The sequence below is a fragment of the Pseudomonas sp. SAR267 genome, assembly GCF_052077595.1.
Taxonomy (GTDB): domain Bacteria; phylum Pseudomonadota; class Gammaproteobacteria; order Pseudomonadales; family Pseudomonadaceae; genus Aquipseudomonas; species Aquipseudomonas vlassakiae.
This window is the reverse complement of sequence record NZ_JBQIHU010000001.1, coordinates 3,412,570-3,470,240: the sequence shown is the minus strand read 5'-3', so window position 1 is coordinate 3,470,240 and position 57,671 is coordinate 3,412,570. Positions and strand designations below refer to the sequence as shown.

Sequence of the window (57,671 nt, the reverse complement as noted above, 5' to 3'; positions counted from 1 at the left end):
CTCCGACATGCTCGCGCTGAAGGCGCTGGGCTGCCCGGACATCCGCGTGATCGGCCCGAAAACCCTGATCCCTATCGGTATCGAGCAGTACGGCGTGAAGGTCTACACCGACCTTGCCGAAGGCCTCAAGGACGTCGACGTGGTGATCATGCTGCGCCTGCAGCGCGAGCGCATGGCCGGTGGCCTGTTGCCTAGTGAAGGCGAGTTCTACCGCCTGTTCGGCCTCACCACCGCACGCCTGGCCGGCGCCAAGCCCGACGCCATCGTCATGCACCCGGGCCCGATCAACCGCGGCGTGGAGATCGAATCGGCGGTGGCCGACGGCAAACACTCGGTGATTCTCAACCAGGTCACCTACGGCATCGCCGTGCGCATGGCCGTGCTGTCCATGGCCATGAGCGGGCAGAACGCGCAACGTCAATTCGACCAGGAGAACGCTCAGTGACCATCAGCATTCTTGGCGCCCGGGTCATCGACCCTGTCAGCGGCCTGGACCAGGTCACCGACCTGCACCTGGATGGCGGCCGCATCGCCGCAATCGGCGCCGCCCCGGCCGGCTTCAGCGCCAGCCGAACGATCGAAGCTGGCGGCCTGATCGCCGCGCCCGGCCTGGTCGACCTCGGCGTCTCGCTGCGCGAGCCGGGCTACAGCCGCAAGGGCTCGATCGCCAGTGAAACCCGCGCCGCCGTGGCTGGTGGCGTCACCAGCCTGTGCTGCCCACCACAGACCAGGCCGGTGCTGGATACTTCGGCTGTGGCCGAACTGATCCTCGACCGCGCCCGCGAAGCGGCCAACAGCAAGGTCTACCCGATCGGCGCCCTGACCAAGGGCCTGGAGGGCGAGCAACTGGCCGAACTGGTTGCCCTGCGCGACACCGGTTGCGTGGCCTTCGGCAACGGCCTGAAGGAAATCCCCAACAACCGTACCCTGGCCCGTGCCCTGGAATACGCCGCCACTTTCGACCTGACCGTGGTGTTCCACTCACAGGACCGCGACCTGGCCCAGGGTGGCCTGGCCCACGAAGGCGCCATGGCCAGCTTCCTCGGCCTGCCCGGCATCCCGGAGACCGCCGAGACCGTAGCCTTGGCGCGCAACCTGCTGCTGGTGGAACAGACCGGCGTGCGTGCGCACTTCACCCAGATCACCAGCGCCAGGGGTGCACGGCTGATCGAGCAGGCCCAGCAATTGGGCCTGCCGGTGACCGCCGACGTGGCGCTGTACCAGCTGATCCTTACCGACGAGTCGCTGCGTGAGTTCTCCAGCCTGTACCACGTGCAGCCACCATTGCGCACCGCCGCCGACCGCGACGGCCTGCGCGCGGCGGTGAAATCGGGGGTGATCCAGGCGATCTCCAGCCACCACCAGCCCCACGAGCGCGATGCCAAGCTGGCCCCGTTCGGCGCCACCGAGCCGGGTATCAGCAGCGTCGAACTGCTGCTGCCGCTGGCCATGACCCTGGTCGAGGACGGCCTGCTCGACCTGCCGACCCTGCTCGCCCGCTTGAGCAGCGGCCCGGCCAAGGCCATGCGCCTGCCGGCCGGTGAGCTGAAAGTCGGCAGCGCCGCCGATCTGGTGCTGTTCGACGCCAAGGCCTCGACGATTGCCGGTGAGCAATGGCTGTCGCGTGGCGAGAACTGCCCGTTCATCGGCCACTGCCTGCCGGCTGCGGTGCATTATACCTTGGTCGATGGGCACGTCTGCCACGAGGCCTGAGTAACCCTGTGGGAGCGGCCTTGCGTCGCGAAAGGGCTGCGTAGCGGCCCCAGGATCTCGGCATCTTGCATAGATTGCCGGGGCCGCTTTGCGACCCTTTCGCGACACAAGGCCGCTCCCACATTGATCGCGCTCGACCTTGAGCGTGCGGCGACCATTCATCCCCCGCGGTTGAAATCCTTCCCCCCACCCCCATATGAGTCTGCATCAGGCAATTTTGCCCCGCTGCGTGGAGACTCTCCCCTTGACCACCATCGTTTCTGTCCGCCGTAACGGCAAAGTCGTCATGGGCGGCGACGGCCAGGTATCCCTCGGCAACACCGTGATGAAAGGCAACGCCAAGAAAGTCCGTCGCCTGTACAACGGTCAAGTGATCGCCGGCTTCGCCGGTGCCACCGCCGACGCCTTCACCCTGTTCGAGCGCTTCGAAGCCCAGCTGCAGAAACACTCCGGCCATCTGGTGCGTGCCGCCGTCGAGCTGGCCAAGGAATGGCGTACCGACCGCTCCCTCAGCCGCCTGGAAGCCATGCTGGCAGTGGCCAACAAGGATGCATCGCTGATCATCACCGGCAATGGTGATGTGGTCGAACCGGAAGATGGCCTGATCGCCATGGGCTCCGGTGGCGGTTACGCCCAGGCTGCAGCCCGCGCCCTGCTGAACAAGACCGACCTGTCGGCCCGGGAGATCACCGAGACTGCCCTGAACATCGCCGGTGACATCTGCGTGTTCACCAACCACAACCTGACCATCGAGGAGCAGGACCTGGCCGAGTAATCAGCTGTTCTGGCGTCCCGCTCATGGCGGGACTTTTCCACGCTGACCTACTCCGCTCGAGGACCATTTTCATCATGTCCATGACCCCCCGCGAGATCGTCCACGAACTCAACCGTCACATCATTGGCCAAGACGATGCCAAGCGCGCTGTCGCCATTGCCCTGCGCAACCGCTGGCGGCGGATGCAGCTGCCGGTCGAGCTGCGCGCCGAAGTGACCCCAAAGAACATCCTGATGATCGGCCCTACTGGCGTGGGCAAGACCGAGATCGCCCGCCGCCTGGCCAAGCTGGCCAACGCACCATTCCTCAAGGTCGAGGCCACCAAGTTCACTGAAGTGGGCTATGTCGGTCGCGATGTCGAGTCGATCATCCGTGACCTGGCCGATGCCGCGCTGAAGATGCTGCGCGAGCAGGAAATCGTTCGCGTGCGCCACCGTGCCGAGGACGCCGCCGAAGACCGCATCCTTGACGCCCTGCTGCCGCAGGCGCGGGTCAGCAGCTTCAGCGAGGAAGCCGCGCAGACCAGCACCGATTCCAACACCCGCCAGCTGTTCCGCAAGCGCCTGCGTGAAGGCCAGCTGGACGACAAGGAAATCGAGATCGAAGTGGCCGAGAACATGGGCGTGGAAATCGCCGCGCCGCCCGGCATGGAGGAGATGACCAACCAGCTGCAGAGCCTGTTCGCCAACATGGGCAAAGGCAAGCGCAAGACCCGCAAGCTGAAGGTCAAGGACGCCCTGAAGATGGTGCGCGACGAAGAAGCCAGCCGCCTGGTCAACGAGGAAGAACTCAAGGGCAAGGCTCTGGAAGCGGTCGAGCAGCACGGCATCGTGTTCATCGACGAAATCGACAAGGTGGCCAAGCGTGGCAACGTCGGCGGTGCCGATGTCTCCCGTGAGGGCGTGCAGCGCGACCTGCTGCCACTGATCGAAGGCTGCACCGTCAACACCAAGCTGGGCATGGTCAAGACCGACCACATCCTGTTCATCGCTTCCGGTGCGTTCCACCTGAGCAAGCCGAGCGACCTGGTACCGGAGCTGCAGGGCCGTCTGCCGATCCGTGTCGAACTGAAGGCGCTGACCCCGGAAGACTTCGAGCGCATCCTGAAAGAGCCACACGCGTCGCTGACCGAGCAATACAGTGCATTGCTCAAGACCGAAGGCCTGAACATCGATTTCGCCGCCGACGGCATCAAGCGCCTGGCCGAGATTGCCTATCAGGTGAACGAGAAGACCGAGAACATCGGTGCCCGCCGCCTGCACACGCTGCTCGAGCGCCTGCTCGAAGAGCTGTCGTTCAGTGCCGGCGACCTGGCCAGCAGCCACGACGAAGCGCCGATTGTCATCGATGCTGCATACGTGAACGGCCACCTCGGTGAGCTGGCGCAGAACGAAGACCTGTCGCGCTACATCCTGTAAGACCGCAGGGGCCGCTTCGCGGCCCTTTCGCGACACAAGGCCGCTCCTACAAGAGACCGCGATCTTCTGTAGGAGCGGCCTTGTGTCGCGAAAGGGCTGCGCAGCAGCCCCCTTGCACAATGGCCTGAATCACTCGAAGCTTGCACCACCAGCTCCCGAGAGATTCCCACCATGGCCCGCCTGCCCACCGCCATCAACCTGCACAAAGCCTCCAAGACCCTCAGCCTTACCTATGCCCCCGGCGAGGTCTATCAGCTGCCCGCCGAATTCCTGCGGGTGCACTCCCCCTCCGCCGAGGTTCAGGGCCACGGCAACCCCATCCTGCAGTTCGGCAAGATCAACGTCGGCCTCATCGGCCTGGAACCTGCCGGCCAATATGCACTGAAATTGACCTTCGACGACGGTCACGACAGCGGCCTGTTCACCTGGGAATACCTCGAACAGCTGTGCCTGCGCCAGGAACAGCTGTGGGCCGACTACCTCGAAGAGCTGCACAAGGCCGGCAAGTCCCGCGACCCGGCGGAATCGGTGGTCAAACTCATGCTCTAGCGCAAGCCTTCCAGGCTTTAGAGCGCATTTTCTAATCTCATCTGTTTGAATGCCTTACAGACAACTCTTGAACGGGTTGTCTTGCGCATTACATGAAAGTCGGGTAACCAATGGAGCTGGCAAGTTCCCTGCATCGCCTTGAAGGCAATCAGGGACTGGCCGGTATGTAGAGGTCGCGAGCGAAAGCAGGCTGTCTTCACACGCAGAATCCCCCGCAGCTCATCGCCGAAAGCATCCGGCCCGCAGCACCGCTGTTCCTTATCACTGGTCACCCGGGTAGCAGTACCGGGCTGTCCGCTGTGCAGTGCGCCACAGCAATCCGGTACTCGTCTCAGGACAACGGAGCGTCGTAGATGAGTAACAAGAACAACGATGAGTTGCCGCGGCAGGCCTCGGAAAACACCCTGGGGCTGAACCCGGTCATCGGCATCCGCCGCAAGGACCTGCTGAGCTCTGCGCGTACCGTGCTGCGTCAGGCCGTGCGCCAGCCGCTGCACAGTGCCAAGCATGTGGCGCACTTCGGCCTGGAGCTGAAGAACGTGCTGCTGGGCAAGTCCAGCCTCGCCCCGGAAGGTGACGACCGTCGCTTCCAGGACCCGGCCTGGAGCAAGAACCCGCTTTACCGCCGTTACCTGCAGACTTACCTGGCCTGGCGCAAGGAGCTGCAGGAGTGGGTCGGCAACAGTGACCTGTCGCCTCAGGACATCGCCCGCGGCCAGTTCGTCATCAACCTGCTGACCGAGGCCATGGCGCCGACCAATACCCTGTCCAACCCGGCGGCCATCAAACGCTTCTTCGAAACCGGCGGCAAGAGCCTTCTGGACGGCCTGTCCAACCTGGCCAAGGATGTGGTCAACAACGGCGGCATGCCCAGCCAGGTCAACATGGACGCGTTCGAGGTCGGCAAGAACCTGGGCACCAGCGAAGGCTCCGTGGTCTACCGCAACGATGTGCTGGAGTTGATCCAGTACAACCCCATCACCGAGCAGGTACATACCCGCCCGCTGTTGGTGGTCCCGCCGCAGATCAACAAGTTCTATGTCTTCGACCTGAGCCCGGAAAAGAGCCTGGCGCGCTTCTGCCTGCGCTCGCAGCAGCAGACCTTCATCATCAGCTGGCGCAACCCGACCAAGGCCCAGCGCGAATGGGGCCTGTCGACGTACATCGACGCCCTGAAGGAGGCGGTCGATGCGGTACTGGCGATCACCGGCAGCAAAGACCTGAACATGCTTGGCGCCTGTTCCGGCGGTATCACCTGCACGGCGCTGGTCGGCCACTATGCCGCGCTGGGTGAACAGAAGGTCAATGCCCTGACCCTGCTGGTCAGCGTGCTGGACACCACGCTGGACACCGAGGTCGCACTGTTCGTCGACGAACAGACGCTCGAAGCCGCCAAGCGCCACTCCTATCAGTCCGGCGTGCTCGAGGGCAGCGACATGGCCAAGGTGTTCGCCTGGATGCGCCCCAACGACCTGATCTGGAACTACTGGGTCAACAACTACCTGCTCGGCAACGAGCCACCGGTGTTCGACATCCTGTTCTGGAACAACGACACCACACGCTTGCCTGCCGCGTTCCATGGCGACCTGATCGAACTGTTCAAGAACAACCCGCTGACTCGCCCGGGAGCCCTGGAAGTGTGCGGCACCGCCATCGACCTGAAAAACGTCCAGTGCGACATCTTCAGTGTCGCCGGCACCTCCGACCACATCACCCCGTGGCAATCGTGCTACCGCTCGGCGCACCTGTTCGGCGGCAAGATCGAGTTCGTGCTGTCCAACAGCGGGCACATCCAGAGCATCCTCAACCCGCCTGGCAATCCCAAGGCCCGCTTCATGACCGGCGCCGACCGCCCCGGTGACCCGGTGGCCTGGCAGGAAAACGCCGAAAAGCATGCCGATTCCTGGTGGCTGTACTGGCAGGCCTGGCTGGGCGAGCGCGCTGGCGACCTGAAAAAGGCCCCGACGCGCCTGGGCAACCGTGCCTATGCCGCCGGCGAGGCAGCACCAGGCACTTACGTACACGAGCGTTGAGTCGCAATGCCGTGGCCGCTTGGAGCGTGCCACGGTACATTTTCAAGCCATAGAGCCACGCGCATGCCGCTACCCTACATCTTCCGCACCGTCGAGCTGGACGACCAATCCATCCGTACTGCGGTGCGCCCGGGCAAGCCGCACCTGACGCCGCTGCTGATCTTCAACGGCATCGGCGCCAACCTGGAGCTGGTGTTCCCTTTCATCGAGGCACTCGACCCAGACCTGGAAGTCATTGCCTTCGACGTGCCCGGCGTGGGGGGCTCGTCCACCCCGCGCCACCCGTACCGCTTTCCCGGCCTGGCCAAGCTGACCGCACGCATGCTGGATTACCTGGACTACGGCCAGGTGAATGCCATCGGTGTGTCCTGGGGAGGCGCGCTGGCCCAGCAATTCGCCCACGACTACCCCGAGCGCTGCAAGAAGCTGGTACTGGCAGCCACCGCCGCCGGTGCGGTGATGGTGCCGGGCAAGCCCAAGGTGCTGTGGATGATGGCCAGCCCCAGGCGCTACGTGCAGCCATCGCATGTCATCCGCATCGCGCCGCTGATCTACGGTGGCGGTTTTCGCCGTGACCCCGACCTGGCCATGCACCATGCGGCCAAGGTGCGCTCGGGCGGCAAGCTGGGGTATTACTGGCAACTGTTCGCCGGCCTTGGCTGGACCAGCATCCACTGGCTGCACAAGATCCAGCAACCGACCCTGGTGCTGGCGGGCGATGACGACCCATTGATTCCGCTGATCAACATGCGCCTGCTGGCCTGGCGAATTCCCAATGCCCAGCTACACATTATCGACGACGGTCATCTGTTCCTGATCACCCGGGCCGAGGCTGTCGCACCCATCATCATGAAGTTTCTCCAGCAAGAGCGTCAGCGCGCGGTCATGCACCCCCGTCCGGCCTCTGGTGGCTGAATTGTTGCTTGCTGTTGCACAGCACGACTGATGAGTACGACCGTGGCCTGACAAGGGAGTTGTTGCCATGAAAGAAAAACCGGCCAAAGGAACGTCAACGCTTCCCGCCACCAGCATGAACGTACAGAACGCCATCCTCGGCTTGCGGGGTCGCGACCTGATTTCCACCTTGCGCAGTGTTGGCCGTCATGGCCTGCACAACCCGTTGCATACCGCCCGCCACCTGCTGGCCCTGGGCGGACAACTGGGCAGGGTGATGCTCGGCGACACGCCCTATCAGCCGAGCGCGCGTGATGCACGCTTCAACGATCCGACCTGGAGCCAGAACCCGTTCTACCGACGCGGCCTGCAGGCCTACCTGGCATGGCAGAAACAGACCCGCCTGTGGATCGAGGAAAGCCACCTGGACGACGATGACCGGGCCCGTGCGCACTTTCTGTTCAACCTGATCAACGATGCGCTGGCACCGAGCAACTCGCTGCTCAACCCGTTGGCGGTCAAGGAACTGTTCAACACCGGTGGGCAGAGCCTGGTGCGCGGTGTCGCCCACTTGCTCGACGACCTTCGCCACAACGACGGGCTGCCCCGTCAGGTCGATGAGCGCGCCTTCGAAGTGGGCGCAAACCTGGCGACCACCCCCGGCGCCGTGGTGTTTCGCAACGACCAGCTGGAGCTGATCCAGTACAGGCCGATGAGTGAAAAGCAGCATGCCCGGCCCGTGCTGGTGGTGCCGCCACAAATCAACAAGTACTACATCTTCGACCTGCAGCCGACCAACAGCTTCGTCCAGTACATGCTCAAGAACGGCCTGCAGGTGTTCATGGTCAGCTGGCGCAACCCTGACCCTCGCCACCGCGAGTGGGGCCTGTCGAGCTATGTACAGGCGCTGGAAGAGGCGCTGAACGCCTGCCGCAGCATCAGCGGCAGCCGCGACCTGAACTTGATGGGCGCCTGCGCCGGCGGTTTGACCATGGCGGCGCTGCAGGGCCACCTGCAGGCCAAGCATCAATTGCGCCGGGTACGCAGTGCTACCTACCTGGTCAGCCTGCTCGACAGCAAGTTCGACAGCCCGGCCAGCCTGTTCGCCGACGAACAGACGATCGAGGCGGCCAAGCGTCGCTCGTACCAGCGCGGTGTGCTGGACGGCGGGGAGGTGGCGCGGATCTTCGCCTGGATGCGGCCCAACGACCTGATCTGGAACTACTGGGTCAACAACTACCTGCTCGGCAAGACGCCGCCGGCCTTCGACATCCTCTACTGGAATGCCGACAGCACGCGCCTGCCGGCCGCGCTGCACGGTGACCTGCTGGACTTCTTCAAGGTCAACCCGCTGACCCGCGCAGCTGGCATGGAAGTGTGCGGCACACCGATCGACCTCAAGCAGGTCGGCCTCGACAGCTTCACCGTGGCTGGCAGCAACGATCACATCACGCCTTGGGACGCGGTGTATCGCTCGGCCTTGCTGCTCGGTGGCGACCGGCAGTTCGTGCTGGCCAACAGCGGGCACATCCAGAGCATCATCAACCCGCCCGGCAACCCCAAGGCGTACTACCTGGAAAACCCCAGGCTGTCGAGCGACCCGCGTGCCTGGTTCCATGACGCACAGCGCCGTGACGGCAGCTGGTGGCCGCTGTGGCTGGAGTGGATCACGCCGCGCTCCGGCCCGCTCAAGGCGCCACGCACGGAATTGGGCAACGCCACGTATCCACCGCTGGGCCCTGCGCCAGGCACCTATGTCCTGACCCGATGAGCACCACCACTGGATGAAAACCCGCGACCGTATCCTCGAATGCGCCCTGCAGTTGTTCAATGCGCAGGGCGAGCCCAATGTATCGACCCTGGAGATCGCCAACGAACTGGGCATCAGCCCGGGCAATCTGTATTACCACTTCCACGGCAAGGAACCCTTGATTCACGGGCTGTTCGACCGTTTCGAGGAAGCGTTGATGCCATTGCTCGACCCACCGCTGGAGGTGCGCCTGGAGGCCGAGGATTACTGGCTGTTCCTGCACCTGATCGTCGAGCGCATGGCCCAGTACCGGTTTCTGTTCCAGGACCTGTCCAACCTGACCGGGCGCCTGCCGAAGCTGGCAAGGGGCATGCGCAGCCTGATCAACGCACTCAAACGCACCTTGGCGGCACTGCTGGCAAGCCTGAAGGGTCAGGGGCAAGTGGTCAGCGAGACGCAGGCATTGGGCCAACTGGTGGAGCAGATCACCCTGACCTTGATGTTCTCGCTCGACTACCAGCGGGTACTGGGGCGCGAGGGGGATTCGGGGATCGTGGTGTACCAGGTAATGATGCTGGTGGCGCCGCATCTGCAGGTGCAGGCACGAACCGCAGCGCAGGAGCTGGCGGTGCGGTATCTGGAGGGTTGAACCGGTAGGAGATGTATTGCTGCACCGACGTCTTCGCGGGTAAACCCGCCCCCACAAGGGACAGCGCTGATGCTGAACCCGGCGCTGTACCTGTGGGAGCGGGTTTACCCGCGAAGGGTGTTACGCAGCTATCAGAGCAGAGAGCCGGTGCTGGCTGGAGCCGAAGGCGGGTTGCTGGCTGGAGCCGCAGTAGGCGCCGGCGCTGCGGTAGCAGCCGGAGCGGCGCTGGCCGCTGCTGCTGGCTTGGCGGCTGCCGGTTTGGCCGGTGCCTTCTTCACCGCTGGCTTCTTCGCTGCGGCAGGCTTGGCTGCAACCGGCTTGGCAGTCGATTTTGCCGCAGGCTTGGCCGCTGCGGTCTTGGCTGCGGGTTTGGCCGCTGCCGGTTTAGCCGCAGTCTTGGCAGCCGCCGTTTTTGCTGCGGGCTTGGCCAATGGTTTGGCCGTTGCCTTGCTCGCTGCCGGTTTGGCGGCTGCAGAGCGCGAGGAGACCGGGGTGACCGACGCACCGGTCAGTTTCTCGATCTGCTTGGTCAGGCTGTCGACTTGCTGGTGCAGGGCCTTGATTTCGTTGCGGCTTGGCACGCCCAGACGCGAGATGGCACTGTTCAGGCGCTTGTCGAAAGCTTCTTCGAGCTCGCTCCACTTGCCCAGTGCGCGATCCTTGACCCCAGACACACGCGAAGTGGTCGAGGACTTGGCAGTTTCCGCCACGTCTTCGGCAGTCTTCTTCGCCTGCTTTTCGGCCTTCTCGCCATCCTTCACCAGCGAGTCGAACAGCTTCGGGCCGTCCTGATCGACTTTCGAATAGATACCCAGCCCCGCCAGCCAGATCTTGCGGGAGTACTTCTCGATCCCGCCGATCCAGGAGCTGCCTTCTTTATCGGAATTCTTCTTGCCAGCCATCCTGCTCTCCTTATGGTTTGTGCGCGACGCGCTCGAGCAGCTCATGCAGCTGTTCAAGCTTGATGGACAACGCCTCAACGTCATGTTTAGACGGAATGCCAAGGCGATTCAAGGCGCGACCTACCCGTGCGTCGAAAGCTTTTTCGATCTTGTCGAGTTGAACTTCGACTTTGCCGCGTACGCGGCTGACTTCCTCGGTGGCCTCGTCGAGCTGGTGGTTGGCGGCATCGAGCTGTTTGTCGATGCGTTGCTTGCCACGTTTCTCGACGCTTTCACCGGCCTTGACCAGCTCCTTGAAGTAGTCGGAACCTTCCTGGCCGACGCGGGCATAGGCGCCGATACCGGCCAGCCAGATCTTGCGGGCGTAACCACGCACCTCGCCAAGCGTGCCCAGGGCTTCTTCCTTTTTCTTCGCAGTCACTTTGGCCATGCTGTGTACCTCATGTTCATGAGTGGAGGAAAAACCGCCCATGGAGGTTGGGCTTGAGCACAAGGTAGGCAAGAAAATTAGAAACCTCACCCTAAGCTGGATGCCGCTGCGCATCCGTGCCTAGATTTATTGACCACCTGGCTGGCCATTTCAGGCCTAGCGTGCAGGGCTCATTTCAGCCGAGCCTTACCAACATGCACGATCCTTCTGCCACACCGTCCCTTTCCTTCAGACAGCTTGTCGCCAATCACTTTGCAGACCGGCCAACCTTGCGTGACGTCATCGCCCACGAGGGTTTTACCGCCCTGCTCGACCGCTACCCATGGATCAGCCAACAGCATCCCCGACTCGGTTCGCTTGAGGGCTTCAGTATCCTCCACGCCGCGACGCCCACAACCGCAGCCCGTCAGAGCGACCTTTTGGACACACTGCTGGACAGTTTCCTGAGCGGCAAGAGTCTTTCGCTTACCAACGCGGATCATCTCAGCACAGCGCCACCGGAGGTCTTCCGTGCCCAGGAGCGAGATGACTACAGCAACCCAAAACCGCAAATCGACCTTGACCTGCAGAAGCTCGGCAGCGACCTGGATTCATGCCTGGCCGCACTACCCCAGGCCTATCAGCTGGCGCAAACGGCCTACTGGAATGGCTGCGATGACGGCACGGAAATATCCCGCCTGGGTTGGCTTGAGCAGGTCATAAAGGCAGCGTTGCTCGACAACGTTCACCGGCAGTATCTGGATGCCGACGAAAAACGCATGGTCTTCAACCTGCTTGTGGGGAGTGAACAGGACGTGTCCATTCATGCCTTGCAGGTCACCCTTAGCCTGGGCACCAGCAGCTGGCACCCGCCAGTACCCCATCTGCTGATAACCGGCAGCGGCTCACGCACGCTGTGCTGCCAACCCTCTGGCATCGTTCGCAGCTACCCCGACGAGAATGCTTTCGCCACGGCGCTGCGCGATGAGCTGGCGGAGCGCTATCGCTTCGACAGGCTGAGTTGGGCACATCAGCTTGTGCAAGGCGATCCTCTGGCTTATCAGGCAGCCCAGGTACTGAATGTCACCCTCGATGATATTCGCCGGGTGCGCCTGGCCGGCATCCCCAGTGTCGGAGCCCTGGAAACTATCTTCAGGGCCGTGAGCAACCCGGCACCACAGTTTCTCAACCAGCCACTGCCCACTCTCCAGCGGCCGGCCATCGCGCTGCCAGCCTGGCTGGAAACAGCTAGTCCTGATAATCGCTTTCACTACCACGCCGCGTTGCTCGACCTGGCCGCCCTGCAGGGGCAAGCCAGCGACAAGGCACCATTTGCCGACATTGGAGACCTCAACAGCTTCGCCAACCGGCGCCTTCGCGAGCAACTGCAAGCAGCCCATCCTGACGTGGCACAGCACGATCCAGATCGCGTGCTGGTCCGGATTTCCCAGGCCATACCGGCCAGCTTCCCTGCTGACGCGCGCGCGCTCTATCTCAGGTCCGAAACCCTGACGGAACTCGCCATAGCGCGCTTGCGGCTGAATGCCGGCGAAGTGATGACCGGTTTGTGCGATGCCAATGGCAAGGCTATTCACGATTGGCTGACGCTGGAACAGGTCAGGGCGCTGGTGCATGCCGTTGACGTGGGTGCCGAATATCCGCGCTATGTGAGAACACTGGCCTACGCACCACCCCGACTGGCACAGCGTGTCAGCCAGTACCACCGGGAATGGCGGAACGCGCTGTTGCTGCGCGCACTACAGGGCCGTGTCGAGAAAAACCTGAGTGAGGCCGCATGCCAGGCCCTGGTCGACTTTTCTCAAGCCATGAGCGAGCAGGCCGACCAGGCACGGCTCGCACCGTTGGCACTGCTGGCCGCGCCAGGCGCCTCGGCACACGATATCGTGCATGGGATGTTTCTGCTCCAGTTGCCCCGGAGCACGGGCTGGGTACTGTATCGCCCGTTCTATCAGCAAGATAGCGTTCGCGAGTTCGCCAGCCTGGAGCTGCTGATGGCAGCGATTCGCGCACCAGGCGAATTGCAGCAGAGCGTTCTCGACTGGTTGGACGAGGATGCCCGGCCGGTCTATGCCGATGATGGTTTTACGCGACCTCATCTGCATCCGGGGCTCTCGCAACTGGCTCACCTGGTCGGCCCAGGCGCGTCCTTGGTGGACAACATCCTGGAAAGCCTCAAACGCCCGGTCAGCGCAGCATTCGATCCCTGGACCGAGCAGCTGCCCAGCAAACTGTTCGACGCCAGAATCGAGGCCATGATCCTGTTGGCATCCAACAGCAGCACTTCCAACGCGCAAGAGAAATGGGCGCTGGCCAAGCAAGCTGCCTGGGCCGCGTTCAACGGCGCCACGCTGTTCCTGCACGGTACCCTGGCGAATTTGGTATGGCTGATGAGCGCGGTGCCCGCCTTGAAAGAAGACTTCGACGAAGTGCTCCACGCCAGCGCGGAGCAAAGGGGCGTGGCCGCTACCGACCTGCTGACCAATCTGGCGATGCTGTTGGCCCACCGTGGCGCCCGGGAAAAACAGGGCATTCTCGTAGAAGCCGTGCCGCACACAACACGTCTTGACGAACCGGCTGGCCGCAGCGCCAATGACCCGGAAGTGGCCGATAAGCCAGACAAAGCCACCTGGCAGCCGCACAGACCGGCCACGTTGCAGATAACCAGCTGGCGCAACAAGCAACGCCTTGGTTATTTGACCGCAGCGCAACGCGGCGACTTGGCCAGGCTGCAGGCCCACGTTTCCCTGAACAGCCAGGACGCCATTACCAGCGGCCGCTTGCGCGGCCTGTACCGGGTCGAACAACGCCTCTACACAAGGCTTCAGGGAATCCCCTTCGAGGTGCGGGAAACCTACGGCGGCATGCAGATCATCGGCCCGGACGTCAGCCAGGAAGAGTGGCAGACCCACTGGGGTGGCGCGCCTGATGACTACCACATCGTTGGCCGCGAACGGCTCAAGGGCCCATGGCTGGCACGCTGGAACGGCGAATGGAGGCTGGACCTGGCCTTGGCAGGCGGCATGCCGAAAAGCAGGGAAGCCATCCATGCCGAAAACCAGCGGCAGTTCGACGCGCTGCGCGCCGCTGCTCAGGCCAATGGGGATGCGCTGGCCAAGCTGCAAACCCTGATGGACCGCAACACCACACAGCTTCAAACCTATGACGAGATGGCCGATGCATTCAGCCAAGCGTTCAATGCAATGCCCACCCGCGACCTCGCTCAGCTCCCCGAATCACTGATTGAGCAGCGCCAGGCATTGCTGGTGCTTCGCCGGCAACTTCATCCCGAACTCAGGGCAGCTGCCCTCTACCTGGAAAAGCAAAAGAAGTTGCTGCATGAAAACATCGGCTTCTTCAGGCAACTGCTTGAGCCGCGCTTCCTCAGGATGAGCCATAAGACCGATTTCCAGCGGCGCCTCAGCAGCTGGTCGGCGGCGGCCATCGACAATGACATGATGCTATTTCGACGTCTGCTGGAGCTGACCGACCACGATATGCTCCGGGAGCAATCCATCGGCTTGCTCAAGCATCCGCAAACGCCGGAGCAGATGCAACGCTACGTGGCGTTTCGCGATCTGACCCAGCAAACGCTGGTTACCACCCGCCAACTACTTGAGGTCAGCGAGCAACTGGACACCCTGTTGCCTGCAGTGCTCGACGACAGCCAGATCGACTTTCCCAACAAGCGTGAGAAGGTTGACCAGGCCATTCGCCAGCGCCCCTATTCGACATTGATCATCCGCGCGCAACTGCTCAGCGACCAGGCCTATCTGACCCTTGACAAGACCCGGCTGACAGCCGAAGCGGCTACCGACCTGGTGCCGCTGCAAGATGCTCTGAGCAACAAGGCGCTATCGGCCACGATATGGAGCCATGATGGCCTGGCCTCCGCCGACCTGCCCCGCGAACAGCAAATTGAGGTACTGAACCAGGCACTGCGCGAATACCGAGTGATCCTCGGCAAGGCCCATTACATGCAGTCCTTCACGTCGCAGGCAGTGAATGGCGAAATGCTGGAAGCCTACGTGCAAGAACTCAGTAGCCTGGTGCGCCAGACGGAAACCCAGCTGAGCAATGTCCTGGCCAGCATCGAGAGCGGTGCCGCACCTGCCTTGCCGCGCCCGCCCCATCGTGTCCGACCTGGCCGACGCATGCTGATCCGTACGTCCCACGGCCGCTCGGTGCTGGTGGAGCGTGACCAGGCGGGCCAGCGCGCGGTCCTGCGCAACCCCGTCAACGAGCAGCCCGCAGGCGCCTATGAACTACGTGGCGATCAATGGCACGAACTCACTGCAGCGGAGCAACCTGCGCCACAGGGCAGCGCAGAGCCAGGCCGCCGTGCTGCGCGCCTGCTGGCGCAAACGGACCAGCGGCTCGCCCTGGCAGCGCGCTATGGCAACGAACCGAACAGCCTGGCAGACCTCATGGACTGGCACATCGACGACCTGCGCCAGGTCGCACAGCAGCTGGAAAACGTAGAAGCCCCCGAAGCCCGTCGCCTGAGCAGCCAGCTGAGCGATGCCATCATCCTGGTCCGCGGGGAAAAACGACGCCTGCTCACCGATGCCTACCTCAACACCCGCCACCCGGACGCCAACGCCCTGCGCTACCTGCATGAGCAAGGGCGCCTGCAGATCAGCCTGAGTACGTCACGCAAGCCGCTGCGCACGGCCAATGATTTTCTTGACGTGTATGAAGTACGGGACCGTGAGGCCCCGCATCAAGTGCTGTGGGAAGCGCACTTCCATTACCGCAGTGCCGACGCGGCGCCGCGCGCATTCGCCAAGGCACATCTGAAATTCTGGGAAGCGCGTGGCAAGGAGCGCGAGGCCCGGCTCGAGGAAGCGGGAACCGCCGCTCAGCGACTGGAGATCTACCGTGGCGACCTGCGTCTGGAGCAGATCGCCGACATCATTCCGTTCCCCGCTGCCTGAGGCGGCCGGCAAACGCAAGGCCCGGCCTCAGGCCAGGGCCTTGTCCAGGGCGCGCTCGATCTCGCCCTTGATGGTACCGCTCATCATCGACAGCATCATGCCCAGTTTCAGCTCAACGCGGATGCTGTCTTCAGCGATGTGCACGCTACCGCTGGCGCCACTGCGCGTCACGTCGACCCGGTCACCGTTCCAGGTGGCCTTGAGGTCGTATTCGCGGCTGAGCTTGTCGACCAGCGCTTCGGCCTTGGCGCGGGCGGCATCGCGGCCGAGGGAGTGTTTGCGTTCGACGCTGATCTGGGTCATGCGGGTGTTCCTGGGTATGTAGACATAATCTGCATTATGCCCGCCCCTGCCCCCAGGCACACCCCGCCAAGACAAATCCGCCCGTTCGCCCTAGAATGGCGGTAATTTTTTCCGGTGAAGCGATATGAACGACCAGCGCAAAGGCGACCACGCCGAACCCACCACCCATTTCGGCTACCAGGACGTCCCTGAAAGCCAGAAGGCGAAGAAAGTCGCCGAAGTGTTCCACTCGGTCGCCGCCAAGTACGACCTGATGAACGACGTGCTATCCGGCGGCATGCACCGTCTGTGGAAGCGGTTCACCATCGAACTGTCGGGCGTGCGCGCCGGCAGCCGCGTGCTGGACATCGCGGGAGGGACCGGCGACCTGGCCGCCAAGTTCTCGCGCCTGGTCGGCCCGACGGGCCAGGTGATTCTGGCCGATATCAACGATTCGATGCTCAAGGTCGGCCGTGACCGCCTGCTCGACCGTGGTGTGGCCGGCAATATCGAGTTCGTCCAGGCCGACGCCGAAAAACTGCCGTTCCCGGACAACCACTTCGACTGCGTGACCATCGCCTTCGGCCTGCGCAACGTCACCCACAAGGACCAGGCCATCCGCTCGATGTTGCGGGTGCTCAAGCCGGGCGGGCGCCTGTTGATCCTGGAGTTCTCCAAGCCGACCAACAAGCTGATGTCCAAAGCCTACGATGCCTATTCGTTCGCCTTCATGCCGCTGGCCGGCAAGCTGATCACCAATGACTCCGAAAGCTACCGTTACCTCGCCGAGTCGATCCGCATGCACCCCGACCAGGAAACCCTCAAGAGCCTGATGGTCGAGGCCGGTTTCGACCGCGTCACCTACCACAACATGACCAGCGGCATCGTTGCCGTGCACCGGGGAATCAAGCCCTGATGCTGCTGGCCGGGCTGCTCGCCAGTGTCGAACATGGCCTGAACCGTGTCCTGCGCATGGACAGCACGGCCTTGCCGCGGCTGGCCGCGCTCGCAGGCAAGGTCATCGAGATCGACTGCCGCCAGCCGGCCCTGCAGGTGTTCATCCTGCCCGATGAAGAAGGCCTGATGCTCGCCGCCCACTGGGAAGGCGCAGTCGACTGCAGCCTGCGCGCCCCGGCCGGTAGCCTGGTACAACTGGCCGTTGCCCGGGACAAGACCGCCGTGCTGCACAGCCCGCAGGTCGAACTGCATGGCGACAGTGCCGTGCTGCTCGACCTGTTCGGCATGCTGCAGGACCTGGAACTGGACTGGGAACACGAGCTACAGCGCTGGCTCGGCCCGGTTGCCACGGCCATGCTGGCCGGGCACATCCGCCTGCGCGCACGCTGGACCCGCCAGGGCCTGGCACGTTTCAGCCAGAACCTGTCCGAATACCTGGCCGAAGAGTCCCGTACCCTGGTGGGCAAGCGCGAAGCTGAAGCCGCCTTCAGCGAACTCGATGCCCTTAAGCTCGACACAGAACGCCTCGAGGCCCGCCTCAAGCGCCTCTCCCGATCCCTTGATACCAGCGAAAACGCATGAAGCTGCTCGCCGTCCGCCGTCTTTTTCGCATCCAGCGCGTGGTAATCCGCTACCGTCTCGATGACCTGCTGTTCGAACAACCCCTGCTGCCCTGGTGGCTGGCCAGCCTGCGCCTGCTGATGCCCTGGCGCTGGCTGCCGCGCAAGCCATCAGCGCTCAGCCGCGGTGCGCGCCTGCGTCTGGCGCTGCAGGACCTGGGGCCGATCTTCATCAAGTTCGGCCAGTTGCTGTCCACCCGCCGCGACTTGCTGCCCACCGACATCGCCGACGAGTTGATGCTGTTGCAGGACCGCGTGCCGCCGTTCGACCCGAAAAAAGCCGTGGCACTGATCGAAGATCAGCTCGGCGCCAAGGTCGGCGAAGTGTTCAGCCGTTTCGACGTAGAGCCACTGGCCTCTGCTTCGGTCGCCCAGGTGCATGCCGCCCGCCTCAAGAGTGGCGAAGAGGTGGTGGTCAAGGTGGTGCGCCCTGGCCTGAAGCCGGTCATCGCCCAGGACATGGCCTGGCTGTTCCAGATCGCCAAGGCCGCCGAGCGCGCCTCGGCCGACGCCCGCCGCCTGCACCCGGTGGAAATCGTCGGCGACTACGAAAAGACCATCTACGACGAACTCGACCTGCTGCGCGAAGCGGCCAATGCCAGCCAGCTGCGGCGCAACTTCGAAGGTTCCGAGCTGATGTACGTGCCCCAGGTGTACTGGGACCTGTGCCGCCCCAAGGTGCTGGTGATGGAGCGCATCTACGGCGTGCCGGTGACCGACATGGCCACCCTGGCTGACCAGCGCACTGACATGAAGATGCTGGCCGAACGTGGCGTGGAAGTGTTCTTCACCCAGGTGTTCCGCGACAGCTTCTTTCACGCCGACATGCACCCGGGCAACATCTTCGTCAGCACAGTCAAACCGTGGAGCCCGCAGTACATCGCCATTGACTGCGGCATCGTCGGCAGCCTCACCGCCGAAGACCAGGACTACCTGGCGCGCAACCTGATCGCTTTCTTCAAGCGTGACTATCGCCGCGTTGCCGAACTGCACATCGACTCGGGCTGGGTACCAGCGCATACCAAGGTCAATGAGTTCGAAGCGGCGATTCGCACCGTGTGCGAGCCGATCTTCGAAAAACCGTTAAAGGATATTTCCTTTGGCCAGGTGCTGATGCGGCTGTTCCAGACCGCCCGGCGCTTCAACATGGAAGTCCAGCCGCAGCTGGTGCTGCTGCAGAAGACGCTGCTCAATATCGAAGGCCTGGGCCGACAGCTGTACCCTGACCTGGACCTGTGGAGCACCGCCAAGCCGTTCCTCGAACGCTGGATGCGCGAACGCATGAGCCCCAAGGCGGTGCTCGGCAACATTCATGGCCAGGTCGAGCAGCTACCGCACCTGGCTGGCATGGCCCGCGACCTGCTCGAACGTCTGTCGCAGCCGCACCTGGAAGACCCGCAACTGCCGGAACATCGCCGCCAGGGCGACCGCTGGGCGCTGCGCCTGCTCGGTGCCGGCCTGCTTGGCGGCGGTGCGGTGCTGGCCACCGGCGCCGCAGAGGCCGCCAGCCTGGCCGCACCTGGCGCCTGGCCGGCCTGGCTGATGCTGGCCGCCGGGCTTTACCTGATTGTGCGCCAATAGCCAGCCGCGCTGCTGGCTGGCACACTAGCGCAAAGGGCCCGGCACAGGAGCGGGCCCGCTTTGGAGTCGACGATGAAAGACTGGCTGGACGAGATCAAGTGGAACAGCGATGGCCTGGTACCGGCGATCGCCCAGGACCACAAGACCGGACGTGTGCTGATGATGGCCTGGATGAACCGCGAATCGCTGGCACTGACCGCCGCCGAACAACGCGCCATCTACTGGTCGCGTTCCCGTGGCAAGCTGTGGCGCAAGGGCGAGGAGTCCGGCCATGTGCAGAAGTTGCATGAAATGCGCCTGGACTGCGATGCCGACGTGATCATCCTGATGGTCGAGCAGCTGGGCCACATTGCTTGCCATACCGGCCGTGAAAGCTGCTTCTACCGCGTCTTCGAGGACGGCCAGTGGAAAACCGTCGACCCGGTTCTGAAAGACCCGGATGCCATCTATAGCGCAGGACACTGACATGAGCGACACCCTCAATCGCCTGGCCGAAGTGCTCGAAGAGCGCAAACAAGCGGCTCCTGACAGCTCTTACGTGGCCAGCCTGTACCACAAGGGCCTGAACAAGATCCTCGAAAAGCTCGGCGAAGAGTCCGTCGAGACCATCATCGCAGCCAAAGACGCTGCCGTGAGCAAGGATTACAGTGATGTCATCTATGAAACCGCAGACTTGTGGTTCCATAGCCTGGTCATGCTCAGTGCGCTGGGCCAGCATCCGCAAGCCGTGCTAGATGAACTGGAGCGCCGCTTCGGGCTTTCCGGGCACGATGAAAAGGCCGCGCGTCAGCCTTCGGCCTAAGCCAATAGAATTCTTAGGAGAGCACCATGGGTATTTTTGACTGGAAACACTGGATCGTCCTGCTGGTGGTTGTCGTCCTGGTCTTCGGCACCAAGAAGCTGAAGAACTTCGGCAGCGACCTGGGCGAGTCGATCAAGGGCTTCCGCAAGGCCATGAGCGATGAAGAGAACAAGCCGGCCGAGCAGGCCCCACCGCCCGCCCAGCCCGTGCCGCCAGTGCAGGCGCCTCACCAGCAGAGCAGCGCGCAGCCGCAGCAAGGCCACACCATCGAGGGCCAGGCCCAGCCGGTCCAAGAGCCGCAGCGGAAAGACTGACCCATGTTCGGCATCAGCTTCAGCGAGCTGCTGCTCGTCGGCCTGGTCGCCTTGCTGGTGCTCGGCCCCGAGCGCTTGCCTGGCGCCGCGCGTACTGCGGGGCTGTGGATCGGGCGGCTGAAACGCAGCTTCAATGCGATCAAGATGGAGGTCGAGCGCGAAATCGGCGCCGACGACATCCGCCGCCAGCTGCATAACGAGCACATCCTGCAGATGGAAGAGGAAGCCAAGCGCATCCTCAACCCACTGACGCCACCCGCGCAGCCGCCGGTAACCACGGCCAGCGTGCAGCCACCTGCCGGGCTCGAAGCCAGGCCGGTCGAGCCACCTGCCGCACCGGCCACATCTTCTGAACCGCCTCAACCGCCGCGAGCCCCATGAGCGAGAACCCGGAACATGACCAGCCAATGCCGCTGGTTTCGCACCTCACCGAACTGCGCACCCGCCTGCTGCGCTGTGTGGCAGTCATCTTCCTGATCTTTGCCGGGCTGTTCTCCTTCGCCCAGCAGATCTATACCTTGGTGTCGGCGCCGCTGCGCGACCATTTGCCGGCCAATGCGACGATGATCGCCACCGACGTGGCCTCGCCGTTCCTCACGCCGTTCAAGCTGACAATGATCGTCTCGCTGTTCCTGGCGATCCCGTTCATTCTCCAGCAGATCTGGGGCTTCATCGCGCCAGGCCTGTATCGCCATGAAAAGCGCATTGCCATTCCGCTGCTGGTATCGAGCATCCTGCTGTTCTACGCCGGGATGGCTTTCGCCTATTTCCTGGTGTTTCCGCTGATGTTCAGCTTCTTCGCCAAAGCCACGCCGGAAGGCGTGGCGATGATGACCGACATCGCCGCCTACCTCGACTTCGTCATGACCTTGTTCTTCGCCTTCGGTGTCGCCTTCGAGATCCCGGTAGCCGTGGTGCTGCTGGTGTGGATCGGCGTGGTCGACGTGAAGTACCTGAAGAAGGTCCGCCCGTACGTGATCATCGGCTGCTTCGTGGTCGGCATGATCCTCACGCCGCCAGACATCTTCTCGCAGACACTGCTCGCGGTGCCGATGTGGCTGCTGTTCGAGATTGGCGTGCTGTGTGGCAGCCTGATCCGCAAACGCAGCCATGCCGACGAAGAAGCCACCAACGACCCTGACGACCAGCCGCCAGCGACCCAGCCGTGAACCTGTTACTTCTTGAAGAGGCCGATTTCGTCTCGGCCGAGCGTGTCGTTCTCGCTGATCGGCGCTTCACCCACATGCAGGAAATCCACGGTGTCGCGGTGGGCGACACGCTGCGCGTGGGCCGCATCAACGGGCTGATGGGCAAGGCCACCGTGCTGCGCCTTGAGAAGCATGAAGCCGAGCTGGAGGTTGCCTTCGACCAACAGCCGCCGGCCAAACTGCCGCTGACCTTGGTGCTGGCCGTCCCGCGCCCGAAGATGCTGCGCCGGCTGTTCCAGACCGTGGCCACCCTGGGTGTGCCGCGGCTGATCCTGGTCAACAGCTACAAGGTAGAGAAAAGCTTCTGGCAAACGCCTTTTCTCAACCCTGAAACCATCCGCGAAAACCTGATTCTCGGCCTTGAGCAGGCCCGCGACACGGTGCTGCCCGAAGTGATCATCGAAAAGCGCTTCAAACCGTTCGTCGAAGACCGCCTGCCTGCCATTGCCGAAGGCACTCTCGGCCTGGTTGGCCACCCTGGCCCCTACCCGGCCTGCCCACGCGCGGTTGAAGGCCCCGTAACCCTGGCCATCGGCCCCGAAGGCGGCTGGATTCCTTACGAAATCGAGCTGTTCGGCAAGGCTGGCCTGGCACCTGTACAGCTGGGTGAGCGCATTCTTCGTGTGGAAACCGCGGTAACCGCCTTGCTCTCAAGGATTTTCTGACAGACGGGTCAGCTTTTATCTATCAAGTTTCCCCGGCGCAAGCCGATGGCGTTGGCAACACTACAATAATCTGTGCTGCCACGTTGCCGGGGAGTCGAACATGTACCAATGGTTTTCCCAATCGCTCGGGAATGTAAGCGTCAATCGCAAGTTGGGGCTGGGCTTTGGCCTGGTGCTGGTGTTGACCCTGGCCATCACCTTTACCGGTTGGCAGGGTTTGAACAATGTCACCGAGCGTGGTGACAAACTGGGCAACATCTCGGTGATCCACCAGTACACCCAGGAGCTGCGCATCGCCCGCCAGCACTACCAGCGCGACCGCAACGACGCGGCCATCGGAGAGCTGGAAAAGGCCCTGGGCAATCTGGAGCGCCAGATCACCTTCATGCTCGGGCAGATCGAGCAACCCACCGACCGTCAGCGCCTGCAACAGCAGCAGGCCGCAGTCAGCCAGTACCAGCAGGCCTTCAACGAGCTCAAGCAAGCCGGTCAACGCCGCGATGCCGCTCGTGGTGTTCTGGGTGACAGCGCCGACAAGGCCGCCGAGCTGATCAGCCGTGTGCAGCAACGCCTGCTGCAGGGTGGCGACATCAGCCAGTACCAGCATGCCGTGGACGTCAGCACACTGGTGCAACAGGCGCGCTTCCAGGTACGCGGCTACACCTACAGCGGCAACGCTGACTACCAGCAAACCGCGCTGCAGGCCATCGACCAGGCACTGGCCGAGCTCAAGGCACTTCCCGCCAGGCTGCCGGCCGAATATGCCGCCAGCCTCGACGACTCGGCCACCGCTCTGGCCGCTTACCGCGATGCGGTAACTCAGTTCGGCACTGCCCAAAGCGCCAGCGAGCAGGCCCTGCAGCGCATGGCTGAACAGGGCTCGCTGCTGCTGCAGACCAGTGAGGCAATGACCGTTTCGCAAACCGAAGTGCGCGATGCCGGCACCGCCCAGGCCAAAGTCATGCTCGGCGGTGCCACGGCCTTGGCCCTGGTACTGGGCCTGCTCGCGGCATGGGCCATTACCCGGCAGATCATCGTCCCCTTGCGTCAGACCCTGGCTGCCGCAGAGCGCGTGGCCAACGGCGACTTGCGCCAGGACCTGCTTTCGACTCGCCGCGACGAACTCGGTCAGTTGCAAGCCAGCATGCAGCGCATGACCCAGGGCCTGCGCGAGCTGATCGGCGGCATCGGTGATGGCGTGACGCAGATCGCCAGCGCCGCCGAAGAGCTGTCGGCGGTCACTGAGCAGACCAGCGCCGGGGTCAACAATCAAAAGGTCGAGACCGACCAGGTAGCAACTGCGATGAACGAGATGGCTGCCACCGTCCACGAAGTGGCGCGCAACGCCGAGCAAGCTTCGGAAGCGGCAGCCATGGCCGACCAGCAGGCACGCGAAGGCGATCGTGTCGTCAGCGAAGCGGTCGCGCAGATCGAGCGCCTGGCCAGCGAAGTGGTCAACTCCAGCGAAGCGATGAACCAGCTCAAGGCCGAAAGCGACAAGATCGGCAGCGTGCTTGATGTGATCAAGTCGGTGGCGCAACAGACCAACCTGTTGGCGCTCAATGCCGCCATCGAAGCGGCGCGTGCGGGTGAAGCCGGGCGCGGCTTTGCAGTGGTCGCCGACGAGGTGCGCAGCCTTGCCCAACGTACCCAGCAATCCACCGAGGAAATCGAAGAGCTGATCGCCGGCTTGCAAAACGGCACGCAGCGCGTGGCCAGTGTGATGGACGCCAGCCGTCAATTGACCGACAGCAGCGTCGAACTGACCCGCCGCGCCGGCAGCTCGCTGGAAACCATCACCCACACGGTGTCGTCCATCCAGGCCATGAACCAGCAGATCGCCACCGCCGCCGAGCAGCAGAGCGCCACCGCCGAGGAGATCAACCGCAGCGTGATGAATGTTCGCGATATCTCTGACCAGACTTCCGCAGCGAGTGAGGAGACCGCCAGTTCAAGCGTCGAACTGGCGCGCCTGGGCACCCATCTGCAAGGGTTGGTCGGGCGATTCAGGCTCTGACGCCTCTACACTTGCGCTGAATTTTCCTACAGAACTTTCAGGTCAAGTCCTACAAGCCCTCCGCCGATTGGCAGGGATGAGACGCCAGCACTACGCCAGCATCTCATCCCCACCAACTGGACGGAGACTTGCCATGTTCGGCTACCTCAATCACAGGCTCGGCAACATCAGTGTCGGCGCCAAGCTCGCCCTGGGCTTCGCCGTGGTCCTCGCGCTGACCATGGTCACCACGGTCAGCGGCTGGCGCGCTCTGGACGGCGCCATCACCCGCTCGGAACAGCTCAGCGAAATCGGCAAGATCAATGATCTGGTCAAGGACCTGCGCGCCGAGCGCATCACCTACCGGGTACTGGCGGATGACGCCAGCAAGGCGCAGATCGCCAGCATTCTGCAGCAGCTCGACGCCATGCTGACCACCCTGCAGCAGCGCAGCAGCGTCGATGAATCACGCCAGATGCTGACCCAGAAGCTGCAGCTGCTGCAGCGCCTGCGCGATATCTTCTCCACACTGCAACGCAGTGTCGACGAGCGCCGTTCCGTCCGCGCAGCGATGCAGGCCCAAGAGCAGAAGCTCAATGACGTCATCGACGAGCTGCAGACCCAGGCTCTGCTGAAGATGCCTGCTGATAGTCAGGGCAGCGTGCTGGGGCTGATGGATAACCTGAGCCGTCAGGTCGACACTGCCAATCAACAAAGCCTGGTGCCGGCCTACACCTTCTCGCCCCTTGAGGACTTCGCCAAGGTTGGCGATGTCGCACTGAGCGCCGCCGATACCAGCCTCGGCCAACTGCTCAAAGGCCTTGCACCACTGGGGCTGCCACGCACGCTGACGCAACAGCCCGGGATCGAACTGGGCAAGTACCGCAGCAGCCTCGAGCAGTACCGCCAAACGGCGTTGCAGGTCGAGCAGTTGCAGAACGAAATGGAACAGATGGGCACCGAGCTCAGGGCCGTCAGCCTGGAGCTGAGCGACAGGAAGGTGGAGCAACGCGACAGCGAGGCCGTGGCTGCCCGCGCCTTGCTCACCAGTGTGGCGCTGCTGGCTCTGATCGTTGGCGTCATCGCCGGGTGGTTGATTACCCAGCAGATCACCCAACCGCTGCGCCAGACGCTGGCGCTGGCCGCGCGCATCGCCAAGGGCGACCTGAGCCAGCTCGAACCGGTGCAGCGCCGTGACGAAATGGGACAACTACAGACCCGCATGAGCGAGATGATCGCCAGCCTGCGCGAACTCATCGGTGGCATCGACCAGGGTATCGGACAGCTCTCCCAGGCGGCATCACAGCTGGCAACGAGCAGTGAGGACACCAAGCTGCGCATCAACCAGCAGCGCGAGGAAACCGACCAGGTCGCCACCGCCATGAACCAGATGAGCGCCACGGTGCAGGAGGTGGCGCAGAACGCCGAACAGGCTTCCCTGGCGGCCACCAATGCCGACCAGCAAGCGCAACTGGGTGACCAGGTGGTTAGCGACGCCATTGGCCGTATCGAACAACTGGCGGGGCAGATGGACCATTGCCTGGCCGCCATGCAGCACCTGGCCGGCGAGAGCCAGCGCATCGGCAGCATTCTCGATGTGATCAAGTCGGTGTCCGAACAGACCAACCTGCTGGCTTTGAATGCAGCCATCGAAGCGGCACGGGCCGGTGAAGCGGGACGCGGCTTTGCCGTGGTGGCCGATGAAGTGCGCGGCCTGGCCCAGCGAACCTCGACCGCGACCGAAGAGATTGGCCAGCTGATCGACAGCCTGCACAACGGCACCGACGAAGTGAACCGGCTGCTGGACAGCAGCAAGAGTCTTACCGAGCAAAGCGTCGAGCTGAGCCGCAGAGCCGGGCAAGCCTTGGGGCAGATCACCGACACGGTATCGAGCATTCAGGGGATGAACCAGCAGATCGCCACGGCCAGCGAGGAACAGAGCGTGGTGGCCGAGCAGATCAACCGCAGCGTGATCAGCGTCAGGGATGTGTCGAACCAGACCAGTACGGCCAGTGAACAGACCGCGGCTTCGAGCGGGGAGCTGGAGCAACTGGGGCGGCAGTTGCGGGGGATGGTGGGACGGTTCAGCCTTTGAGACCGAATCGCCTGCTTCGCGGGCTTGCCCCACAGGATTCTGCATTGCCCCGATGGCGTTGCAGTACCTGTGGGCAAGCCCGCGAAGGGGCCGGTGCGGTTACAGCACCTGGCGCAGGAACGCCTGCGCACGCGGGTCTTTCGGCGCAGCAAAGAAGGCGGCCGGTGCCGAGTCTTCCAGCAGCTTGCCGTGATCGAAGAACAGCACGCGGTCCGCCACTTCACGGGCAAAGCCCATTTCGTGGGTGACGCAGACCATGGTCATGCCTTCCTGGGCCAAGGTCTTCATCACGTCCAGCACCTCGCCGACCATTTCCGGGTCGAGCGCCGAGGTCGGTTCGTCGAACAGCATCACCTTCGGGTCCATCGCCAGGGCACGGGCGATCGCCACCCGCTGCTGCTGGCCGCCGGAAAGGCGCGACGGATACTCGTTGGCCTTCTGCGCAATCCCGACTTTCTCCAGCAACGCCCGGGCCTTGGCTTCACGCTCGGCCTTGTTGCGCTTGCGCACCACCTTCTGCGCCAGGCACAGGTTTTCCAGCACGGTCATGTGCGGGAACAGGTTGAAGTGCTGGAACACCATGCCGACTTCGCGGCGGTAGGCGTTGATGTCGGTCTTCGGGTCGGCCAGTTGCAGGCCGTCGATGGCCACGCGGCCTTCGTCGAAATGCTCCAGGCCATTGAGGCAGCGCAGGAAGGTCGACTTGCCCGAACCCGACGGGCCGAGCACCACCACCACTTCGCCCTTGGCAACCTGGGTGGTGACGTTATCCACAGCCCGCACCACATGGCCACGGGTGTCGAAGACTTTCAGCAGGTCACGGACTTCAATCACTTTGCGCAAGCCTCCGCTCGAGCCGGCTGGCGATGTGCGACAGCGGCAGGTTGATCAGCAGGTACAGGCCTGCCACGCAGAACCAGATCTCGAAGGTCGAGAACGACGTGGTAATGGCCTCGCGGCCGCTCTTGGTCAGCTCGGTGATGGCGATCACCGACACCAGCGAGGTGTCCTTGACCAGGCTGATGAACTGCCCGGCCAGCGGTGGCAGCACACGCTTGAACGCCTGCGGCAGGATCACGTGGCGCATCGACTGGCCCGCGTTCAGGCCCAGCGAGCGAGCAGCCTCGTTCTGGCCCTTGGCAATGGACTGCACGCCGGCGCGGACGATTTCCGCCACATAGGCGCCGGTGAACAGCGCCAGCGCGGCCACCCCGGCAAACTCCCGGGACAGGTTGAGCACGGTGCCGATGAAGAAGTAGAAGATGAAGATCTGCACCAGCAATGGCGTGCCGCGCACCAGTTCGACGTACACCGTCGACAGGTCGCGCAGGGTCGGGTTGTTCGACAACCGGCACAGGCCGGCGAACAGGCCGATCACCAGGCCCAGCGCACCGGACACCACCGAGATCCACAAGGTGGTCCACAAGCCCCAGGCCAGCGGGCCAGCGGCCCAGTGACGGGTCACGCCGATCTGGTCGCCTTCGGCGACGTCGTCGCCGCGGCTCAGTTGCAGGCTGTCCTTGGCCACCTCGAGCACTTGCTCGGCGCCGCTTTCATCCTTCAGCGTGACGCGGGCATTGTCGCCGGAGATGACGATTTCCTGCACGGTGCCGTAACCGGCTGCGCGTTGCGTTTCTTCAGCCTTGTAGGCGAAATATTGCGGTACGCGGTTCCAGCGCCACTCGTAGGAAATCATCGAAGTGGCCATGTACAGGCTGAACGCCAGGCCCACCAGGACCAGGGCGGTCAAGCCATGCCAGGGCCACTGGGCTTTCTTGTGTTTGATCACGTGGGGTACTTCCGTAAATGCGAACGCGCAGGGTTTGCCTGCGCGTCGGGGTCATAAAGCCGGGCTTGTGGCCTGGGCCTTATTCCATTTCCTTCAGCCAATCCTTGTTCTTGAACCACTTGTCGTGAATACGATCGTAGGTCCCGTCATGCTTGATCTGGTGCAGGAAGTTGTTGATGAAGTTGATGCTGTCGTAGTCGCCTTTCTTCAGACCAAAGGCCAGCGGCTCGTAGGTGAAGGGTTCTTCGAGGAACAGCAGCTTGCCGGCACCGGCCTTCTCGACCGCCACCACGTTGTACGGCGCGTCGTAGACGAAGGCGTCAGCCTTGCCGTTGACCACGTCCATCACCGCTTCCTGCTCGTTGTCGTAGCCGTGGTACTTGGCTTTGCCGATCAGCTTCTTGGACACCATCTCGCCGGTAGTGCCGAGCTTGGAGGTCAGACGGTACTTCTCGTTGTTCAGGTCCTTGTACGACTTGATCTCGCCCGCCAGCTCCTTGCGGATCAGCAGGGTCTGGCCAACCACGATGAAAGGTTCGCTGAAGTTCAGGCGCAGGTTGCGTTCCTGGGTCAGGGTCATGCCGCTGCCGATCATGTCGAACTTGTCTGTCAGCAGGGCCGGGATGATGCCGTCATAAGCGGTGGAAACAGCCTCGAATTTCACACCCATGGATTTGGCCATCGCTTTGAGAATATCGACTTCGAAGCCGATGATCTCGCCGCGCTTGTTGGTCATCTGGAACGGCATGTAGGTTGGGTCCATGCCCACCCGCAGGGTGCCGCGCTTGACTGCGTCGTCAATGGCGCCGGCCTGGGCCGCAGTCACGGCGACCAGGGCGGTGACACCGACCAGCAGTCGCGAAAGATATTTCTTGATCATCACCAAGTCCCCTAGCAAGAAAAGAAGCGAATCTTATTGTCGTGGCACGGCCGTACCGGCCAATGCGGATTATCGGAGAGGGATGCTAACGCATGGCGGCTCTCGGACCTAGAGCCGGGGGGGACTTTGTTGGCCAAAATCCGTTATGCAGGACTATCGCAGGCGAGGGCTCTGCCCTCGTTTCGCGACACAAGGCCGCTCCTACAAGAGAATGCATATCCCTGTAGGAGCGGCCTTGTGTCGCGATAGGGCCGCAAAGCGGCCCCAAGGTCATCAGGCGCCGACGAGTGCCGGTTGGCCTTCATTCTCCGGATGCAGTGGCAGCAGCGGCGAATGCGGGTCGTTCTTGATCGAGGCACGCCAGACATCGATCCACGCCGCATTGTGCTCGGCCCAGACCCGCTCGTGCAGGCGGCTCAAGGCCACTGGGTCACTGAGCAAGGCCAGGCGGGTGTTGAGGTCCAGCCCTTTCGGCCCGACCTCGATCGCCTTGGCCACGCGCTCGGCACGCAGCGCCTCGATCGGCGCGGCCTGGCCGTGGCGGGCGGTGGCCATGGCGCAGGCCAGCGCGTTCTGCCGAGGGTCGACCACCGCACGCACGAAGCCGTCATGCAGGGCATGCCAGCGGTTCTCGTGGGTGTACTGGTCGGTGGCCAGCAGTTCTTGCGGCGTCGCATATTCCTCGGGAATCAGGAACAGCTTCTCGTCCTTGGTCGCCAGGCCCAGGCGCGTGCGGCTGGAGATGACCGATACCGGGATCGACAGCACCAGCGAGCCAACGATTGGCGCCAGCCACCACAGGAAGCTCGGGTTCAGCCAGGCCACCAGCCCGGCCCAGGCGAAGCCCAGCAGGGTCTGCGGACCATGGCGGCGCAGCGCTTCGCTCCAGGGGGTGGAGTCGTCGTCACGCTGCGGCGAGTTCCAGGTTGCCGCCCAGCCGAGGAACGCCGCCAGCACGAAGCGGGTATGGAAGATCATGCGTACCGGCGCCAGCAGCATGGAGAACAGCATCTCCATCAGCATCGACAGGGTGACCTTGATGCGCCCACCGTACTCGACGGCACCCTTGGCCCAGATCAGGATGACGCTGAGCAGCTTGGGCAGGAACAGCAGCACGATAGTGGTGGAGAACAGCGCCACCGCCTTCTCCGGGTGCCACTGCGGCCACAGCGGGTAGAGCTGGTACGGTTCGATGAAGTACTGCGGCTCCATCAGGGTGTTGGTCGCCAGCAATGCCGTCGACAACACAAGGAACAGGAACCACAGCGGCGCCGACAGGTAAGACATCACCCCGGTGAGGAACACCGCACGGTGCACCGGGTGCATGCCCTTGACCAGGAACAGGCGGAAGTTCATCAGGTTACCGTGGCACCAGCGGCGGTCGCGCTTGAGCTCGTCGAGCAGGTTAGGCGGCAGTTCTTCGTAACTGCCCGGCAGGTCATAGGCAATCCACACGCCCCAGCCGGCACGGCGCATCAGCGCAGCTTCGACGAAGTCGTGGGAAAGGATGGCGCCGGCGAACGCACCTTTGCCCGGCAACGGGGCCAGGGCACAGTGTTCGATGAAAGGCTTCATACGGATGATCGCGTTATGGCCCCAGTAGTGCGATTCGCCCAGCTGCCAGAAGTGCAGGCCGGCGGTGAACAGCGGGCCGTACACGCGAGTGGCGAACTGCTGCATGCGCGCATACAGGGTATCCATGCCCGAGGCTTTCGGCCCGGTCTGGATGATGCCGGCGTCCGGGTTGGCCTCCATCAGGCGCACCAGGCTGCTCAGGCACTCGCCACTCATAACGCTGTCGGCGTCGAGCACGACCATGTACTTGTACTCACCACCCCAGCGACGGCAGAAGTCGTCGAGGTTGCCGCTCTTGCGCTTCACACGGCGACGGCGGCGGCGGTAGAAGATACGGCCAAAGCCCTTGGTTTCGCGGCACACGTCCAGCCAGGCCTGTTGCTCGGCCACGGCGATGTCGGTGTCGTTGGTGTCGCTGAGCACGAAGAAGTCGAAACGGTCGAGGTTGCCGCTGGCCGCCACCGACTCGAAGGTCGCCCGCAGGCCCGCGAACACACGCGGCACGTCTTCGTTGCAGATCGGCATCACCAGCGCGGTACGCGCCTCGGGGGCAATCGGCTCGTTGCCGGCACTGCTGCCGGAAATCTTGTATTTGTCGCGCCCTGTGAGCAGCTCGAGGAAGCCCATCAGCGCGGTCCAGAAGCCTGCCGACACCCAGCAGAAGAGAATGCCGAACAGCACCAGGATGGACGTCTGCAAGGCATACGGCCAAACCTGCACCACGGTGTCCCACAGCGGCTGGCTGACGACTTCGTTCAGGTCGACGAACGACCAGCCCTGGTATGGCAGGATGCCCTTCATGTACCAGCCAGCGACGATGGTCTGGCCAATCATGAGGGCAAGCAGGATGTAACGACGGATCGAGCCGACCGTGCGCCAGCGCGCAGCTGGCAGCTCGCGCTTGGGCGGCTGCGGCGCGTTGGCACGGCCAGTCATGCGCCGCCACATGCGGATCAGCACATTGGTGCGCCATGGCTCGGGCACGACCTTGGTGCGCTTGATCGGCGGCGCGATCTTCAGGCACAGGCGGCCGCTGCCGTCGACACCGAGCATCTCGGCATCTTCCAGCTCGGCGGCGCTGCCCACGGTCAGGCGCGGGCCGACCGAGGCCTGCACGGCCTCGGCGGTGTTGGCGGCCGGGTTGGCCGCCAGGCGTTGGTGCAGCTCACTGAACGAAGTGCAGCTGGCGAGTTCCGCGCGCTGCTCATCGCTCAGTGGGAGGTGGGCCAGGTATTCGCCAAGCGATTCTGGCCTTGCGCTTGAGTTACTCATCGGCAGGCAACTGATAGCTCCAGGTCTCGGTCAGCACTTTTTCAGTGGTGGCCGGGGTCCCGTTGGTGGGTGCCGCATCGGCGGCGGGTTGTTCGGCCTTGGCTGGTTCCGCCTTGGCGGTTTTCTCATGCTTGGCGTGCTTGGTTGCTGCCTTTTCCTGCTTGGTTTCAGCAGCAGGCTTGGCCGGCTCGACCGGCACGTCACGCACCAGCGCAGCGCGCATTTCGGTGGACTTGTTGGCTTCCTTGACCTTCAGCCGCAGGGTCAGGCGCCAGCCCTTGGTCTCCGGGTTATAGCGCAGATTGTTCTCGACCACCTCGGCATTGTCGCCAACGCTGATCTGGCTGCGCACCGGAGTGTCTTCCGGCAGGGCGGCAAGGGCTGGACCGGCGAAGTCGACCAGGAAGGCGACGCTGCCGTCTGGCTGGCGGATCAGGTTGGACTGCTTGACGTCACCGGTGGAGCGCAGGGTCTGCTTGACCCAGCCCAGGTCAGGGGCCTGGAACTGCTGCTCGTCGATGGTCCAGTGCAGGCGGTAGGCGTATTCGAACGGCTTGCCTGGTTCAGGCAGCTTCTCCGGGCTCCAGAAGGCAACGATGTTGTCGTTGGTTTCGTCGGCGGTCGGGATCTCGACCAGGTCGACGGTGCCCTTGCCCCAGTCACCTTTCGGCTCGATCCAGGCGCTTGGACGCTTCTGGTAGTTGTCGTCGAGGTCTTCGAAGTCGCTGAAGGCGCGCTGGCGCTGCATCAGGCCGAAACCACGCGGGTTTTCGACGCTGAAGTTGCTCACGGCCAGGTGTTTCGGGTTGTTCAGCGGACGCCACAGCCATTCGCCGTTGCCGGCGTGGATCGACAGGCCTTCGGAGTCATGCAGGGCCGGGCGATAGTTCAGCACCTTGGAGGGCTGGTTGGGGCCGAACAGGAACATGCTGGTCAGCGGGGCGATACCCAGGCGGCTGACCTGGTCACGCAGGAACACGCGCGACTGTACGTCGACCACGGTATCGGTACCCGGGCGCAGGATCAGTTTATAGGCGCCGGTGGAGCGTGGCGAATCAAGCAGGGCGTAGATCACCAGATGCTTGTCGGCCGGCTTGGGCTTCTCGACCCAGAACTCGGTGAAGCGCGGGAACTCCTCGCCCGACGGCAGCGCGGTGTCGATGGCCAGGCCACGGGCCGACAGGCCGTACACATGGCCCTTGCCGACCACGCGGAAATAGCTGGCTCCCAGCAGGGTCATGATCTCGTCCTGCTTGTCGGCCTTGTTGATCGGGTAAAGCACGCGGAAACCGGCGTAACCGAGGTTCTTGACGGTTTCCGGGTCGTGCGGCACGTCACCGAACTCGAAGCGGCTCGAGTCGTACTTGATTTCCTCGACACGGGAGGCAGTGATCTCGTTGATCTTCACCGGTGTGTCGAAGTGCATGCCCTGATGGTAGAAGGACAGCTTGAACGGGGTCTTGTCCTTGGCCCACTCGGCCTTTTCCTGCAGGAAGTGGATCTTCTGGTAGTCCGCGAACTTCATGTCGCGGAACACCGCAGGCAGATTGCTCTTCGGTGCTTCGTATTTCTGGCCGGCCAGATCCTTTGCCTTGGCTGCAACATCGTCAAGATTGAATGCCCACAGCTGGCCCGCGCTCATCAGGCCGACCAGTGCCACACTGGCCATCAGGGCCTTGCGCAGCCCGGTGCCGGGGATTCTTGATGCTTTTTGGGGACTAACAATCACGAGCAACCCTCGCCGAAAACAGATCATGAAACCAACGGCCAGCGACAAATGCCGGGTTGGCGAGCACTGTTCGGACCCCATGAGGGCGTAATGATTCCCCAAACGGGTCCAGACAATACTCGAGTCAGAGTGAAACGAACCTGCGAACGCAGGCTCACGCAGCGCGCGATTATCCAGCAGGATGCGTTACAACGCATCAGTGTGGACTAACTATTTATCGTACAAAACCCCTTGTTTTCCTATAAACAAAGGGTTTTTCGACCTCATATTTGTAACAAGAATGTCACAGGGCCATCATTGACCAGATGCACCTGCATGTCTGCACCGAAGCGCCCGCTTGCCACATCGGCATGCTGGCCGCGTGCCTTGCTCAAAAGATAGTCGAACAATTCCGCCCCGAGCGCCGGTGGTGCGGCGGTCGAGAAGCTCGGCCGCATGCCGCTGCGGGTATCAGCCGCCAGGGTGAACTGGGACACCAGCAGCAGGCCGCCACCGACATCCTTGAGCGACAGGTTCATCTTGCCCTGCTCGTCACTGAACACGCGATAGTTCAGCAGCTTGTGCAACAGTTTGTCGGCGTGTTCACGGGTATCTTCGGGCTCCACCGCCACCAACACCAGCAAGCCCTGGTCAATGGCACCGACAATCTCCCCGCCCACTTCCACGCGTGCGCCACGCACCCGTTGCAGCAAGCCCTTCATGCTTCTTCCAGCGGCAGGTCGAGCAGACGGCGCGCCATCTGGTCGGCCGCACGCACCAGGGCATCGGTGATACCTGGCTCGGAGGCAGCATGCCCGGCGTCGCGGATCACCTTCAATTCGCTGTTCGGCCAGGCCTGGTGCAGCGCCCAGGCGTTGTCCAGCGGGCAGATCACGTCGTAGCGGCCATGCACGATCACTGCTGGCAGATGGGCAATCTTCGGCATGTCGCGAATCAGCTGGTCGGGCTCCAGGAACGCGTTGTTCATGAAGTAATGGCATTCGATGCGGGCAATCGACAGCGCGCGCTGTGGCTCGGAGAAGCGGTCGACCACCAGCGGGTTCGGGCGCAGCGTGGCGGTACGGCCTTCCCAGGTGGACCAGGCCTTGGCCGCGTGCATCTGGGCGATCTGGTCGTTGCCGGTCAGGCGCTTGTGGAAGGCCTTGACCAGGTCACCCCGCTCCTCCGCCGGGATCGGTGCGATGTAGTCCTGCCAATAGTCCGGGAACATGCGGCTGGCGCCTTCCTGGTAGAACCACTCGATTTCCTGCGGACGGCACAGAAAGATGCCGCGCAGGATCAGACCGTGAACACGTTCGGGGTGGGTCTGGGCGTAGGCCAGCGCCAGGGTCGAGCCCCACGAGCCGCCGAACAGTACCCATTTTTCGATGCCCAGGTGCTTGCGGATGCGCTCAAGGTCCTCGACCAGGTGCCAGGTGGTGTTGTTCTCCAGGCTCGCGTGCGGCGTGGAGCGGCCACAGCCGCGCTGGTCGAAGGTGATGATGCGGTACAGGTTGGGGTCGAAGTAGCAACGGCTCTGGGCATCACAGCCCGCACCCGGGCCACCGTGGATGAATACCACAGGCAGACCTTCCGGCGAGCCGCTTTCATCGACATACAGCACATGCGGCGCTTCCACGGCCAGATCGTGCCGGGCGTAGGGTTTGATCTGCGGGTAGAGGGTCTGCATTGCGCACTCCGTGTGAAGGGGGATTTGGCCGTGGGCCATCATAAACCTGAATTGGCCGTTTGAGCATGCCCGCGCAGCAGCAAAGCCTCCGAGCGCGTGAGGCTAGACATATCTAGCGCCTGCCGCACCCGGCACACATCGAAGATCGAGGCCCCGCCACCACGAGCCCGATCATGACCTTGCCCCCGCACTACACCCTGATAGCCGAAAAAATTCCCGCTTGGATGAAGGCGGCACCGGACACACACCAAACGCTTCGACACTCGCTGCGTACGCCGCTGCCGTGGTTCGAAAACGCCTGCCTGACCAACCCAGCCATCTGTCGCGAACTGCAGCCTGCCTATGCCCGCCACCGCGAAGCCGAGTCGCGCTGGCGTACGCTGCTGGCCCCATTACCTGGCCTGGAGGACTTCGCCCGGCCACGCCTGGTCGACGCCCTCAAGACGCGTTTCGGCCTGACCATCGACGTCGATCACACCTACTTGTTCAACGCCAGGTTGGCCGCCGCTTACCGACTGCGCAGCAACGATGCACGGGATTCAATGGCCACGGCGCAAGCGGCGCTGAAAATGGCCACGCAGCCATTGTTGAAATGCGCCCTGCAAAATTTCGAGGCGGCGCAGGCACGGGAGGGCGGCCTGGACGAAGGCGACCTGAAAGCCCAGATACTCGACAGCGACCGCTACCTGGCCTTCATGCCACAGGGAAAGCCCGTCGCTATCGAGCCAAGCGCGTTTGCCGCTCTGGTTCGTGAACTGGACCTGGGCGGCCAATACCAGCAATGTATCCGCAACCTCTTCAACCCGCCGGCGCGGCCGCTCGGCGGCGAGACGGCAGCGTCGGTGATGGCTGCCGTGAAAGGAGCCGAGCACCATGCATTTGTGTTGCAAACGCATCTGGCATTGCTCAAGGGCGACATTGATGCCACTTGGCACCGCGCTCTCAACGCCTTGCCAGGCTCGACTGACGATACGCTGACCTGCTCGTTCCTCAAGCTGTGGGACGTGGAGCTGACCAGCATCCTGATCATCGGACCGTCGCGCCAGGGTGCCAGCCAGAGCGTGCCCATAGTCGCGTACATCCCTGACGACCCAGTCTCGCCACTGAAGGTCTATGCCTCTAGCAAAGCCTTCGCCGATGCACTGCGTGATCGCCTGCTCGACCGCGATTACCTGGCGTTCTTCCAACGTTTCATCCCCGCCCGCTCAAGTCAGGCGCTCAACACCCACCTCGAGAACCGCCTGCGGCCATGGACCCAGCCCCCTGGTCAAGCCTGGCAGGAGCGCCAACCCAACCCTGCGGCGCAACTGCACCTGCGCGAGTCGCCGCTGCTGCAGCCCATGCTCACCCAGTTGGCCAACCAGAAAGCCCGGCGCCTGCAGGACGATGCCCTGTTCCATGCCGTCCCCACTGCGGTGCGAGACGAACAATCGTTTGAGCATCTGCTGGCGTTCTTCGGCCAGGGCGCGCTGCAGGCACTTAACATCGCTGCGTTCTTCGTGCCTGCGCTGGGCGCCGCGATGTTGGGGGTGGCGGCGCTGCAGCTGGGCTACGAGGTTTACGAAGGGATCGAGAGCTGGACACGCGACGAGCGCGATCAAGCGCTGACCTACCTGATGGATGTGGTGGAAAACGTCGCACTGATGGCAGGTCTCGCCGCAGCCGGCGGTGGCGGCGCCATTCCAGCGGTGGAGCGAATCCCGGTGGAGGCACCTTCATTCATCGAGGACCTAGGCCCGGTTGAAATGCCGGACGCCAGCATCCGCTTGTGGAAACCCGACCTGGCACCCTTTGCCCACGATATCGTCCTGCCAGCAGGCCTGCAGCCAGACGCCTCAGGTTTGTACACCTATCAGGGCAAGACCTGGCTCGCCCTGGAGGATCGGTGGTACGTACTCGACGCCACCCAGGCGGCGGACCAGTTCACACTCGCGCACCCGACCAGGGCCGAAAGTTACAAGCCGCTGATCCGGCACAATGGCGCGGGCGCCTGGCTGCATGGACTGGACAAGCCTCGGGAATGGTCTGGCATCACGCTGTTCCGCCGTTTGGGGCCGCTGGGCGCGACACTCGACGAGGCCACCGCGGCACGCGTCCTGGAGATCACCGACACCAGCGAGGCCGTGCTTCGGCGCACGCTTGCCGACCAGTTGCGCCCGCCTGCGCAATTGCAGGACACGCTCTGGCGACTCAAGCTGGACGCCGCCATCCCCGCTGAGCTCAGCCCCGCCGAGCGCAGGCTCAGGTTCGAGCGCGCCTTTGAGGCGTTGCAGGCGACCGATGACAGCGATGCCGCCCTGTTGCGGCGGGTCTACCCCGACCTGCCGTTCACCTTGCGCGACGAAGTGCTGCACGGTGCCACGCCTGGCGAACGGGCGCAGCTGGCACAAGGCAAGGTGCCCGCGCGCCTGGCCGAAGAGATCCGCGCCTACCTGCTGCAACTGCGGCTCAGCCGTGCCGGCGAAGGCTTGTTGATACCTGCGGCCAGCAACGCCGATACGGACCGATTGGTCCTGCGCATCATGACGCGCCTGCCGGGCTGGTCGGCGCAGGTGCGCATCGAAGTCAGGGCTAACGGCAGCCGGGGCAGCTTGATCGACAGTATCGGCCCGCAAGACGCGCAGATCATTCGTATCCTGGCACGTCATGCGGACGGCTACAGCGCCCTTGAAGCCGACGGTCGCGAGTTGCACGGGGTGGACAACCTCTTCGCGGCGCTTGCCCATGCCCTTCCCGATGCCCAACGCAATGCCTTGGGGGTACCTGGCGCCTGGGACGGCGAGCGCCTGCGAGACCTTGTCCGGCAGGCTCCGCTACCGCCTCGCCAAGACATACGCGAGGCGCTCGGCCTGCCAGCGGTTACGCCCGGCTACGTACCGCCAATGCGCCTGGCTGGCGGTCGCCTGGGCTACCTGCTGAGCGGCAGGGGCGCCATGAGCGGTTACATCCTCAGGGAGACGTTGCTCGACAGCCTGCGGATGCTTGGCTTTCAGGACCATGTGCCGGTCTCGGTCGAGCGCATTCTGCAGGCACTGGAAGAAACCGGCATGACCCGTCACCAGATCAACGCCCGCTTTCAGCAACTGGTGGACGAACGCCAGCGTCTGGACCTTGCCATGAGCCAATGGAACGCAATTTCGGCAACCCTGGCCGACCCTGAGGCCAGGGCATCCAGCCGCAGCCACATTGGCAGAGCCATCTGGCAGCACTGGTACTCCAACTGCTTGCCAGAAATCACCTGGATGCGGCTGCCCCTGCGTCTGGAGCAAGCATTCATCGACGATTTCCCGGCCACGTTGCCCGAGTTCATCTACCAACGAACGCGCAGCCTGCAGCTCATTGACATGAACCTGGCCCCCTCACCATCTCTGGCTAGCGACTGGGCCCAGGCTCAGGCATTGCTGGCTCGCTTTGCGAACGTCGTCGACCTGGAAATCAGCCGCCCAGCGTTCATGATCCACAGATACTCCATCTTCGCCATGGCGCTGATTCAGATTCCGACCCAATTCCCGGCCCTCACCCGCCTGAGCTTCGTCAACCAAGGCGCCATGATACTCACCGCCGACCTGAACCGCCTCGGCACCCTGGGCCAACTGCGCCATCTCGACCTGAGCGGCAATGCCCTGGCGTGGACTGCCGGCGCGCCGGGGCCGGGCATGACGCTCGACTATCTGGGGCTCGACCGCATGGGTTTCTACAGCTGGCCGAGCTGGCTGGACGCCAACGCGTTAGACACCATCGCCGAGGTGTCTTTGCGCAACAATTCGCTGATCGAGCTGCCGCGCTTCTTGTTGGACAATGCCGAGCCTGCAGCGCGTCAAACGCGCGTTGCACTGGGTGGCAACTCGCTGCTTGCCTCGGTGGGCCAACAGATCCAGCTCAACCCTGACGGCCCGAACCATCGATTCACCTTCAATCTGGGCGTGCAGCGGGGCTCGTTTGGCGTGCTTGAGCAACACCTCCGTGGGCGCGATGAACTTCGTGAGGTACTGTCCCATTGGGTGGACACTGCCAGTGATACGGCGTCGCCATTCGATACGAACCTGGCTGGCCGGTTAGCCATCAACCGGATGTTGGTCGAATATTGGGACCGCCTGCCCACTGGCGCAGCGCGCGAGCCCCTGGCACTCACGGACGTCGCCCTGGCGCATTTCCCGCCGCAGCTTCCAGCCTCTTTTACCGCCGAGGTCCGCAGCCTCACCCTGACCCGGGTGAGCATGACACTGGCGGAGCTGGACGCTTTGCTTCAGCGCTTCACCCACCTTACCCAGTTGCATCTGGAGGGCCATGTCCAGCCTTTGACCATGCTCCCTGAGGCGCTCACCGGGCTGACCTACCTGCAGGGCCTTACCCTGCATGATCAAGGCCTGCTGGTGGGGCAACAGAGCCTGGATCTGCTGGCGCGGATAGAAAGCCTGCGCATGCTCGACCTGTCCGGCAACCGCTTCGACGTCATTGCACAGGTGCCCGCCCCGCTGGCATCGCGGATCGAGCGACTGTACCTGGGCAACAGCAACCTGCAGCAATGGCCAGCCTGGGTGGAGGCGTTCAGCGAACTGCGCTTGCTGGGGCTGGACCACAACCTGATCAGCGAGCTGCCCCAGCATGTGCTCGAAAACCCAGTCAGCGCCCGTCCGCTGCTGGAAGTGTCGCTACGCGACAACCCACTGACCGACGCCAGCCTGCGGCAGGCCTATCATAGCGAGGGCAACGGCCGCCGCTACGCCTTTGTCATGGACTTGCCAGACGACCTGCAGGCGCATCTGCAGGATGACGCATCCGACACCCTGAGCGAGCATTCGCCAAGTTCCAGTCATGGCTCCAGTGGCGAAGAGGAAGGGGAAGACGAGGTGTTGGGGATGCACCCCTGGTTGCTCGACACGCCCGAGGAAAATCAGCTTCACGAACAGGCGTGGCAAGCGTTGGAACAAGACGAACAGGGCGACAGGCTGCTGCGACTGGTCGAACGCCTGCGCCAGAGCGCACCGTTTCGCGACAGCCGCCTGCGCCCGGCGTTCGCCAGGCGGGTCTGGGCCGTGCTGCAAAACGCCGCCAGCGACGCCGACGAACGCGCGCTTTACAGCGCGATCGCCGAAGAGGCTCTGCTGCAAGATGACGGCAGCCAGACCTGTCACGACGGCGCCCACCTGGTGTTCAACCAGATCGAACTGCGCCTGTTCAACCAGCAAGCGCTACGTGATATCCCACAAGCAGATCAAGGGCCGGCGCTGTATCGGCTCACGCGCCGGCTGTACCGGATGCAGGCCTTGGACGACATCGCCCTTGCCCGGCGCAATGGGCGCGACGAGGCGGAGGTACGCCTGGCCTACCGCATGCGCTTGGCGGCGGAGCTGGACCTGCCGGTTCCGCCCGGCGGAATGCTGTACGAAGCCACGGCCGCGGTCAGTGCGCTCGAGCTGAGCCAAGTCCTGTCCGAAGTGCAACAAGGCGAACATGGCACTGCATTTCTGACCTATGCCGCCAATAACGAGGCTTGGGTGAACCACCTGCGCCGCGCCTACGCCGTGCGATTCGAACAAATCGAAAGCGAATACCAACAGCAGGTCAACGGCCTGACCGATCGCTTCCCCGACCAGACCCTCGAGCAGTTGGGCCCCATGTTCGCGACCCTGGAAGCTGAAAAGAACAACCGTGAGCAAGGGCTGATTCGCGAACTGACGCACCTCGCGAGCCAGAGCCAGGAGTCGCCGACATGATGCAAGCAACCAACATGCGGTAACAGCACACGCTTGGCAGAGACGACCCGCTCCCGGTGCAGGGCCGTCTCTGAAGTGCACATATCTACCACTTGCACCGCAGGCAGAACAGGCAAATTCCGCTGCTCTCATCAAGCAAAGGAGCCGGCCATGCCCATCCCGCCCAATGTGCACTACGCCACCATCGAAAAGAACATCCCTGCCTGGCTCAAACGAAGCTCCGAGTCCCTGCATCGCGAACTACGCAATTGGCAACAGGCCCCGGCCTGGCTGGCAGCAGCCATCGAGCGACAGCCAGACGTCGCTCGGGCCTGGAGCGAAGAACATGCTCGGCATCGTGAGCATCAGGCAGACGTGCAGAAGCTGTTCGCCCATTTGCCCGACCTTGAGACCTACGCCAGAAAAGCACTGACCGACGCCATCAATGAACGGTTCAAGCCTGAGTCCCCCATCGATGTGGACAATACCTACCTCATCGATGCTCGCCTGATTGACATCAACAATGCCATCCACAGCCGCCAGGCCGTGGACCGGGCGACGCGCTCGCTGCTGCACTGTGCCTTGCACAACTTCGATGCCGACGCGGCGGCCGAACATGGCATGGACGCGCCCGAAACGCTGCTGAAAAAGTCAGTCATCGTCGATTACCGGCGATTCATGGGCACCGTACCGATCATCAACAGGGTCGACATCACCGCCGAGGCCTTCGCCGACCTGTGCCGCAACCTGGATATTGGCGCCAGATACCATGACCTCGTGCATGCCATCTACTACCCAGCCGCGACGGCCGGGCGCAGCGCCGACGACGCGGCACTGGATGTTTACCTGACGTTGGGCAGGGCCGAAGTTTCGGCATTCAGGCAGTCCTTGCACTTCGCTCGGCTGAAGGGCGATATCGACAAGGACTTCTATGAAGCGGCCCTTGCCGTGCCCTTGGACAAGGCACCGACGGCGAATACCACCATCACCTTCAGCACACTCAGCCTCTGGGAAGCCGAGTTGAGCGGCATCGTCCTCGTCACGCGGGAAGCAAATGGGCAAAAGACCCAAGCCCTCTACAATGCGCAGGACGACGAGACACCGATCAAGACCTTCAGCTCCATCGACATGCTGGAAAAAGAGCTGAGCGACCGGCTCCGAGCGAATATCGACTACCTGGACCCGCACATTGCCGACCGCGACAAAGCCTCGGTGCAATACCGCCTAGCGGACCGCCTGACACCCATCCAATGGAGCACCCGCGGCGTGCACGAGCGCGTGCCTGACCCACACACCAGCCTGTACCCGGTCAGCCGACCGTTCAGCCATGCGTTCCAGGGCATGATGGCGTTCAAGAAGGCCGAACGCCATGAGAAGGATGCGCTGTACCATGCGGTCCCTACCGAAATCGTTGACCGCCGTACCGCCCAGGCCCACCGCGAACTGATCTTTGGCCGTGTGTTGACCGGCTTGAACATCGCTGGTTTCTTCGTGCCTGGCCTAGGCCAGCTCATGCTTGCAGTGTGCGTGACCCAACTGGCCTTCGAGGTTTATGACGGCATCGAAGCCTGGCACAACGACGAGCGCGACACTGCGCTCAATTACCTGGTCGACGTGATCGAGAACGTTGCGATCATGGCTGCCCTCACCGCTGCGCATCAGGCATTGAAAGGCATCAAGGGCGAAACCAGCGGCCCGGCAGAAGAGCTCGAGGTAGAGCGCATTCCGGTGGAGACACCTTCCTTCATCGAAGAACTGGAAGAAGTCGAGATGCCCGACGGCCAGACCCGCTTGTGGAAACCCGACCTGACGCCCTACCGAAGCAACCAAGCGCTACCCAATGGCCTCGAACCGGATGAACGTGGCCTGCGCCAGCACCAAGGCAAGCAATGGCTGGTCGTCGAAGGCCAGCAATACCAGGTCGAGCAAACGCCGGCGACGGGCGAATACCGCCTGCGGCATCCCTCTACCCCGCATCGCTACCAGCCCCTCCTCAGGCACAATGGCGCCGGTGCCTGGCTGCTGCCCGGGGAGCAGCCGCAGCAATGGGCAGGCACGGCGTTACTGCGCCGGCTCGGTCACTTGAGCGCACACTTCGACGAAACGACGCTGCAGCGGATTCTCGACATCAGTGCTACCCACGAAGACGTAATCCGCCGAACCCTGGCGGAAAACGGGCGACTGCCTGCCTTGCTGGAAGATGCCTTGCAGCGCTTCAAGCTCGACCAAAGCATCCGCCAGATACCAGATAGCAGAGCCTGGCCTGCCGCATTCGCACGGGCCTATGAAAGCCTACCCATTGTCCAGGCACCTAACGGTGAACTCATCCGGCGTGTCTATCCCGGCCTACCGGGCCCGGTCATCGACGAGCTGGCACGCAGTGCCGATGCCCGTGAACAGCAGGAACTGGGCAGCGGAAAAATGCCCCTGCGCCTGGCTGAGGAAGCCCGCATCTACCTACAGCAGACCCGCCTGGCCCGCGCCTACGAGGGTTTGTTCCTGGCGAGCGTGCGCAATTGGGATAGCGACTGCCTGATCCTCCACACCCTGCAGCGCTTGCCCCACTGGCCGGCAGATACGCGCCTGGAACTGCGCCAACGACGCTTCTGGCCCAGCCAAAGTGCCAGCATTGGCCCCCTCGATGCGCGCCTGCAGAAAACCATCAGCAGCGCCGAAGCGGGTTACATCGTCCATGTCGATGGCCCGACGGACACGCCCGCGCCCCTTTACCCAAACCTGCCGGCCGCGCTCTTCACGGCATTGCCTGAAGCCATGACGCAACTGGGCGTCTCCGGGTCGACCGACTTGCAGCACCTGCTGCAACGCAGCCCGCTACTACCCCGAGCGGCGTTGCGTGCGGTGCTGGGCATGCGCCCCGTGCGCCCAGGTTATCGCTCCCCCATGCGGCTTGCCGATGGGCGCGTAGGCTACCCGTTGAGCGGCGGCCTGCCGTCCACCGCCGACATCAGCCGTCAGACCTTGCTCGACGCAGTGGCCGCGACCGGATTGCCCGAGCACACCCGCAGGTCGGCGGAGCAGATTCTGCTGACCCTCACCAGCCCCGGCCGTACCCGGTTGCAAGTATTCGAGCGCCTGCAACAGCTACTGGAGCAGCGCAACGAACTGCAAAGCCGGCTGGACGAGTGGCGCGAAGGCATCGCTCCAAACTCCGAACAGTCCACAGCCGACCATGAGAACCTGCGCAATGCCATCATGCAGCACTGGTACGAGACCGCACTCGACGAAAACGGCGAGCATACGGCGCAACTGACCCTGCAACGAGTGCCCTGGGTGGATGTGCCGATGAACCTGCCACAGCACTTCACCGCCCAGGTTCGCCGGCTGCACCTGCTCGACCCGGCATCGGGCAACCTGGCCGGTTGGTCGCAGCATGACCGTATGCTGCAGCGCCTGCTGCGACAATTGCCTCACCTTGAGGAGCTGGAGATCAGCCGCCCGTACAACCCTCGGGCCACGCCTTCGCCGTTGCTGTTCAGCATCGCCACCATCAGCCAGCACCTGCCTGGCCTGCGCGCGCTGGCCTTGACCAACCAGAACATCGCACTCACCGCGACCGACCTCGACCTCCTGGCCGGGATGCCCCAGCTCAGGCGCCTGGAGCTGCGCGGCAACCGATTTGCCCAGCACAATACCCCGAGCCTCCACGAACTCTCACTGGAGTACCTGGGCCTGGACAACATGCAACTGAGCCAATGGCCCATCGGGCTCGGCGCCGATGCGCTAGGCCGCATTGCGCATGTATCGATGCGCAACAACAACCTCCGGTCACTGCCCACCTTCCTGATCAACGACCCGGACAGTGCACTGCGCCACAGCCTGCTCTCGCTGGAGGGCAACGACATCAACCAAGACCACCTGCAACGTCTGTTGCTCAACGAAACCCGGTTGGCGTCGCACGTGACTGTGGATCATTCGCCGGCGGTTTCCGAACGGCTGGCGCGTATCCGTCGTGAGCGGCAACAACTGCGCGAGGCCATCGACGGTTGGGCGCAGGCTTCGACGTCCACCACGCCATTGACCCAGGGCATGCTGGAGGATCGTGAACGCATCGAGGCGGCGCTCAACCGGTTCTGGGAGAACCAGGAACGCGGCCTGCCTTACCTGCGGCTGCAACTGGAGGATATAGCGCTGCAGCACTTCCCCAGCCGATTACCGGCGTTCTTCCTCGAACGCGTGAATGCGTTGACGCTGAGCGGCGTCAGCGGCTCCACCGCACAGCTCGGCCAACTGCTTGAGCGCTTCCCCAACATCACCCGCCTGACCATTGACGCGCACATGGATGCCACGCCGTCGCTGGCATCTGCCCTGCGACGCCTGCCGCAGCTGGCTCATCTGGAATTTCGCAACATGGGCCTGGAGATCGACCAAGTCATGCTCGACACCTTCGGCGACCTGCCTCGCCTCACCTCGCTGGATTTGTCTGGCAACCGGGTTGGGGCCATTACCCAGGCACCAGCGGGGCTGGCCTCGAGCCTGACGTCGCTGAGCCTCAGCAATATGGGGCTGCAAGCCTGGCCCGCCTGGTGCGAAGGGTTGCTGCCACTGGAGCTGCTGGACTTGAGCACGAACAACATCGCTCAATTGCCTGACTACATTCTGCAGAACATGGAAAACCAAATGCCGATTTCATCGATCGCCCTGTTCGACAACCCTCTGGCATTGGACACCATCGTGCGTCTTCGGGTGTATTCGGAAAGCCAGCACAGCTTCACCTTCGCTCTGGACACCAACAGCCTGCTACTGACCGATACCTCAGATGACGACTCGTTGCTGGACCACCCCCACTTCCCGCTCGCCAGTGACGATACCCCACGGGTCGAATTGTGGAGCTTGGGCAATGAAGCCCAGAACGAAGCCCTGCTCGATTCCTGGCAAACCCTGCAGCAGCAGACGGACGGCGACAATCTGTTGCGGCTGGCCGGCCGCTTGCGCAACGCCGCGCCCTATGTCGACCCAACCTCACAAGCCGCCTTTGGCGAACGGGTACGCCTGATGCTGGTTACCGCAGCCACCCATGACGAGCTGCGCCCAACCATGAGCGCCATTGCAGCGGAGGCGCTGCCTGACCCGCTGACCGGCGCGCAGACCTGCCACGATGGTGCGCTCCAGACATTCAACAACATCGAGCTTCTGATGATGAGCAGCCGGGTTTTGACCGATGCCGGCGACTCGCTGGAGGACATGTATCGACGCCTGCGCCAGCTGTACCGCATGGGGCAACTGGAGCTGCTGGCCAATCAGCGTACTGCCCAAGGCGATCATGTCTCGGTACGCCTGGCCTACCGCCGCGAACTCGCCGCCGAACTGGACCTGCCGATTGCCGATGGCATGCGTTTCCGCGGGGCTGCCATGCTGGCCCCCGGCGAACTGGCCAGCGTCCTGGAGCAGGTCCGGGAGCGAGAAGGCAGCGATGCGTTCGTTACTTACCTGTTGGCGAACGACTATTGGACGGACCGCCTGCGTGCCGAATACGCAAGCCGTTTCGACGCAATTACTGAACGTTTCGGTGAACGTGTTCAGGAACTGAGCGCCCTGGACCTTCCCCTGCACGAGGAACTGGCCCTGCAACAGGGGCTGCACGATGACAAACAGCAACAGGAGATCGACCTGCTTCAGGAGCTGACCCGTCTATACATCCGGCACGACAGACCAGCGCGCTTGACGGCTGGCGGTGGCCAGCCGGCTGCGAGCTACCGTCCGTAGTGCGACTGGCCCCACGCCAGCATGGCCGCCAGCAGTGCGCGCAATACATCCTGAGTCGGGGCGGCGAGGTCCTGGCGATAAGCAAACGGCGCTGTTTCATCCATATAGGTGGACTGTGCCAGCTCCAGCTGCACCGCATGGATGTGCCTGGCCGGGTCTCCATAGTGGCGGGTGATGTGCCCGCCCTTGAAACGCCCGTTCAACACATGGCTGTAGCCCTGGGCCTCGGCGCACACACCTTGCAGGCGCTCGGCCAGTTGCGGGTCGCAACTGGCGCCATTGAAGGTACCCAGGTTGAAGTCTGGCAGCTTGCCGTCGAACAGGTGCGGGATCAGCGAACGAATCGAGTGGGCGTCCCACAGCAGCGCGTAACCGTGCACGTCACGCAGGCGAGCCAGCTCGCTCTGGATCGTGTCGTGATAGGGGCGCCAGACACCTTCCAGGTAACGGCTGCGCTCTTCGGCTGTCGGCGCCAGCCCTTCCTTGAAAAGTGGTTCGCCGTCGAAAAGGGTCGACGGGTACAAACCGGTAGTAGCGCCCGCGTACAGTGGTTTGTCATCGTCCGGACGGTTCAGATCGATGACGAAACGCGAATACTCCGCTGCGACCACGCTCGCCCCCAATTCGCGGGCGAAGTCATACAGGCGCGGGATGTGCCAGTCGGTGTCGGGCAGGCTGCGGGCCTGCTCGACCAGGCCCTTGTCCACGGCCGGGGTCAGCTTGAGGCCGGCATGGGGCATGCTGATCAGCAGCGGCAGGCGGCCTTGGTGAAAACTCAGTACCTTGTCCATCGTGCCTCGCTCAGTCAAGTAATTCGTGGCCCTTGCGCACCACGCGCTTGGGCAGGTCGCCGCCGAGCCAGTAGGCCAGGTCGGCGGGACGGGCAATCTGCCAGGCGACGAAGTCGGCGACCTTGCCGACCTCCAGCGAACCATGGCTGTCACCCAAACCCAGTGCCGTGGCAGCGTGCAGGGTGACGCCAGCCAGGGCTTCTTCCGGCGTCATGCGGAACAGCGTGCAGCCCATGTTCAGCATCAGGCGCAGCGACAACCCCGGCGAGGTGCCTGGGTTGAGGTCGCTGGCCAGGGCAATCTTCACGCCGTGACGGCGCAAGGCATCCATCGGCGGCAGCTGGGTTTCGCGCAGGAAGTAGAACGCCCCCGGCAGCAACACGGCGACCGTGCCAGCGGCGGCCATGGCGATCGCATCCTCCTCGGTCATGAATTCCAGGTGGTCCGCCGACAGCGCCTGATAACGCGCCGCCAGGCTGGAGCCGTGCAGCGAAGACAGCTGCTCGGCATGCAGCTTCACCGGCAGGCCCAGCTCATGCGCCTTGATGAACACCTTTTCGACTTGCGCCGGGGAAAACGCCAGGTGTTCGCAAAAGGCATCCACCGCATCCACCAGGCCTTCAGCGGCCAAAGCCGGCAGCATCTCGTCACAGATGTGCGCGATGTAATCATCTGCCCTGCCGGCATACTCCGGCGGCAAGGCGTGGGCAGCCAGGCAGGTGGCGCGCACCGCCAGCGGCAGCTCGTCGGCCAAGCGCCGGGCCACGCGCAGCATCTTGCGCTCGTTGGCCAGGTCCAGGCCGTAACCGGACTTGACCTCGAGGGTGGTCACGCCATCGCGCATCAACGCCTGAACCCGCTGGCGAGCACTGGCGAACAGCTCATCCTCGCTGGCCGCGCGGGTGGCCCGCACAGTGCTGGCGATACCACCGCCCTGGGCAGCGATCTCGGCATAGCTGACGCCCTGCAGGCGCTGCTCGAACTCGCCGCTACGGTTGCCACCGAACACCGCATGGGTGTGGCAATCGATCAGACCCGGGGTGACCCAGGCGCCGCCCAGGTCCACCGTTCGGTCAACCTCCAAAGGCTGCAGCTCGGCGCGAGGGCCAATCCACTCGATGAGCCCAGCACTGGTGACGATGGCCGCGTCCTCGATGATCGAGTAACGGCCCTCGGCCAGGGTTGCCGCGTGGCAGTGCTGCCAGAGGGTTCTCATGTGCGATCTCCTTGACTAGCGGTGCAGCTCGACCGGCACGTGCTTGCCTGCGCGCGGCTTGCACCACAGCAGGTAGGACGCCACCAGGAACACCACCCAGACCACACCGACCAACAAGGCCGCCTGGGTATCCGGGAAGTAACCGAGCACACCGAAAATGAACACCATGAAGGCAATGGCCATGGCTGGGCCGTAAGGCCAGAACGGTACCGGGAACTTCAGTTGGGCCGCCTCTTCACGGCTCATGCTGCGACGCATGGCCACCTGGGTGACCAGGATCATCAGCCATACCCACACGGTAGCGAAGGTGGCGATAGAGGCGATAAGCAGGAACACGTTTTCCGGGATCAGGTAGTTGAGCAGCACACCGACCAGCAGCGCCGCGCCCATCACCACCACGGTCATCCATGGCACGCCGTGCTTCGACAACTTGCCAAAGCTGCGCGGCGCGTGGCCTTGCTGGGCCAGGCCATACATCATGCGACCGGCGCCGAAGATGTCGCTGTTGATCGCCGAGATCGCGGCCGAGATCACCACGATGTTCAGCACTGCAGCGGCCGAGCCGATGCCCAGGTGGCTGAAGATCTGCACGAACGGGCTGCCTTCGCTGCCGATCTGCGGCCACGGGTACAGGCACATCAGCACGAACAGGGTCAGCACATAGAACAGCAGGATGCGCAGCGGCACGGCATTGATCGCCTTGGGGATGACGCGCTGCGGGTCCTTGGCTTCACCAGCGGTGACGCCGATGATTTCGATGCCACCGAAGGCGAACATCACTACGGCGAACGAGGCGATCAGGCCACCGATGCCATTGGGCATGAAGCCGCCATGTTCGAACAGGTTGCTGATGCCGGCAGCATGTTCGCCACTCACCTGGCTGAAGCCGAAGGCCATGATGCCGAGACCGGCGAGGATCATCGCCACGATGGCGCCGACCTTGAGCAGCGACAGCCAGAATTCCATTTCGCCGAACACCTTGACGTTGCACAGGTTGAGTCCGCCGATCACGAAGACGATGCCCAGCACCCAGATCCAGCGGGCCACTTCCGGGAACCAGAAGCCCATGTAGATACCGAAGGCGGTGATGTCGGCGATGGCCACAATGACCATTTCGAAGGCGTAGGTCCAACCGAGGATGAAGCCGGCCATGGGGCCGAGGTAGGTGGTGGCATAATGGCCGAAAGAACCGGCTACCGGGTTGTGCACGGCCATTTCGCCGAGGGCGCGCATGACCATGAATACCGCAGCGCCGCCAATCAGGTAGGCCAGCAGTACAGCCGGGCCGGCCATCTGGATCGCCGAGGCGGAGCCGTAGAACAGGCCGGTACCGATGGCAGAGCCAAGGGCCATGAAACGGATGTGGCGGGCCGTTAGCCCGCGCTTGAGACCTTGAGCTTGTTGCATGTCACGTCCTTAAATTGTTTTTGTGGTCGTGAGGTCGATGGGGGCTGCTTTGCAGCCCATTCGCGACACAAGGCCGCTCCTACTGGAGAGCGCGTAGCCTTTGTAGGAGCGGCCTTGTGTCGCGAAAGGGCCGCAAAGCGGCCCCGGAGGCATCACAGGCTAGGCAGGACACCAGCAGGCAGCAGCCCGGTCAGGCAGCCCTTGGCCAGCAGCTCGACAGCTGCCTCGATGTCCGGTGCAAAGAAGCGGTCACGGTCATAGTGCGGCACTTCCCGGCGCAGCGCCTGACGCGCCTGCTCAAGCTTCGCCGAAGTCTTCAGGCCTTTGCGCAGGTCCAGCCCCTGACACGCACCCAGCCATTCGATGGCCAGCACGCCACGGGTGTTCTCGGCCATTTCCCACAGGCGCTTGCCAGCGGCCGGGGCCATCGACACGTGGTCTTCCTGGTTGGCCGAGGTCGGCAGGCTATCGACACTATGCGGGTGCGACAAGGCTTTGTTCTCGCTGGCCAGGGCGGCAGCGGTAACCTGAGCGATCATGAAGCCGGAGTTGACCCCACCATTTTCCACCAGGAACGGCGGCAGCTGGGACATGTGCTTGTCCATCATCAGCGAAATGCGGCGTTCGCTCAGCGAACCGATTTCGGCGATCGCCAAGGCGATGTTGTCGGCGGCCATGGCGACCGGCTCAGCGTGGAAGTTGCCACCGGAAATCACGTCGCCTTCGGCGGCGAATACCAACGGGTTGTCCGACACTGCGTTGGCTTCGATGCCCAGCACCTCGGCAGCCTGGCGGATCTGGGTCAGGCAGGCGCCCATGACCTGTGGCTGGCAGCGCAGCGAGTACGGGTCCTGGACCTTGTCACAGTTCTTGTGCGACAGCGACACTTCGCTGGAGTCGCCGAGCAGGTCGCGGAAGCAGGCAGCGGTATCGATCTGCCCACGCTGGCCACGCACTTCGTGAATACGCGCATCGAATGGCGAACGCGAACCCAGCGCAGCTTCGACGCTCAACCCACCACAGGCGATGGCGGCGGCATACAGGTCTTCAGCCTGGAACAGGCCGCGCAGGGCATACGCGGTGGACGCCTGGGTGCCGTTGAGCAGGGCCAGGCCTTCTTTGGCGGCGAGGGTCAGCGGCTCAAGGCCGGCAACAGCCAGGGCTTCGGTAGCCGACAGCCACTGGCCCTGGTGACGGGCCTTGCCTTCGCCCAGCAGCACCAGCGACATATGCGCCAGCGGTGCCAGGTCGCCAGAAGCGCCAACCGAGCCTTTGAGCGGAATGTGCGGGTAGACTTCGGCGTTGACCAGGGCGATCAGTGCATCGATGACCTTGCGGCGGATACCGGAGAAGCCACGGCTGAGGCTGTTGATCTTGAGGACCATGATCAGCCGTACCAGGGCGTCATCCAGCGGCGCGCCAATACCGGCGGCGTGGGACAGCACCAGCGAGCGCTGCAGGTTTTCCAGGTCGTGGCTGGCGATGCGGGTCGAAGCCAGCAGGCCAAAACCGGTATTGATGCCGTAGGCGGTACGGTCTTGGGCAATGATCTGCTCGACACAGGCGACGCTGGCGTCGATGGCCGGCGCGGCGCTGGCGTCCAGCTGCAGGCGCACAGGCGCGGCGTGGATGGCACGCAGCTGGGCCAGGGTCAGGGTACCGGGCTTGAGGGTCAGTACGGTCACTTCGCTACTCCAATTCTGTCAGGGGCCCGCAGGCCCCTCTTCTATTCAGTATCACTCAAAGCGCAGCGATCAGCCCGTGATCATTGGCAGGTCGAGGCCCTGCTCCTTGGCGCAGTCGATGGCGATGTCGTAACCGGCATCGGCGTGGCGCATCACGCCAGTCCCCGGGTCGTTGGTCAGCACCCGAGCGATACGTTCGGCGGCTTCATCGGTGCCATCGCAGACGATGACCATGCCCGAGTGCAGGGAGAAGCCCATGCCTACGCCACCGCCGTGGTGCAGCGATACCCAGGTGGCGCCGCCTGCGGTGTTGAGCAGGGCGTTGAGCAGCGGCCAGTCGGAGACGGCATCGGAGCCATCGCGCATGGCTTCGGTTTCGCGGTTGGGGCTGGACACCGAGCCGGAGTCCAGGTGGTCACGGCCGATGACCACCGGTGCCGACAGCTCGCCGCTGCGGACCATTTCGTTGAAGGCCAGGCCCAGCTTGGCGCGCAGGCCCAGGCCAACCCAGCAGATACGTGCCGGCAGGCCCTGGAAGCTGATGCGCTCGCGGGCCATGTCCAGCCAGCGGTGCAGGTGGGCGTCGTCCGGGATCAGTTCCTTGACCTTGGCGTCGGTCTTGTAGATGTCTTCAGCGTCGCCGGACAGCGCCGCCCAGCGGAACGGACCGATGCCACGGCAGAACAGCGGGCGGATGTAGGCCGGGACGAAGCCTGGGAAATCGAAGGCGTTGGCTACGCCCTCTTCCTTGGCCATCTGACGAATGTTGTTGCCGTAGTCGAAGGTCGGGATGCCTTGCTTCTGGAAGTCGAGCATGGCCTGTACGTGCACGGCCATCGACTGTTTGGCGGCCTTGACCACAGCAGCCGGCTCGGTCTGCGCGCGGTCGCGGTACTGCTCCCAGGTCCAGCCGGCTGGCAGGTAGCCGTTCAGTGGGTCATGGGCGCTGGTCTGGTCGGTGACCATGTCCGGGCGCACGCCACGCTTGACCAGCTCTGGCAGGATTTCGGCGGCGTTGCCATGCAGGGCGATGGAGATCGCCTTGCCTTCGGCGGTGTACCTGGCGATGCGGGCCAGGGCGTCGTCGAGGTCAGTTGCCTGCTCGTCGACATAGCGGGTTTCCAGGCGGAAGTCGATGCGGCTCTGCTGGCATTCGATGTTCAGCGAGCAGGCACCGGCCAAGGTTGCCGCCAGTGGCTGGGCACCGCCCATGCCGCCGAGGCCGGCAGTCAGCACCCACTTGCCTTTCAGGCTGCCGCCGTAGTGCTGGCGACCGGCTTCGACGAAGGTTTCGTAGGTGCCCTGGACGATGCCCTGGCTGCCGATGTAGATCCAGCTGCCGGCGGTCATCTGGCCGTACATGGCCAGGCCCTTGGCGTCCAGTTCGTTGAAGTGCTCCCAGTTGGCCCAGTGCGGTACCAGGTTGGAGTTGGCGATCAGTACACGCGGCGCGTTGCTGTGGGTCTTGAACACGCCGACCGGCTTGCCCGACTGCACCAGCAGGGTTTCGTCGTCTTCCAGACGGGTCAGGGTCTCGACGATCTTGTCGTAGCAGGCCCAGTTGCGCGCGGCGCGGCCGATGCCGCCATACACCACCAGCTCTTTCGGATTTTCCGCGACCTGCGGGTCGAGGTTGTTCATCAGCATGCGCAGTGGCGCTTCGGTCAGCCAGCTCTTGGCGGTCAGCTTGTTGCCACGGGGGGCACGGATTTCAACGTCACGGTATTTGTTGTTGTCGGTCACGGGAAGGTCCTCGGCGGTTGTCCGCGGGCAGATGTGTCGTGGTCAATATACAAACACATCTTTACTTGTATGTACAAGCATGGACAAGCAAAATAATCGGACCGCTCCTCCGAATTCATGAAAGCACTGGGGCCGCTTCGCGCCCCTTTCGCGACACAAGGCCGCTCCTACAGGGGAACGTATATCCCTGTAGGAGCGGCCTTGTGTCGCGAAAGGTGCGCGAAGCGGCCCCGGCTATCTCAAACTGGAATGAGTTCGATCAGGCAGAACCGACCCTGTACCTCCAGCCCCAACAACTCGTCATTGCCCTCCAACCGCAGACAGTCATACAGCCCCAAACGCTGCATTTCATGCCCAGCCATCGCCACTTCCACCTGATTGCTCGCGGCAAACAGCAACACCGTCGACGCCGAGCTGTACAAGCGGCTGGTACCGTCGAACCACTGCAAGCGCGCCCGATAGCGCTGCGGCGCATAGATCAGGTTGAAGTCGCGGATCGGCCCACCGAGCAATTTGCAGCTGACCTGGCTCTCGCCACTGAAGGCGAACGCATCGAACGGCAACAATGGCCGGGTGGCCTGCTCGTCGACCAGCAAGCGCATGCCGTCTCCCTGCAGCACGGTGATGATCCGCTGGTAGCCGGCAAACACGGAAAACCCACCCGATTCCTCGATATCGGCAATCGACAGGCGCCAACCGAAGCCATCGAGCCCCTCGCCATTATCACGGGTAATCTCTTCGGTGAAACCGCCACCGTTCTTCCACGGCATGCGCGGGTAATTCTGCGCACGCAGCAACTGCAACTGGGTCATTTACTGAAACGTCCTTCAAGGCGGTGACGGGAACCGGGGTGGATCAGCCGCGCTGCAGTCACGGGCTGACGCCCCGACCAGGTGCGACGACGGATCAGCAGGCAGGGCTCGCCGCGCTCGATCTGCAACAGGCGACACTCTTCGGGCTCGGCGAGAATCGCCTCGACCACGTGCTCACCCTCGGTCAGCGGCGCCACCTGTGACAGGTAGGCGTAAGGCGTCTGCCGGGTGAAGTCCTGCTTGAGGTAGTCGGGGGCGATGGCGGCGTTGACGTAGCGGTCCTCGATCTGCACCGGCACGCCGTTTTCGCAATGCACGATCAACGAGTGAAACACCCGCTGCCCTTCGCGCATGTCCAGGGCCAAGGCGCGTTCGGAACCAGCGGCCTCTTCGGCCAGCTTGATCACCTGGCAGCTATGCTGGTGACCACGGCCGGCGATCTCGTCGGCAATGTTGTTGACTTCGAACAGCGCCGAGCGGGTCTTGGGCTCGGCGACGAAGGTGCCTACCCCCTGCATCCGCACCAGCAGGCCTTCAGCGGTGAGTTCACGCAAGGCGCGGTTGATGGTCATGCGGCTGAAGCCCAGCTCGCTGACCAGTTCGCTCTCTGAGGGCACCCGGTGATGCGGCGGCCAGCTGCCGTTTTCGATCTGCTGGATGATCATTTGCTTGACCCGGGCATACAGCGGCGCCGGGCCCTCGCCCATCTGGGCAACCAGCGCGGAGACAGGAGGTGTCGGCACGGCGTTGAGTCCTTAGGCAATGGAATGAGCGGTAGCTTGCCGCAGTTTACCCGGCAGGCAAACGCCTGTATATGTATATACAAGTCAAACAATAACAGGATTCTCTCCGATGTCCGCCTATTTTGCCGAACGCGCCCTGCTGCCTACGGGTTGGGCCAGTAACGTCCGCCTCGAAGTGTCCAGTGACGGCCTGCTCAGCCGCATCGAAGCCGACGCTTCGGCCGAAGGCGCCGAACGCCTGACCGGGCCGTTGCTGCCCGGCATGCCCAACCTGCACTCGCATGCGTTCCAAAGGGCCATGGCTGGGCTGGCGGAAGTCGCAGGCAACCCCAACGACAGCTTCTGGACCTGGCGCGAGCTGATGTATCGCCTGGTCGGCAAGATCACCCCGGAGCAGCTGCAGGTCATTGCCCGCCAGCTGTACATCGAGATGCTCAAGGCCGGCTACACCTCGGTGGCCGAGTTCCACTACGTGCATCATGACCAGGCAGGCAAAGCCTACGCCGACCCGGCCGAGCTGTCCCGACGCATCAGTGCAGCTGCGGCCAGCAGCGGCATCGGCCTGACCTTGCTGCCAGTGCTGTACAGCCACGCCGGTTTTGGCGGCCAGGCGCCGAACGAAGGGCAGCGGCGCTTCATCAACTCCACCGACCAGTACCTGCACCTGCAGGCGCAACTGGCGCCAATATTGGCAGCGCAACCTGCGCAGCAGCTGGGCCTGTGCTTCCACTCCTTGCGCGCGGTCACGCCCGGCCAGATCGCCGAGGTACTGGCCGCCGGTAACCCGCAGTGCCCGGTTCATATCCACATCGCCGAACAGCAGAAGGAAGTCGACGACTGCCTGGCCTGGAGCGGGTTGCGGCCGCTGCAGTGGTTGTATGAACACGTCGATGTGGACCGTCGCTGGTGCCTGGTGCACGCCACCCATGCCGAAGCCGACGAAGTCACGGCCATGGCGCGCAGTGGTGCAGTGGCCGGCTTGTGCCTGACCACCGAAGCCAACCTCGGCGACGGTATCTTCCCGGCGGTGGACTTCCTGGCCCAGGGCGGGCGCATGGGCATTGGCTCGGACAGCCATGTGTCGCTGAGCGTGGTCGAGGAGCTGCGCTGGCTGGAATATGGCCAGCGCCTGCGGGACCAGCGGCGCAACCGGCTGTACCGTGGCGACCAACCAATGGTCGGGCGTACGCTCTACGACGCGGCACTGGTTGGCGGGGCGCAGGCGCTGGGGCAAGCCGTTGGCGAGCTGGCGGTAGTCAAGCGGGCCGACTGGCTGGTGCTGGATGGGCAGGACCCCTACATCGCCATGGCCGAGGGCGACGGGATTCTCAACCGCTGGCTGTTCGCCGGCGGCGACCGTCAGGTGCGGGATGTGATGGTCAATGGTCAGTGGGTGGTGCGTCAGGGGCAGCATGCCCATGAAGAGGAGAGCAGGCAGGCGTTTGCTGAAGTACTGCGGCAACTCCTGGGCTAACTGGGGCCGCTTTGCGGCCCTTCGCGGGCTTGCCCGCTCCCACAGGATGGCGCGAATCCCTGTGGGAGCGGGCGAGCCCGCGAAGGGCTGCAAAGCAGCCCCAATTTCATTAGTGCATCTGCACGATCTGCTTGTCGGGTGTACGCCAGATCAGCCGGCTGGTGTCATAGCCCTGCTGGCGGGCCTTGGACATCAGGCTCTCGCGCTCCCACACCGGCAGAGTCGGTGTGCGCGACAAAATCCACAGGTACTTGCGGTCCGGGCTGCCGACGATCGCGGTACGGTAGCGGTCGTCCACGTACAGGATCCAGTACTCGCCCTTGGCCACGCCCGGGACCAGGCGGGTAAACCAGTTGTCGAACTCCACCCACAGCCTGTCGGTATGCCCCGGCTCCTGAATGTATGCGTGCCCCTCGGCGCGCAGCCACTCATCGCCCATCGTGCGGCAGCGGTTGAGCACACCGTAGGAGCCATCGGGCTTGAGGTTGTAGTGCGCTTCGGACTGCGCACAGTCGGCCTGGTACTTCATCGGCAGGCGCGCCAGCTCATACCATTTGCCCTGATAGCGCTTGAGGTCGACATCACCCGCCGTCTTCGGCGCCAGCGGATCGTTGGCGGAAGTGGCACAACCACCCAGCAGCATCACCAGGCACAGCCCCAGCAGAACGTGCAAACGCCTCATTTGAGGCCCTGCCCGGAGTAGATCAGCACCTTGTCGGCCGCGTATTGCACGCTGATGAAGCTCTTCTCGTCCCCCCAGGTACAGCTGCTCATGCCCAGTGCGCCAGAGCACTCGGTGGGCGTGCCGAGCAGTTGCTCGACCTCGGCCTTGTTCATACCGGCCTTGAGCTTGGAATAGTTTTCCTGATTGATCTTGCTGCACGCGGTCAGGACGACGC

General features: G+C 63.4%; 43 protein-coding genes and 2 pseudogenes (2 of these 45 only partly in view). 26 read left to right on the top strand and 19 right to left on the bottom strand.

The window, feature by feature from the left end; translation table 11 throughout:
• The 9 genes from ACTORR_RS16370 to ACTORR_RS16330 form a co-directional block, all read left to right on the top strand.
• Nucleotides 1–445: the end of an aspartate carbamoyltransferase catalytic subunit gene (locus ACTORR_RS16370; RefSeq protein WP_008099987.1), read on the top strand. The gene continues 560 nt to the left of window position 1, outside the view; the window shows 445 of its 1,005 coding nt (coding positions 561–1,005); the start codon falls outside the window, past its left edge; it ends in the stop codon at nucleotides 443–445.
• On the top strand, nucleotides 442–1,713 hold the full coding sequence (locus ACTORR_RS16365; protein ID WP_313364926.1) for a dihydroorotase: 1,272 nt from the start codon (nucleotides 442–444) through the stop codon (nucleotides 1,711–1,713). Before ACTORR_RS16370 ends, ACTORR_RS16365 begins: the two co-directional genes overlap by 4 nt.
• Before the next feature lie 244 nt (nucleotides 1,714–1,957).
• Complete coding sequence (hslV, locus tag ACTORR_RS16360; protein WP_054884302.1) at nucleotides 1,958–2,488, top strand: ATP-dependent protease subunit HslV; 531 nt, start codon at nucleotides 1,958–1,960, stop codon at nucleotides 2,486–2,488.
• A gap of 74 nt (nucleotides 2,489–2,562) precedes the next feature.
• A complete protein-coding gene (hslU, locus tag ACTORR_RS16355; protein ID WP_054884301.1) occupies nucleotides 2,563–3,906 on the top strand; it encodes an ATP-dependent protease ATPase subunit HslU in 1,344 nt (447 codons plus the stop codon).
• 171 nt (nucleotides 3,907–4,077) lie between these two features.
• A complete protein-coding gene (locus ACTORR_RS16350) occupies nucleotides 4,078–4,455 on the top strand; it encodes a gamma-butyrobetaine hydroxylase-like domain-containing protein (protein ID WP_054884300.1) in 378 nt (125 codons plus the stop codon).
• 353 nt (nucleotides 4,456–4,808) lie between these two features.
• Nucleotides 4,809–6,488, top strand: coding sequence for a class II poly(R)-hydroxyalkanoic acid synthase (gene phaC, locus ACTORR_RS16345; protein ID WP_441343718.1), 1,680 nt, complete (start codon nucleotides 4,809–4,811; stop codon nucleotides 6,486–6,488).
• Nucleotides 6,489–6,551: 63 nt separating this feature from the next.
• The gene (gene phaZ, locus ACTORR_RS16340) at nucleotides 6,552–7,403 is read left to right on the top strand and encodes a poly(3-hydroxyalkanoate) depolymerase (RefSeq protein WP_054884298.1); all 852 of its coding nucleotides are present in this window, start codon (nucleotides 6,552–6,554) and stop codon (nucleotides 7,401–7,403) included.
• A 67-nt stretch (nucleotides 7,404–7,470) separates the two neighbouring features.
• Nucleotides 7,471–9,153 (top strand): class II poly(R)-hydroxyalkanoic acid synthase, encoded by a 1,683-nt coding sequence (gene phaC, locus ACTORR_RS16335; protein ID WP_099815690.1) that lies wholly within the window; start codon nucleotides 7,471–7,473, stop codon nucleotides 9,151–9,153.
• Between the two features lie 13 nt (nucleotides 9,154–9,166).
• Complete coding sequence (locus ACTORR_RS16330) at nucleotides 9,167–9,781, top strand: TetR/AcrR family transcriptional regulator (RefSeq protein WP_054884297.1); 615 nt, start codon at nucleotides 9,167–9,169, stop codon at nucleotides 9,779–9,781.
• Nucleotides 9,782–9,912: 131 nt separating this feature from the next.
• Here the strand turns inward: ACTORR_RS16330 and ACTORR_RS16325 are convergent, their stop codons facing one another.
• A complete protein-coding gene (locus tag ACTORR_RS16325; RefSeq protein WP_054884296.1) occupies nucleotides 9,913–10,683 on the bottom strand; it encodes a phasin family protein in 771 nt (256 codons plus the stop codon).
• Nucleotides 10,684–10,693: 10 nt separating this feature from the next.
• Nucleotides 10,694–11,113: a phasin family protein gene (locus ACTORR_RS16320; RefSeq protein ID WP_054884295.1), complete on the bottom strand. Its 420-nt coding sequence runs from the start codon at nucleotides 11,111–11,113 to the stop codon at nucleotides 10,694–10,696.
• A 269-nt stretch (nucleotides 11,114–11,382) separates the two neighbouring features.
• On the opposite strand from ACTORR_RS16320, the gene ACTORR_RS16315 reads away from it, so the two are divergent.
• Nucleotides 11,383–16,047 (top strand): DUF6543 domain-containing protein, encoded by a 4,665-nt coding sequence (locus ACTORR_RS16315; protein ID WP_313364278.1) that lies wholly within the window; start codon nucleotides 11,383–11,385, stop codon nucleotides 16,045–16,047.
• A 27-nt stretch (nucleotides 16,048–16,074) separates the two neighbouring features.
• On the opposite strand, the gene ACTORR_RS16310 is transcribed toward ACTORR_RS16315, so the two are convergent.
• On the bottom strand, nucleotides 16,075–16,350 hold the full coding sequence (locus ACTORR_RS16310) for a polyhydroxyalkanoic acid system family protein (protein ID WP_313364279.1): 276 nt from the start codon (nucleotides 16,348–16,350) through the stop codon (nucleotides 16,075–16,077).
• Nucleotides 16,351–16,474: 124 nt separating this feature from the next.
• Between ACTORR_RS16310 and ubiE the strand changes: the two genes are divergently transcribed.
• The 13 genes and pseudogenes from ubiE to ACTORR_RS16245 all read left to right on the top strand — a co-directional run bounded on the left by ubiE (nucleotide 16,475) and on the right by ACTORR_RS16245 (nucleotide 26,567).
• The gene (gene ubiE / locus ACTORR_RS16305; protein WP_313364280.1) at nucleotides 16,475–17,245 is read left to right on the top strand and encodes a bifunctional demethylmenaquinone methyltransferase/2-methoxy-6-polyprenyl-1,4-benzoquinol methylase UbiE; all 771 of its coding nucleotides are present in this window, start codon (nucleotides 16,475–16,477) and stop codon (nucleotides 17,243–17,245) included.
• Complete coding sequence (locus tag ACTORR_RS16300) at nucleotides 17,245–17,868, top strand: ubiquinone biosynthesis accessory factor UbiJ (RefSeq protein WP_054884291.1); 624 nt, start codon at nucleotides 17,245–17,247, stop codon at nucleotides 17,866–17,868. The genes ubiE and ACTORR_RS16300 overlap by 1 nt, the downstream gene beginning before the upstream one ends.
• On the top strand, nucleotides 17,865–19,487 hold the full coding sequence (ubiB, locus tag ACTORR_RS16295) for a ubiquinone biosynthesis regulatory protein kinase UbiB (RefSeq protein WP_054884290.1): 1,623 nt from the start codon (nucleotides 17,865–17,867) through the stop codon (nucleotides 19,485–19,487). Before ACTORR_RS16300 ends, ubiB begins: the two co-directional genes overlap by 4 nt.
• 72 nt (nucleotides 19,488–19,559) lie before the next feature.
• A complete protein-coding gene (hisI, locus tag ACTORR_RS16290; protein ID WP_027592414.1) occupies nucleotides 19,560–19,952 on the top strand; it encodes a phosphoribosyl-AMP cyclohydrolase in 393 nt (130 codons plus the stop codon).
• Nucleotide 19,953: 1 nt separating this feature from the next.
• Nucleotides 19,954–20,289, top strand: coding sequence for a phosphoribosyl-ATP diphosphatase (locus tag ACTORR_RS16285; RefSeq protein WP_013974545.1), 336 nt, complete (start codon nucleotides 19,954–19,956; stop codon nucleotides 20,287–20,289).
• 26 nt (nucleotides 20,290–20,315) lie between these two features.
• Complete coding sequence (locus tag ACTORR_RS16280) at nucleotides 20,316–20,603, top strand: twin-arginine translocase TatA/TatE family subunit (protein ID WP_054884289.1); 288 nt, start codon at nucleotides 20,316–20,318, stop codon at nucleotides 20,601–20,603.
• Between the two features lie 3 nt (nucleotides 20,604–20,606).
• On the top strand, nucleotides 20,607–20,984 hold the full coding sequence (gene tatB, locus ACTORR_RS16275) for a Sec-independent protein translocase protein TatB (protein WP_099815692.1): 378 nt from the start codon (nucleotides 20,607–20,609) through the stop codon (nucleotides 20,982–20,984).
• A complete protein-coding gene (gene tatC, locus ACTORR_RS16270) occupies nucleotides 20,981–21,772 on the top strand; it encodes a twin-arginine translocase subunit TatC (RefSeq protein WP_054884287.1) in 792 nt (263 codons plus the stop codon). Before tatB ends, tatC begins: the two co-directional genes overlap by 4 nt.
• On the top strand, nucleotides 21,769–22,476 hold the full coding sequence (locus ACTORR_RS16265) for a 16S rRNA (uracil(1498)-N(3))-methyltransferase (protein WP_054884286.1): 708 nt from the start codon (nucleotides 21,769–21,771) through the stop codon (nucleotides 22,474–22,476). The genes tatC and ACTORR_RS16265 overlap by 4 nt, the downstream gene beginning before the upstream one ends.
• 100 nt (nucleotides 22,477–22,576) lie before the next feature.
• A pseudogene (locus ACTORR_RS16260) lies at nucleotides 22,577–23,638 on the top strand (methyl-accepting chemotaxis protein); the annotation flags it as partial.
• A complete protein-coding gene (locus ACTORR_RS16255; RefSeq protein ID WP_409457400.1) occupies nucleotides 23,621–24,493 on the top strand; it encodes a methyl-accepting chemotaxis protein in 873 nt (290 codons plus the stop codon). The pseudogene ACTORR_RS16260 and the gene ACTORR_RS16255, both read left to right, overlap by 18 nt.
• Nucleotides 24,375–25,664 (top strand): annotated as a pseudogene (locus tag ACTORR_RS16250) (methyl-accepting chemotaxis protein); the annotation flags it as partial. The gene ACTORR_RS16255 and the pseudogene ACTORR_RS16250, both read left to right, overlap by 119 nt.
• Before the next feature lie 9 nt (nucleotides 25,665–25,673).
• Nucleotides 25,674–26,567 carry a methyl-accepting chemotaxis protein gene (locus ACTORR_RS16245; protein ID WP_441344122.1) on the top strand — a complete coding sequence of 298 codons (894 nt, stop codon included), beginning with the start codon at nucleotides 25,674–25,676 and terminating at the stop codon, nucleotides 26,565–26,567.
• Nucleotides 26,568–26,666: 99 nt separating this feature from the next.
• Here the strand turns inward: ACTORR_RS16245 and ACTORR_RS16240 are convergent, their stop codons facing one another.
• The 7 genes from ACTORR_RS16240 to pip all read right to left on the bottom strand — a co-directional run bounded on the left by ACTORR_RS16240 (nucleotide 26,667) and on the right by pip (nucleotide 35,481).
• A complete protein-coding gene (locus tag ACTORR_RS16240; RefSeq protein WP_054884283.1) occupies nucleotides 26,667–27,401 on the bottom strand; it encodes an amino acid ABC transporter ATP-binding protein in 735 nt (244 codons plus the stop codon).
• A complete protein-coding gene (locus ACTORR_RS16235) occupies nucleotides 27,394–28,356 on the bottom strand; it encodes an amino acid ABC transporter permease (protein WP_054884282.1) in 963 nt (320 codons plus the stop codon). Before ACTORR_RS16235 ends, ACTORR_RS16240 begins: the two co-directional genes overlap by 8 nt.
• Before the next feature lie 79 nt (nucleotides 28,357–28,435).
• The gene (locus ACTORR_RS16230; RefSeq protein WP_025752328.1) at nucleotides 28,436–29,233 is read right to left on the bottom strand and encodes a transporter substrate-binding domain-containing protein; all 798 of its coding nucleotides are present in this window, start codon (nucleotides 29,231–29,233) and stop codon (nucleotides 28,436–28,438) included.
• 276 nt (nucleotides 29,234–29,509) lie between these two features.
• Complete coding sequence (gene mdoH / locus ACTORR_RS16225) at nucleotides 29,510–32,083, bottom strand: glucans biosynthesis glucosyltransferase MdoH (protein WP_313364282.1); 2,574 nt, start codon at nucleotides 32,081–32,083, stop codon at nucleotides 29,510–29,512.
• A complete protein-coding gene (locus ACTORR_RS16220) occupies nucleotides 32,076–33,812 on the bottom strand; it encodes a glucan biosynthesis protein G (RefSeq protein ID WP_212632771.1) in 1,737 nt (578 codons plus the stop codon). The genes mdoH and ACTORR_RS16220 overlap by 8 nt, the downstream gene beginning before the upstream one ends.
• Nucleotides 33,813–34,075: 263 nt before the next feature.
• Entirely contained in the window at nucleotides 34,076–34,513 is a 438-nt protein-coding gene (gene dtd, locus ACTORR_RS16215) for a D-aminoacyl-tRNA deacylase (RefSeq protein WP_186601743.1), read from the bottom strand.
• Entirely contained in the window at nucleotides 34,510–35,481 is a 972-nt protein-coding gene (gene pip, locus ACTORR_RS16210; RefSeq protein WP_176508153.1) for a prolyl aminopeptidase, read from the bottom strand. Before pip ends, dtd begins: the two co-directional genes overlap by 4 nt.
• A 173-nt stretch (nucleotides 35,482–35,654) precedes the next feature.
• Between pip and ACTORR_RS16205 the strand changes: the two genes are divergently transcribed.
• Nucleotides 35,655–41,198, top strand: coding sequence for a dermonecrotic toxin domain-containing protein (locus ACTORR_RS16205; protein WP_313364283.1), 5,544 nt, complete (start codon nucleotides 35,655–35,657; stop codon nucleotides 41,196–41,198).
• Between the two features lie 150 nt (nucleotides 41,199–41,348).
• Nucleotides 41,349–46,901, top strand: coding sequence for an NEL-type E3 ubiquitin ligase domain-containing protein (locus tag ACTORR_RS16200; protein WP_313364284.1), 5,553 nt, complete (start codon nucleotides 41,349–41,351; stop codon nucleotides 46,899–46,901).
• Here the strand turns inward: ACTORR_RS16200 and hutG are convergent.
• From hutG to hutC, 7 genes are all read right to left on the bottom strand, one after another.
• Entirely contained in the window at nucleotides 46,889–47,692 is an 804-nt protein-coding gene (gene hutG / locus ACTORR_RS16195; protein WP_054884275.1) for an N-formylglutamate deformylase, read from the bottom strand. The genes ACTORR_RS16200 and hutG overlap by 13 nt on opposite strands.
• Nucleotides 47,693–47,702: 10 nt before the next feature.
• Nucleotides 47,703–48,908 carry an imidazolonepropionase gene (gene hutI / locus ACTORR_RS16190; RefSeq protein WP_054884274.1) on the bottom strand — a complete coding sequence of 402 codons (1,206 nt, stop codon included), beginning with the start codon at nucleotides 48,906–48,908 and terminating at the stop codon, nucleotides 47,703–47,705.
• 15 nt (nucleotides 48,909–48,923) lie between these two features.
• Nucleotides 48,924–50,315, bottom strand: coding sequence for an amino acid permease (locus ACTORR_RS16185; RefSeq protein ID WP_054884273.1), 1,392 nt, complete (start codon nucleotides 50,313–50,315; stop codon nucleotides 48,924–48,926).
• Between the two features lie 152 nt (nucleotides 50,316–50,467).
• A complete protein-coding gene (gene hutH, locus ACTORR_RS16180; RefSeq protein ID WP_313364285.1) occupies nucleotides 50,468–52,000 on the bottom strand; it encodes a histidine ammonia-lyase in 1,533 nt (510 codons plus the stop codon).
• Nucleotides 52,001–52,069: 69 nt separating this feature from the next.
• Entirely contained in the window at nucleotides 52,070–53,743 is a 1,674-nt protein-coding gene (gene hutU, locus ACTORR_RS16175) for a urocanate hydratase (protein ID WP_441343716.1), read from the bottom strand.
• Between the two features lie 239 nt (nucleotides 53,744–53,982).
• Nucleotides 53,983–54,555: a HutD/Ves family protein gene (locus ACTORR_RS16170; RefSeq protein ID WP_099815701.1), complete on the bottom strand. Its 573-nt coding sequence runs from the start codon at nucleotides 54,553–54,555 to the stop codon at nucleotides 53,983–53,985.
• Nucleotides 54,552–55,262, bottom strand: a complete 711-nt coding sequence (gene hutC, locus ACTORR_RS16165; protein WP_177332355.1) for a histidine utilization repressor — start codon at nucleotides 55,260–55,262, stop codon at nucleotides 54,552–54,554. Before hutC ends, ACTORR_RS16170 begins: the two co-directional genes overlap by 4 nt.
• Nucleotides 55,263–55,407: 145 nt before the next feature.
• Between hutC and ACTORR_RS16160 the strand changes: the two genes are divergently transcribed.
• Nucleotides 55,408–56,772 carry a formimidoylglutamate deiminase gene (locus ACTORR_RS16160; protein WP_441343715.1) on the top strand — a complete coding sequence of 455 codons (1,365 nt, stop codon included), beginning with the start codon at nucleotides 55,408–55,410 and terminating at the stop codon, nucleotides 56,770–56,772.
• Between the two features lie 109 nt (nucleotides 56,773–56,881).
• On the opposite strand, the gene ACTORR_RS16155 is transcribed toward ACTORR_RS16160, so the two are convergent.
• Nucleotides 56,882–57,454, bottom strand: coding sequence for a lipocalin family protein (locus ACTORR_RS16155; RefSeq protein WP_186601758.1), 573 nt, complete (start codon nucleotides 57,452–57,454; stop codon nucleotides 56,882–56,884).
• On the bottom strand, nucleotides 57,451–57,671 hold the 3' portion of the coding sequence (gene bamE, locus ACTORR_RS16150; RefSeq protein WP_027921036.1) for an outer membrane protein assembly factor BamE domain-containing protein. The gene runs 34 nt beyond the window's last position; 221 of the gene's 255 nt are visible here — the last part of the coding sequence; its start codon lies off the right edge, out of view; it ends in the stop codon at nucleotides 57,451–57,453. Before bamE ends, ACTORR_RS16155 begins: the two co-directional genes overlap by 4 nt.

Excerpts from the sequence above, each read along its gene's own strand:
- hslU (WP_054884301.1), top strand. The coding sequence starts at position 2,563 with ATGTCCATGACCCCCCGCGAGATCGTCCACGAACTCAACCGTCACATC.
- ACTORR_RS16350 (WP_054884300.1), top strand. The coding sequence starts at position 4,078 with ATGGCCCGCCTGCCCACCGCCATCAACCTGCACAAAGCCTCCAAGACC.
- phaC (WP_441343718.1), top strand. The coding sequence starts at position 4,809 with ATGAGTAACAAGAACAACGATGAGTTGCCGCGGCAGGCCTCGGAAAAC.
- phaZ (WP_054884298.1), top strand. The coding sequence starts at position 6,552 with ATGCCGCTACCCTACATCTTCCGCACCGTCGAGCTGGACGACCAATCC.
- phaC (WP_099815690.1), top strand. The coding sequence starts at position 7,471 with ATGAAAGAAAAACCGGCCAAAGGAACGTCAACGCTTCCCGCCACCAGC.
- ACTORR_RS16330 (WP_054884297.1), top strand. The coding sequence starts at position 9,167 with ATGAAAACCCGCGACCGTATCCTCGAATGCGCCCTGCAGTTGTTCAAT.
- ACTORR_RS16325 (WP_054884296.1), bottom strand. The coding sequence starts at position 10,683 with ATGGCTGGCAAGAAGAATTCCGATAAAGAAGGCAGCTCCTGGATCGGC.
- ACTORR_RS16320 (WP_054884295.1), bottom strand. The coding sequence starts at position 11,113 with ATGGCCAAAGTGACTGCGAAGAAAAAGGAAGAAGCCCTGGGCACGCTT.
- ACTORR_RS16310 (WP_313364279.1), bottom strand. The coding sequence starts at position 16,350 with ATGACCCAGATCAGCGTCGAACGCAAACACTCCCTCGGCCGCGATGCC.
- ubiE (WP_313364280.1), top strand. The coding sequence starts at position 16,475 with ATGAACGACCAGCGCAAAGGCGACCACGCCGAACCCACCACCCATTTC.
- ACTORR_RS16300 (WP_054884291.1), top strand. The coding sequence starts at position 17,245 with ATGCTGCTGGCCGGGCTGCTCGCCAGTGTCGAACATGGCCTGAACCGT.
- ubiB (WP_054884290.1), top strand. The coding sequence starts at position 17,865 with ATGAAGCTGCTCGCCGTCCGCCGTCTTTTTCGCATCCAGCGCGTGGTA.
- hisI (WP_027592414.1), top strand. The coding sequence starts at position 19,560 with ATGAAAGACTGGCTGGACGAGATCAAGTGGAACAGCGATGGCCTGGTA.
- ACTORR_RS16285 (WP_013974545.1), top strand. The coding sequence starts at position 19,954 with ATGAGCGACACCCTCAATCGCCTGGCCGAAGTGCTCGAAGAGCGCAAA.
- ACTORR_RS16280 (WP_054884289.1), top strand. The coding sequence starts at position 20,316 with ATGGGTATTTTTGACTGGAAACACTGGATCGTCCTGCTGGTGGTTGTC.
- tatB (WP_099815692.1), top strand. The coding sequence starts at position 20,607 with ATGTTCGGCATCAGCTTCAGCGAGCTGCTGCTCGTCGGCCTGGTCGCC.
- tatC (WP_054884287.1), top strand. The coding sequence starts at position 20,981 with ATGAGCGAGAACCCGGAACATGACCAGCCAATGCCGCTGGTTTCGCAC.
- ACTORR_RS16255 (WP_409457400.1), top strand. The coding sequence starts at position 23,621 with ATGCAGCGCATGACCCAGGGCCTGCGCGAGCTGATCGGCGGCATCGGT.
- ACTORR_RS16245 (WP_441344122.1), top strand. The coding sequence starts at position 25,674 with ATGGGACAACTACAGACCCGCATGAGCGAGATGATCGCCAGCCTGCGC.
- mdoH (WP_313364282.1), bottom strand. The coding sequence starts at position 32,083 with ATGAGTAACTCAAGCGCAAGGCCAGAATCGCTTGGCGAATACCTGGCC.
- dtd (WP_186601743.1), bottom strand. The coding sequence starts at position 34,513 with ATGAAGGGCTTGCTGCAACGGGTGCGTGGCGCACGCGTGGAAGTGGGC.
- pip (WP_176508153.1), bottom strand. The coding sequence starts at position 35,481 with ATGCAGACCCTCTACCCGCAGATCAAACCCTACGCCCGGCACGATCTG.
- ACTORR_RS16205 (WP_313364283.1), top strand. The coding sequence starts at position 35,655 with ATGACCTTGCCCCCGCACTACACCCTGATAGCCGAAAAAATTCCCGCT.
- ACTORR_RS16200 (WP_313364284.1), top strand. The coding sequence starts at position 41,349 with ATGCCCATCCCGCCCAATGTGCACTACGCCACCATCGAAAAGAACATC.
- hutG (WP_054884275.1), bottom strand. The coding sequence starts at position 47,692 with ATGGACAAGGTACTGAGTTTTCACCAAGGCCGCCTGCCGCTGCTGATC.
- hutI (WP_054884274.1), bottom strand. The coding sequence starts at position 48,908 with ATGAGAACCCTCTGGCAGCACTGCCACGCGGCAACCCTGGCCGAGGGC.
- ACTORR_RS16185 (WP_054884273.1), bottom strand. The coding sequence starts at position 50,315 with ATGCAACAAGCTCAAGGTCTCAAGCGCGGGCTAACGGCCCGCCACATC.
- ACTORR_RS16170 (WP_099815701.1), bottom strand. The coding sequence starts at position 54,555 with ATGACCCAGTTGCAGTTGCTGCGTGCGCAGAATTACCCGCGCATGCCG.
- hutC (WP_177332355.1), bottom strand. The coding sequence starts at position 55,262 with ATGGGCGAGGGCCCGGCGCCGCTGTATGCCCGGGTCAAGCAAATGATC.
- ACTORR_RS16160 (WP_441343715.1), top strand. The coding sequence starts at position 55,408 with ATGTCCGCCTATTTTGCCGAACGCGCCCTGCTGCCTACGGGTTGGGCC.
- ACTORR_RS16155 (WP_186601758.1), bottom strand. The coding sequence starts at position 57,454 with ATGAGGCGTTTGCACGTTCTGCTGGGGCTGTGCCTGGTGATGCTGCTG.